The following is a 54,027-nucleotide window of genomic DNA, read 5'->3' on the forward strand; positions in this document are numbered from 1 at the left end:
CCCCGGTGCGTGGAGCACCGGGGAGGCCCCCTTCCCTTTGGGCGGTCAGTCCCGCGCGTCCGCGATCCGCTTCAGCTGGGCGTCGACCAGCGGCGCCGGGATCGCCGCCTTGTCCGGGTCCAGCATGTTGACGCCGTAGAAGGCGGCGACGACGCCGCCGCTGCGGACGACGGTGTAGGTCATGGGGACCTTCTGCTTGCCGATGTCGCCGGTGATCCGGTAGGCGACGGTCTCGTCGGCGCCGTCGCCGAGCTTGGGGGCGGGGAGGTTCTCGACCTTGCCGTAGGCGAGGCCGAGGGTCTTGAAGCCCTTGGGGCAGGCGGTGACGGCGGCGCGGAGGTCGGTCATGACGCGGGTGGCGTCGGCTTCCGAGTGGGAGGCGAGCCACATGGAGCCGACGGTGGCGTTGGTGGCGTCGGTGGGCTGGAGGGAGCGGTGGGAGGTGCCGACCGAGGGGAGGTGGGTGAAGCCGCCGATGAGGCTGGCGAGGGGCTGGCAGGCCTTCTTGTCGGCCTGCATGTCGCGGCCGGCCTCGACCTCGGCCTTGGCGACCTTCTTGGCGTCGAACCCGGCGGCCTTTCCGGTGAGGGCGACCGTTTCGAGCGTGGCGGCGTCGAGGGCGCCGATGCGCTTCGCTTCCGCGGAATTCTTCTCGGCGGCGCTCTGCGTGCTCTTCGCGCCCGCCTTCTGATTCTTGTCGCCGGATTCCTTCGATTCGCCGCTGCACGCGGAAGCCAGGAGCAGGGCCGGCAATACGGCGACGATCGGAAGGGCCCTGTGGAGTCTCATGTGCTTGTGCTTTCCTGGCTTCTCTCGCGGTCAACGAAAAACGAAATGATCTTACCGGCGGTATGCGGCCTTTCTCATTACGTTTTGGCGTCGGAGGGGCCTGTCGGGGCGATGTCTTTCAGTCCTTGCCGGACATGTCCGTCAATTCGGCGAGTTCCCGTTCCATGTTCTCCCGCGCCTTCCCCTCCCAGGCCGCCGCGCCGTACGGGGTGCGGAAGAGGCTGGGGAGGGCGAGGAGTTGGCGGAGGACGGCGGCGCGGCCGTCGCGGAAGGCGTCGTCGGGGACGAAGTCGTACTCCTCTCGGACGGCCGCGGCATACCCCCGGTACGTATCGGGGTCGGTGGCCAGGATGGCGAGGTCGGCGTCGCAGAGGGTCTCGCCGTTGAGGTCGCCGGTGTCGGGGTCGTGGCTGGTCGTCAGTCGGACGAGGCGGGCGACCTCGGTGACCTCGTGCGGGGTGAGTCCGACCTCGGTGAGGGCCTTCTCGGCGAGGGTCGCCGAGCGTTCCTCGTTCTCCGAGCGGTCGGGCCGGTAGACGGCGTCGTGGAACCAGGCGGCGAGCCGTACGAGCTCCAACTCGCCGCCCTCGCCGCCCTGGTCGGCGAGTTCGTCGATGCGGTCGAGGACCGCGCGGAGGTGGTCGACCGTGTGGTAGCGGCGCTGCGGCTCGGCCCAGCGGGCCAGGAGGTTCCGGCCGTACGGGGCGGGGTCGGGGCCCTCGTGGCCGGCGCGGGCGGCGAGCAGGGTGGCGGTCCAGCGCTGGAGGAGCGCGGGTTCCTGGTCTGCGGTCATGGGGGCATTCTGCCCGCCGGGCGCCTCGGAACGGGGGCGTCCGCCGCGCGTCCCGGGTGCCGGACGGCTGCTCTCCGGGGCGCCCCCGACTCCCTCTTACATACCCCCCATGGGTATGTTACGGTGCTCCGCACAGGTACCCCCTAGGGGTATGCCCCGGCTCTGGTCGGGGGCCGACGCGAGCGAAGGGTCAGGGCAATGTCAACCGTCAATCCCCGGCGCTGGTGGGCACTTGTCGTGCTCGCAGCAGCCCAGTTCATGGTCATCATGGACACGTCGATCATCGGGGTCGCGCTCCCCGAGATGCAGAAGGACCTGGGCTTCACGCAGGGCGAGCTCCAGTGGGTCTTCAACGCGTACGTGATCGTCTTCGGCGGCCTCCTGCTCCTCGGCGGACGCCTCTCCGACCTCGTCGGGGCCCGGAAGATCTTCGTCACCGGCTGGGTCGTGATGATCGCCGGCTCGGTCCTCGCCGCCGCCGCGCAGACCGCCTGGGTCGAGATCGCCGGCCGCGCCGTCCAGGGCGTCGGCGGTGCGCTGATCGCGCCCTCCGCGATGACCCTGCTGATGATGCTGTTCATGCACGACCCGAAGGAGCTCGGCAAGGCGATGGCGCTCTACGGCGCCGCCGCTCCCGCCGGCGGCACCGCGGGCGTCTTCCTCGGCGGTGTCTTCACCGAGTGGGCGGCGTGGCAGTGGGTCTTCATCATCTACATCCCGATCGGCCTCGCGACCCTCGCCGCGACCCGGCTGCTCCCGGATGTCGGCTCGCGCCGCGGCTCGGTCGACGTGCTCGGCGCCGTGGCCGTCACCGCGGGTCTCGCGCTCGCCGTGTTCGCCGTGGTCCGGGCCCCCGAGGTCGGCTGGGGCGCCACCGCCACCGTCCTCGAACTGGTCGGCGCCGTCGCCCTCCTCGCCCTCTTCTTCGTGATCCAGAGGTCCGTCCGCGAGCCGCTCATGCCGCTCGGCGTCTGGCGGGTCCCGCGCCTGGGCTCGGCCAACCTGGCGATGACGCTGCTCGGCGCCGCCTGGATCCCGATGTGGTACTTCCTCAACCTGTACCTCCAGCAGGTCCTGGGCTACGGCGCCTTCGCGTCCGGTGCCGCGCTGCTCCCGATGACCGTGCTCCTCATGATCTTCATGACGGCCGTCACGGCCCGGCTCATGGGCCGGTTCGGGGCGAAGCCGCTCATCGGTGCCGGTCTGCTCGTCCTCGCCGCCGGCCTGGTCTGGCTCGCCGCCGTCCCGCCGACCGGCACGTTCCTGGTCGACGTCCTGCCGGCTTCGCTGGTCGCCGCGCTCGGCATGTCCCTCGCGTACATCCCGGCGATGATCGCCGCCATGTCGGGCGCCCCGCAGGAGCAGGCGGGTCTCGCCTCCGGCATCGTCAACACCACCTACAACGTCGGCTCCGCGCTCGGCCTCGCCGCGCTCACCGCCGTCGCCATGTCCCAGGGCGCCGACCAGCTCGGCAACCTGCCGAAGCTGACCGACGGCTTCTCGGCCGCCTTCATCGGCGCCGCGGTCGTCGCCGCCGTCGGCGGTGTCGTCACCCTCCTCGTCATGAAGGGCGACAGGGCGGTGGCCGCCGAGGCCGCGTCCGCCCCCGCTCCGCAGGGCGAGAAGGTCTCCGCCTGAAACGCCCCGAAGGGGCCGCCCGATGTCCGACCCCGGACGTCGGGCGGCCCCTTTTCCGTGTCCCCGACAGGATCCAGAGAGGAACGCCGTGGAACTGAGTACCCGTGCCGTTCATGTCATCAACGAGCCGTTCGATGAGGGGAGTTGGCCGCTCTCCGTGCCTCTCGTGCAGTCGTCGGCCTTCGCCTTCGACTCCGCGGCCGAGCTCGCCGAGGCGATGGCCGGGCCCGACGGGCGGTACGTGTACGGCCGCCGGGGCAATCCGACCGTGCGGGCGCTGGAGCGGACCCTCGCGGGACTGGAGGGCGGGGAGGGGGCCATCGCGTTCGCCTCCGGGATGGGGGCGATCAGCGGGGTGCTCCTGGCGCTCCTGAGGCCCGGCGACCGGGTGGTGGCGCAGCGGTGCCTGTACGGGGGGACGCATGCCGTCCTGTCGGACCTGGCCGAGCGGTACGGGATCGAGGTGGTGCGGATATCGGGCGACGACCCGGCCGAGTTCGAGGCGGCGGCCGTGCACCCGGCGACCCGGCTGCTGGTCCTGGAGACCATCGCGAACCCCACGGGGCAGGTGCCCGACCTGCCCGGGCTGCTCGCGGCGGCGCGGGCGCTCGGGGTGACGAGCGTGGTCGACAACTCGCTGGCCTCGCCGGTGCTGTGCCGGCCGCTGGAGTTCGGCGCGGACGTCGTCGTGCACTCGACCACCAAGTACCTCTCCGGGCACTCGGACGTCCTCGGTGGCGCCGCCGTGTTCGCGGACGACGGGCTGCGGCGCCGGATCTGGCCGCGCACGGTCGAACTCGGCGCCTGCGCGGACCCGTTCGCGGCGTGGCTGACGCTGCGGGGGATACCGACCCTGCCGCTGCGGATGCGCGAGCACTGCGCCAACGCGGCCGTGCTCGCCGAACGTCTCGCCGCGCACCGCTCGGTGGTCGCGGTCCACCATCCGTGGCGCGCGGACCACCCCTCGTACGCCATGGCCCGGAAGGTCCTGGCCGGCGGGGGCGGGCTGCTCTCGTTCGAGCTCGCCGGGGGGCGGGAGGCGGGTCGGGCGTTCATCGAGCGCGTACGGCTGGCGAGGCTCGCGCTGTCGCTGGGCGGGGTGGAGACGCTGGTGGCGCATCCGGCGTCGACGTCACACCGGGAGCTGGGGGAGGGGGAGTTGGCGGCTGCGGGGATCGGTGCGGGGCTGGTGCGGATGTCCGTCGGCGTCGAGGACGTCGAGGACCTGTGGGGCGACGTCGAACAAGCCCTCGCATGAGTCTTCTTTTGGGTTGACAAAATAAATGGTCGATTCGTAGATTGGGGTGTGCCAGGGAAAGACCACTCCTAGGTCAAGGGGGAAGCGCGATGCGCTACTTCGAGGACTTCCGGCCCGGCGACGTCCACGAGCTGGGCACCGTCACCGTCACGGCGGAGGAGGTGCTGGAGTTCGGCAGGCGCTTCGACCCGCAGCCCTTCCACACGGACCCCGAGCGCGCGGAGCACTCGCAGTTCGGCGGCCTGATCGCGAGCGGGTTCCACACCCAGGCGATGTTCATGCGGCGCTACGTCGACGGACTGCTCGCCTACAGCGCCTGCATGGGCTCGCCCGGCATCGACGAGGTCCGCTACCTGCGGCCCGTCCGCCCGGGCGACACCCTCACCGCCCGCGTCGAGATCCTCGGCGCCACCCCGTCGCCGTTCGACCGCGCCACCGGCACCGTCAAGCCGCGGTGCACGCTCGCGGCCCCCGACGGGACGGCCGTGTTCAGCATGATCCTGCACAGCATCTTCCGCCGGCGCCCCGCCGACTCCGAGGCCGACCATCTGTCGTCGATGCCCGCGGCCGAGGACCCCGTCGCCTGCGCGCGACCGGCCAAGACCTGTGTCCCGGCCATGAGCGCCTGACGAACCGTCCTTCGTCGGGCCCCCGAACACGGCCGTCCGTACACCTTCCGACAACCGAGTGAAGGGAGACCTCCTGTGGAGGCCGTATCCCGCACCGCCCAGTGGACCGCCGCCGCGCGCGCCCTGGAGACCGAGCGCGAGGACCGGCTGTTCGCCGATCCCCACGCGCGCACCGTCGCCGACGAGATCGGCTTCGAACTGCTCGCGCGCTACGACGGCGGCGGCATCGTGCCGTTCCTCGCCATCCGCACCACCTACCTCGACCGGGCCGTCGTGAAGGCGGTGGAGGAGCGCGGCATCCGGCAGGTCGTCCTCCTCGCCGCCGGCATGGACACCCGCTTCTACCGGCTGCCCTGGCCTGACGGCGTCACCGTCTACGAGCTCGACCGCCCCGCCCTCCTGGAGGCCAAGGCCGAGATGCTCAAGGACGAGCCGCACCCCGCCGGCCGCAGCCGCGTCACCGTCCCCGTCGACCTGACCCAGGACTGGACCGGCCCCCTGAAGGAAGCGGGCTGGAAGAGCGAGGAGCCCGTCCTGTGGGTGGTCGAGGGCCTGCTGTTCTTCCTGCCCGAGCAGGCCGTGCGCACCCTCGTCTCGACGCTCTCCGCGCACGCCGCACCCGGCTCCGTACTGCTCGGCGACGTCATCTCCAAGGCCGCCCTGGACAACCCGCTCGCCCGGAGCTTCATGGCGGCCCTGGAAGAGGACGGCAATCCCTGGCTCTTCGGCACCGAGGAGCCCGAGGCGCTGCTCACCGACTGCGGCTGGGTCGTACGGGAGGTCAGGCAGCCCGGTGAGGACGGCGCCGACTTCGGCCGCTGGCCCTACCAGGTCGCCCCCCGCGGACTGCCCCGCGTCCCCCGCTCCTTCCTGTTCACCTGCGACACCCCCACCCACGGCCAGGAGGAGGCGGCATGAGCGCCCACGACTTCCACCAGCGGGTCATCACCGACGCGGGCGCGGCCGTCCGCGGCCTGACCGTCGCCCTCGGCGAGCGCCTCGGGCTCTACCGGGCGCTGGCCGCCGACGGCCCCCTGACCGCCGAGCAGCTCGCCGTGCGGACCGCCACCGACCCCCGCTACATCGAGGAGTGGCTGCACGCGCAGCTCTCCGCCGGGTACGTGGAGCGGCACCCGAGCTCCCTCACGTACACGCTCCCCGCCGACCACGTCGAGGTGCTCGCCGACCCGAAGGCCGTCACCTACGCGGCCGGGTTCTTCACCGCGCTGAAGGCGCTGTACGCCACCGAGGACCTGCTCGTCGACGCGTACCGCACCGGCGAGGGCGTCGGCTGGGCCGAGCACGACGCGGCCCTCGACACCGGCATGGGCTCCTTCTTCCAGCCGACGTACGAGCACAAGCTCGTCCCGGACTGGCTGCCCGCCCTGCACGAGGTCACCGGCAAGCTCGCCGCCGGCGGCACCGTCGCCGACGTCGGCTGCGGCGTCGGCCACACCACCCTGCTGATCGCGAAGGCGTTCCCGCGGGCCACGGTCCACGGCTTCGACTACTCGGAGGAGGCCATCGCCCTCGCGCGGGAGCTCGCCGAGGAGGCCGGCCTCTCCGACCGGGTCGTCTTCGAGGTCGCCTCCGCCGACGACTACCCGGGCTCCGGCTACGACCTGGTGTGCTTCTTCAACGCCCTGCACGACATGGGCGACCCGGTCGCCGCCGCCCAGCACGTCCACAAGTCCCTGGACGCGGACGGCACCTGGATGCTCGTCGAGTCGAACGTCTCCCCGCAGGACATCGACACGCAGACGCCCGCCGCCCGGATGTTCATGGCGCTGTCCGCCGTCATGTGCCTGCCCGTCGCCGTCGCGCAGCGCGGCCCGCACGCGCTCGGCAACCACTCCGGCGAGAAGGCCTTCCGGGCCATCGCGGAGGAGGCCGGCTTCACCCGCTGGCGGCGCGCGACCGAGACCCCGGTCAACGCGGTCTACGAAGTCCGCCCCTGAGCCCCGCACCGTCACGAGGAGCAACAACATGAGCGCCATCGCCCCCCTTCCCGTGACCGACCGGTTCATGGAGGTCCTGGCCCGCCTCAGCGAGCGCTCGGTCGAGGACTACTACAACCCGTACCAGACCTTCCAGTGGCCCGAGACGCTGGAGGAGAACCGCTTCTGGATGACGCCGGAGCTGCTCACCGTCCACGGCACCGAGCACTACGACGCCCTCGGCGAGGAAACGCTTCAGCGCCTGTCGAAGTGGGAGTCCGTCAACTTCTACAGCCTCAACGTGCACGGCATCCGCGAACTCCTCATCGAGGTCGTCGGCCGCATCCACATGCCCGGCTTCGAGGTCCCCTCCGACTTCTTCCACCACTTCATCGGCGAGGAGAACGAACACATGTGGTTCTTCTCGGAGTTCTGCCGCCGCTACGGCAACAAGATCTACGGCTCCACCGCGATGCGCGCCGACGCCGCCTGGGAGCCCGAGGTCGAGAACTTCCTCGTCTTCACCCGCATCCTCTTCTTCGAGGAGCTCGTCGACCACTACAACTCCCGGATGGCGAAGGACGACACCCTCTGCCACACCATCCGCGAGGTCAACCGGATCCACCACCAGGACGAGTCCCGCCACATCGCCTTCGGCCGCGAGCTGGTCTCCCTCCTGTACACCCGGATGTGCCAGGCGGTCAGCGCCGAACGGGTCCGCGAGGTGGAGGCGTACCTCAAGCGGTACGTCGTCTACAGCGTCAACTCCCTCTACAACCCGCACGTCTACCGCGACGCCGGCATCGCCGACCCGCTCGCCCTGCGCAACGCGCTCGTCGCCGACCCGGCCCGCCGCCCCCACGAGCGCAAGGCCATCCGCAAGCCGCTCGCCTTCTTCCTGAAGACCGGGATCTTCTCCGACGACACCCTGCCCGTCGTCTGACACGCCCGGTCCGCCCGGACCGAGACCTCCCACCCGAGAGGTGCAGAGACCATGACCGTGACGACCCCCGCGACCGTCGGGGCAACCCAGGGGCAGGCGAGGGGCCTGCCCTCGCTCGGCCCCGAGGGGACCCGCCTGCTGCGGCTCCTCGACGACACCTTCGAGCGCTGGGGCGTGACCGCGGGCGCCCGCCCGATGACCATGCCCCCGCTGCTCCCCGCCGCCGACCTGGCCCGGCTCGACTACTACGACAACTTCCCCCACCAGGCCGTCGTCGCCGCCCCGCTCGACCTGGAGCGCCGCACGACCGCCCCGTTCTCCGCCGCCACCGGCAGCTTCCCCGGCGAGGCCCTCGAACCCGCCGCGCTCGGACTGCCCTCGGCGTCCTGCTACGCCGTCTACCTCGACCACCAGGGCCGCCGGGTCGCCGACGACACCCTCGTCACGATCTGCTCCTGGTGCTTCCGCAAGGAGACCCACTACGAGGGCATGCGGCGCCAACTCGGCTTCCGCATGCGCGAGATCGTCGCCATCGGCACCCGCGAGCACGCCGAGGCGCACCTCGCGGACTCCACCGCCCGCATCCACGCCTTCGCCGACGCCCTCGACCTGCCGCTGCGCAAGGAGGCCGCCTGCGACCCCTTCTTCGACAAGGGCGGCTCCAAAGCGGTCCTCCAGCGCCTCACCCCGGTCAAGTACGAGTTCCTGTACGAGGACCTGGCCATCGCCTCGGTCAACACGCACCGGAACTTCTTCGGCGACCGCTGCGACATCACCCTGGAGTCGACCGGCGGCCCCGCCTTCACCAGCTGCGTCGCCTTCGGCCTGGAGCGATGGCTGTCCGCACTCACCCGGCGCCACGGCAGCTGGGAGTCCGCCACCCGGGCGGTGCTCGACGCGAACGCCCGCACGCGGGCCGGTGCGAGCGGCACGGCCGGGCCGGTGATCTGACGTGCCGGCCCGTCCCGCCGCCCCGCCGGCGGGCGGCCTGGGGTGGGCGAACCTCGGCATGGACATCGTGTCCGTCAACCGTGTCCGCAAGCTCCTCGCCCAGTACGGGGAGCGGTTCTTCGAGCGGATGCTCACCCCCGGCGAGCTCGCCGACTGCCGTACGTCCTCCGGGCTCGACGTCCTGAGCCTGTGCGGCCGGATCGCGGCCAAGGAAGCGGCCTTCAAGACCTTGCGGGTCCGAGGCAGGTTCCTGCCCTGGCCGGACATCGTCGTACGGCGCTCCGAGGGCGGCTGGCCGCTCGTGGAGCTCCACCGGGCCGCCGCCGAGATGGCCGCCGCGTCCGGCATCACCGAGATCACCGTGTCCATCAGCCACGACGTGGACTACGCGGTCGCGGTGGCCGCCCCGATCGTCGCCGCGACACCCGTGCCCGCGCCCCTCACCCCTTCCGTATCCAGCAGTAGCTAAAAGGAGAGCAACCATGGCCGACGGCCTGCAGACGGTGAAGAACTGGATCCTGGACCGTCACCCCGAGCGCGACGACATCGCGTCCGACCTCGACCTGATCGAGAACCGGCTCATCGACTCGCTGTCCTTCGTCGAGTTCGTCTTCCTCCTGGAGCAGGAGAGCGGCACCGCGATCCGGATGGAGACCCTGGAGGTCGACTCCATCCGCACCCTCGACGCCATCGAGCGGCACTTCTTCAAGGCCCCGGTGGAGGTCCAGGCATGAGCCGCCGCCTCTTCACCTCGGAGTCCGTGACCGAGGGACACCCCGACAAGATCGCCGACCGGATCAGCGACACCATCCTCGACGCCCTCCTCGCCGAGGACCCCTCCTCCCGCGTGGCGGTCGAGACGCTGATCACCACCGGTCTCGTGCACATCGCCGGCGAGGTCACCACCACCGCGTACGCGCCGATAGCCAAGCTGGTGCGCGAGGCGATCCTCGACATCGGCTACGACTCCTCCGCGAAGGGCTTCGACGGCGCCTCCTGCGGCGTCTCGGTGTCCATCGGCGCGCAGTCGCCGGACATCGCGCAGGGCGTCGACACGGCGTACGAGTCCCGGGTCGAGGGAGCTTCCCCGAAGGGAGAGGACGCCGAGCTCGCCGCACAGGGCGCCGGCGACCAGGGCCTGATGTTCGGCTACGCCTGCGACGACACGGCCGAGCTGATGCCGCTGCCGATCGCCCTGGCCCACCGGCTGTCCCGCCGCCTCACCGAGGTCCGCAAGGACGGCACCGTGCCGTACCTGCGCCCGGACGGCAAGACGCAGGTCACCATCGAGTACGACGGCGACCGGGCCGTCCGCCTCGACACGGTCGTCGTCTCCTCGCAGCACGCCGCCGACATCTCCGTCGAGGGCCTGCTCACCCCGGACGTCCGCGAGTACGTCGTCGAGCACGTCCTCAAGCAGCTCGTCGAGGAGGGCGTCAGCCTGGAGTCCGACGGCTACCGGCTCCTGGTCAACCCCACCGGCCGCTTCGAGGTCGGCGGCCCCATGGGCGACGCCGGACTCACCGGCCGGAAGATCATCATCGACACGTACGGCGGGATGGCCCGGCACGGTGGCGGCGCCTTCTCCGGCAAGGACCCGTCGAAGGTCGACCGCTCGGCCGCGTACGCCATGCGCTGGGTCGCGAAGAACGTCGTCGCCGCCGGCCTCGCCCGCCGCTGCGAGGTCCAGGTCGCCTACGCCATCGGCAAGGCCGAGCCCGTCGGCCTCTTCGTCGAGACCTTCGGCACCGGCACCCTCCCGGACGAGCGCATCCAGGAAGCCGTCGGCACCGTCTTCGACCTGCGGCCCGCCGCGATCATCCGCGACCTGGACCTCAAGCGGCCCATCTACGCGAAGACCGCCGCCTACGGCCACTTCGGCCGCGAACTCCCCGAGTTCACCTGGGAGCGCACGGACCGCGTGGAGGCCCTGAAGAAGGCGGCGCAAGAAGGGGAAGGGGTCTGAGGGAGATGCGCATCGCTGTCACGGGATCCATCGCGACCGACCATCTGATGACCTTCCCCGGCTGGTTCGGCGAGCAGCTCCTCGCCGACCGGCTCGACCGGGTCTCCCTGTCGTTCCTCGCCGACGACCTGGAGGTCAGGCGCGGCGGAGTGGCAGCGAACATCGCCTTCGGCCTCGGCGTCCTCGGCCTGCGGCCCGCCCTCGTGGGCGCGGTCGGCGCCGACTTCGAGCCGTACCGGGTGTGGCTGAAGGACCACGGCGTGGACACCGACTCGGTGCGCGTCAGCGAGTCGCTCCACACCGCCCGCTTCGTCTGTACCACCGACCGGGCCCAGAACCAGATCGCCACCTTCTACGCGGGGGCGATGGCCGAGGCGCGCGAGATCGACCTGCGGGACGTCGTCGCGCGCACCGGCCGCCTGGAACTGGTCCTGGTCTCCCCGGACGACCCCCAGGCCATGCTCCGGCACACCCGCACCTGCCGTGACCTGGGCATCCCCTTCGCCGCCGACCCGTCCCAGCAGCTGGCGCGGCTCGACGGGGGAGAGGTGCGGGAGCTGGTGGACGGGGCGCGGTTCCTCTTCACCAACGAGTACGAGACGGCCCTCCTCCTGGAGAAGTCCGGCTGGACGGAGGCCGACGTCCTGCGCCGGGTCGCCACCTGGGTCACCACCCACGGCGAGGCGGGCGTCCGCATCCGCGGCGAGGCCCGCCCCACCCTCGCCGTGCCGGCGGTGGAGGTCCCCGCCGTCGTCGACCCGACCGGCGTCGGCGACGCCTTCCGGGCCGGGTTCCTCGCCGGGACCCTGTGGGGCGTCCCGGAGCGGTGCGCGGCACAGCTCGGCTGCGCGGTCTCCGCGACCGTCCTCGACTACGTGGGGACGCAGGAGTACCGGCTGCACCGGGACTCCCTCCTCGACCGGATCAGGACGACGTACGGCGTCGGCTGCACCGCCACCCTCGTCACGCACCTGAGGGGGCTGTCATGAGCGCGGCCCGCCGGTCGCTCAGGGAGGAGCTCGCGACCCGCGTCGTCGTCGCCGACGGCGCCATGGGCACCATGCTCCAGGCCGCCGACCCGACCCTCGACGACTTCCGGAACCTGGAGGGCTGCAACGAGATCCTCAACCTCACCCGCCCCGACATCGTCGCCTCGGTCCACGACGCCTACTTCTCCGTCGGCGTGGACTGCGTCGAGACCAACACCTTCGGGGCCAACCTGGCGGCGCTCGCCGAGTACGGCATCGAGAACCGGGTGTACGAGCTCTCCGAGGCCGGCGCCCGCATCGCCCGCACCACGGCCGACGCCCACACGGCCGCCGACGGCCGCCCCCGCTGGGTCCTCGGCTCCATGGGCCCCGGCACCAAACTCCCCACCCTCGGCCACGTCACGTACGAACCCCTCCGCGACGCCTTCCGGCAGAACGCGGAAGGCCTGATCCGCGGCGGCGCCGACGCCCTCCTCATCGAGACCTCGCAGGACCTGCTCCAGACCAAGGCCGCCGTCATCGGCGCCCGCCGCGCCCTCGACTGGGTCGGCGTCGACCTGCCCGTCATCGTCCAGGTCACCGTTGAGACCACCGGCACCATGCTCCTCGGCTCCGAGATCGGCGCCGCGCTCACCGCCCTGGAGCCGCTCGGCATCGACATGATCGGCCTCAACTGCGCCACCGGCCCCGCCGAGATGGCCGAGCACCTGCGCCACCTCTCCCGGCACGCCCGCGTCCCGATCTCCGTCATGCCGAACGCCGGCCTGCCCGTCCTCACCTCCGACGGCGCCCACTACCCCCTGTCCCCGACCGAACTCGCCGACGCCCAGGAGACGTTCGTACGCGACTACGGCCCCGCCCTGGTCGGCGGCTGCTGCGGTACGACCCCGGAACACCTGCGCGCGATCGTCGACCGCGTCCGGGGCGCCGCCGTCCTCGACCGGCGCCCGGCGCCCGAACCCGGCGCCTCCTCCCTGTACAGCCACGTGCCGTTCCGTCAGGACACCGCCTACCTCGCCATCGGCGAGCGCACCAACGCCAACGGCTCCAAGAAGTTCCGCGAGGCCATGCTGGAAGGCCGCTGGGACGACTGCGTCGAGATGGCCCGCGACCAGATCCGCGAAGGCGCGCACATGCTCGACCTGTGCGTCGACTACGTCGGCCGCGACGGCACCGCCGACATGCAGGAGCTGGCCGGCCGCTTCGCGACCGCCTCCACCCTCCCGATCGTCCTCGACTCCACCGAGGTCGACGTCCTGCGCGCCGGCCTGGAGAAACTCGGCGGCCGCGCCGTCGTCAACTCCGTCAACTACGAGGACGGCGACGGCCCCGCCTCCCGCTTCGCCCAGGTCACCGCCCTCGCCAAGGAGCACGGCGCGGCCTTGATGGCGCTGACCATCGACGAGCAGGGCCAGGCCCGCACGGCCGAGGCGAAGGTCGCCATCGCCGAACGGCTCATCGACGACCTCACCGGCAACTGGGGCATCCTCGAGTCGGACATCCTCATCGACACCCTCACCTTCACCATCTGCACCGGCCAGGAGGAGTCCCGCAAGGACGGCATCGCCACCATCGAGGCCATCCGCGAACTCAAGCGCCGCCACCCCGACGTCCAGACGACCCTCGGCCTCTCCAACATCTCCTTCGGCCTCAACCCGGCCGCCCGCATCGTCCTCAACTCCGTCTTCCTCGACGAATGCGTCAAGGCCGGCCTCGACTCGGCGATCGTGCACGCCTCGAAGATCCTGCCCATCGCCCGCCTCGAACCCGAGCAGGTCCAGGTCGCGCTCGACCTCATCCACGACCGCCGCACCGACGGTTACGACCCGCTCCAGCGCTTCCTGGAGATCTTCGAGGGCGCCACGGCCACGTCCCTCAAGGCCGGCAAGGCCGAGGAACTCCTCGCCCTGCCCCTCGACGAGCGCCTCAAGCGGCGCATCGTCGACGGCGAGAAGAACGGCCTCGAAGCCGACCTGGACTCCGCGCTCGCCCTCCGCCCCGCCCTGGAGATCGTCAACGACACCCTCCTCGACGGCATGAAGACCGTCGGCGAGCTGTTCGGCTCCGGCCGGATGCAGCTGCCGTTCGTGCTCCAGTCCGCCGAGGTCATGAAGACCGCGGTGGCCCACCTGGAGCCGCACATGGAGAAGTCCGACGCCGAGGGCAAGGGCACGATCGTCCTCGCCACCGTCCGCGGCGACGTCCACGACATCGGCAAGAACCTCGTCGACATCATCCTCTCCAACAACGGCTACAACGTCGTCAACATCGGCATCAAGCAGCCCGTCTCCGCGATCCTGGAAGCCGCCGAGGAGCACTCCGCCGACGTCATCGGCATGTCCGGCCTCCTCGTGAAGTCCACCGTGATCATGAAGGAGAACCTGCAGGAACTGAACGGCCGCGGACTGGCCGCGAAGTACCCCGTCATCCTCGGCGGCGCCGCCCTGACCAGGGCCTACGTCGAACAGGACCTCCACGAGATCTACCAGGGCGAGGTCCGCTACGCCCGCGACGCCTTCGAGGGCCTACGCCTCATGGACGCCCTGATGGGCGTCAAGCGCGGCGTCCCCGGAGCCGTACTGCCCCCGCTCAAGCAGCGCAGAGTGCCCAGGCGCGCCGAGCCGCCGGTGGAGGTCCGGGAACCCGAGCCGGCGGGCCGCTCCGACGTCGCCGCCGACAACCCCGTACCCGAGCCCCCCTTTCTCGGGACGAAGGTCACCACCGGCATCCCGCTGGCCGCGTACGCCCCCTGGCTCGACGAGACCGCCCTCTTCAAAGGCCAGTGGGGCCTCAAGGACGCCACGACCATCGAGACCGAGGGCCGGCCGCGCCTCCGGGCCCTGCTCGACCGGATCGAACGCGAGGGCCTCGTCGAAGCGGCCGTCGTCCACGGCTGGTTCCCCTGCGTCTCCAAGGGCGACGACCTCATCGTCCTGGACGAGGACGGAGGCGAGCGGACCCGCTTCTCCTTCCCCCGCCAGCAGCGCGGCCGCCGCCTCTGCCTGGCCGACTTCCACCGCGCCGAGGACTCCGGCGAGGTGGATGCGGTCGCCTTCCAGGTCGTCACCGTCGGATCGAGGATCGGGGAGGAGACGGCCCGGCTCTTCGCCGCCGACGCCTACCGCGACTACCTCGAACTCCACGGCCTCTCCGTCCAACTGGCCGAAGCCCTCGCCGAGTACTGGCACGCCCGCGTCCGCGCCGACTGGGGCATCGGCGCCGCCGACCCCGCCGGCCTGGAGGGCATGCTGCGCACCGAGTACCAGGGCTGCCGCTACTCCCTCGGCTACCCCGCCTGCCCCGACCTGGAGGACCGCGCGAAGATCGCCGCCCTGCTCCGTCCCGAGCGGATCGGGGTCGAGCTCTCGGAGGAGTACCAGCTGCACCCCGAGCAGTCGACCGACGCCCTCGTCGTCCACCACCCCGAGGCGAGCTACTTCAACGCGGGAGGCCGCCGCCCGTGAACCCCACGTACTCCTTCGAATTCTTCCCGCCGAAGACGGACAGGGGCGAGCAGACCCTGTGGGACGCGATCCGGCGCGTGGAGGCCCTCAAACCGGACTTCGTGTCCGTGACGTACGGCGCGGGCGGCTCGTCCCGCGACCGGACCATCGACGTCACGAAGCGCATCGTCACCGAGACCACCCTGCGGCCCGTCGCCCATCTGACGGCCGTCGGGCACTCCGTCGCCGAGCTCCGCGCCATCATCGGCGCCTACGCCGACGCCGGCGTCCGCGACGTCCTCGTCCTGCGCGGCGACCCGCCGGGCGACCCGCGTGGCGCGTGGACCCCGCACCCGCGGGGCTTCACCCACGCCTGCGAACTCGTCGAACTGGTGCGCTCGCTGGGCGACTTCCGGATCGGCGTCGCGGCCTTCCCGGAGGGCCACCCGCGCTCCGCCGACCCGGCCGCCGACCTCGCACACTTCGTCGCCAAGTGCCGGGCGGGCGCCGACTACGCCATCACGCAGATGTTCTTCGACCCCGAGGACTACCTGCGGCTCCGGGACCGGGTCGCCGCCGCCGGCTGCGACACCCCGATCATCCCGGAGATCATGCCCGCCACCGACGTCCGCCAGATCCGGCGCTTCGCCGAGCTGAGCGACGCCGCGTTCCCCGAAGACCTGGCCCACCGCCTGGAAGCGGCCAAGGACGACCCGGCGACGGCCTACCGGACCGGCGTCGAGCACGCGACCGCGATGGGCCTGCGACTGCTCGAAGAGGGCGCGCCGGGCCTGCACTACATCACGCTCAACAAGTCGACGGCGGCCCTGGAAATCCACCGAACCGTCCTCAGCGCAAGGAGAGTTGCCGCACATGTCTGAGTTCACCGACTTCAAGTTCACCGACTTCAAGGTCGCCGACATCCGCCTCGCCGCCTTCGGCCGCAAGGAGATCACCCTCGCCGAGCACGAGATGCCCGGCCTGATGTCGATCCGCCGCGAGTACGCCGAGCGGCAGCCGCTCGCCGGCGCCCGGATCACCGGCTCCCTGCACATGACCGTGCAGACCGCCGTCCTCATCGAGACCCTGGTCGCCCTCGGCGCCCAGGTCCGCTGGGTGTCCTGCAACATCTACTCCACCCAGGACCACGCCGCCGCGGCCGTCGCCGCCGCCGGCATCCCCGTCTTCGCCTGGAAGGGCGAGACCCTGGAGGAGTACTGGTGGTGCACGGAGCAGGCCCTGACCTGGCCGGACGCCGACGGGCCCAACATGATCCTGGACGACGGCGGTGACGCGACGCTCCTCGTCCACAAGGGTGCGGAGTACCAGAAGACCGGCGTGCTGCCCGAGGCGTCGAACGAGGAGTCGGCGGTGATCCGGTCCCTCCTGCAGAGCACAACCCTGGACTGGTCGACGATCGCGGCCTCGATCCGCGGCGTCACGGAGGAGACGACGACCGGCGTCCACCGCCTCTACGAGATGCACCGCGACGGCGCACTCCTCTTCCCGGCGATCAACGTCAACGACGCCGTGACCAAGTCGAAGTTCGACAACAAGTACGGCTGCCGCCACTCCCTCATCGACGGCATCAACCGCGCCACCGACGTCCTCATCGGCGGCAAGACCGCCGTCGTCTGCGGCTACGGCGACGTCGGCAAGGGCTCGGCCGAATCGCTGCGCGGCCAGGGCGCGCGCGTCATCGTCACCGAGATCGACCCCATCTGCGCCCTCCAGGCGGCGATGGACGGCTACCAGGTCGCGACCCTCGACGACGTGGTGGAGACGGCCGACATCTTCATCACCACGACCGGCAACAAGGACATCATCATGGCGTCCGACATCGCCCGGATGAAGCACCAGGCCATCGTCGGCAACATCGGCCACTTCGACAACGAGATCGACATGGCCGGCCTCGCGCAGATCCCCGGCATCGTGAAGGACGAGGTCAAACCGCAGGTCCACACCTGGACGTTCGACGACGGCAAGGTCGTCATCGTCCTCTCCGAGGGCCGCCTCCTGAACCTCGGCAACGCCACCGGCCACCCCTCCTTCGTGATGTCGAACTCCTTCGCGGACCAGACCCTGGCCCAGATCGAGCTCTTCACGAAGCCGGAGCAGTACCCGGTAGGCGTGTACACGCTGCCGAAGCACCTCGACGAGAAGGTCGCCCGCCTCCACCTCGACGCCCTCGGCGTCAAGCTGACGACCCTCCGCCCCGAGCAGGCGTCGTACATCGGCGTCCCCGTCGAAGGCCCGTACAAGCCGGACCACTACCGCTACTGAGGACCGCATGCGTACCGAGTGTTCGTGCCCCCAGGAGGACGTACGTGACCCCTGGCTCCCCGACCGGCTCCTCACGACCGAACGGGACCTCCTGATGCCACTCCTCCGGCGCACCCCGGAGGAGTCGTACGCCCTCCGCACCGCCTGCCCCGGCTGGACCGCCCGCCACGTCCTCGCCCACTGCGCGGCCGCCCTCGTCCGCATCGTCGAAGACCGCCTGGAAGAAGGCGTCTTCCTACCGGAGGCCAACGCCCGCGACGTCGCCGACCGCGAGCACTGGCCCGTCCCCCGCATCCTCGACGAACTCGAACGCGGCCTCACCGAAGCCGGCCCCGTCATCGCCGCACGCGAGGACGACCGCCTCGACGCCGTCGCCCTCGGTGAATGGGTCCACGCCGGCGACGTCCGCGAAGCCTTCGGCGAACCCCACGCCTACTGCGGCGCCGCCCTCGACCTAGCCCTCCCCCTCCTTGCCGTCACCAGCCGCCGCCGGGACACCCCCCGCCTCATCGGCGCCCTCTCCGACCGCCCCGGCGAACTCGACCTCGGCAACCACATCGCCGGCCGCCCCGCCGCCCACTTCCACGGCGACGCCGCCACCCTCATCCGCATCTACTCCGGCCGCCCCCTGGTCCGGACCCGCTACGACCTCACGGGCGCCACCGAGCAGGAACTCCTCATCTACCGGTGAGCCTTGGCTGCTGACCGCTGGCCGTCGGCTGTTGGCCCGGAAGCGGCGTCGCGAGCCGCGCCCGTCGCCACGGCCCAACGGGCGGGGGCGGGCGCGGGCCCGCAACCGGGTGCCGCTCAGCTTGCTGCGGCAGCCGGATCTGAGAGAGCTGGTCAAGAAGGTTCGGTATCGGTGAGGGGTGTAGGTCGTTCGCCCTCGTCCCTGATGTCTTGTTGCAGGGAGGCGAGGTGCGCCGAGGCCAGGCGGGTGTTGGGGTGGTCGGGGCCCAGTACTCGCTGCCGGTCGGCCAGCGCCCGCTCCAGCAGGCGGAGGGCCTCGTGTGTGCGTCCGGCCTGTCGGTAGGAGATGGCGAGGTTGGCGCGGGCGGAGAGGGTGTCGGGGTGGTCGACGCCCAGCACCCTTTCGCAGTCGCTCATCAGTCGTTCCTCGATGGCGATGGCTTCGGCTGTGCGTCTCACCGTCCAGTAGGAAGCAGCGAGGTTGGCACGGGCGTTGAGAGTCTCGGGGTGGTCGATGCCCAGCACTCTCTCGCAGTCGGTCATCACCTGTTCCTCGATGGCGATGGCTTCGTGTGTGCGTCCTGCCTGCCGGTATGAGGCGGCGAGGTTGGTACGGGCCATGAGGGTGTCAGGGTGGTCGAGGCCCAGCAACCCTTCGGATTGGCTCAGTACCTGCTCTTCGATGGAGATGGCCTCGTCGGTGCGATTCACCTCCCAGTAGGAGGCGGCGAGGTTGGCACGGGCGTTGAGGGTTTGGGCATGGTCATGGCCCAGCAGCTGTTCGGATTGCGTCAGAACCATTTGTTCGATGGGGATGGCTTCGTGTGTGCGTCCTGCCTGCCGGTAGGAGGCGGCGAGATTGGCCCGAGCGATGAGGGTGTCGGGGTGGCTGTCACCCAGCAATCGCTCGGATTCGACGACCAGACGCTCCTCGATCGCGATGGCCATGGCGGTGAGTCCGTCGTAACGGTAGGCGACAGCGAGGTTGGCGTGAGAGGAGAGTGTGTCGACGTGATCTGCTCCCAGGATTCGTTCGGCGGTGTCGGCCATGCGTCGCCAGTATGCGGCGCCAGTCGTCGCCAGGCCCGCGTCGAGGACACTGTGCCCGGCTCGGAACAGGAGCTCGTGAGCTCCCGGTTGCCAGAAGTGATCCTGTGCGTGGTCCGCGAGGGCGTCGGTATTGGCGCGCAGGACGGCGGCCAGGTCCTGATGGGGTTGGTCGACCTCGGGCCAGATGCGGAGAAGGGCGTCTGCTGCTGTGTCGACGAGGCAGGCGAGGTCGGACTCCGGCGTGTTCTCGCGGACGGCGCGGGCCGTGAGGGCGTGCACCCGAACCCCGCGAGGTTCCGCGTGGGTGTCGCAAATGATCAGGGCGTACCGGTGCAGGAGACGCAGCGCCGAATGGGCTTGGTCCGCGGTGCTGGGACTCGTGCCGGACGCGGCGAGGTGGTCGAGGAGCGATGGCGTCGTCCACAGGTTGTGGGGATGGCCGGCCGGATCCAGGAGCGCCACCAGACGCAGGACGTGGACGGCGAGGCCCGAGTCGTCGGCGGCGCGGGCGGCGTCGAGCGAGAGCAGGAGGGCCACGGTGATCTGGCGTCCGTAGCCTTCGGTGTCGGCGGATTCGGGTAGGGCTTCGTCCAGCCGGGTCCGGCGGTCGGCGAAGCGCCGTAGGTACGCCGTGCAGGTCAGGTCCTCGTTGATCATGTGCGCGGCGGCCAGGCCCAGCGCCAGCGGGAGGTGTCCCAGGGCCTCGGCGAGATCGGCCGCACGGTCGTCAAGGAGGTGGCCCATGCCATCGCCGTCCAGCCGTTCCCGTAGGTAGGCGTCGGCTTCCTCGGGGGAGTAGACGTCGATGTCGATACGGGTGCGGCGCCCGCCGGTGAGTCGGGCGTCGTTCAGCCGGGTCGTGGCCAGGACCCAGCCCGTGCCGGTCCGGCTGGCGGGCCACCAGGGGCTCAGCTCGGTGGGGTGGGTGATGTCGTCCAGGACGACCAGCCATCGCCGGGACGTCGTCGCCAGCCACTTCAGGAGGGCGCGGGCGTCGGCCTCGGGGTCCTGTCGGGTCGCGCCGGGGAGGCGGAGGTCGGCGGCGGCCTGGGCGTACTGGGTGATGACCTGTTGCGTCTCGGTCGCGGACGCCCATACGACGAGGTCGACGCCCTGGGTGAGGGCGTCGGTGGCGCAGGCGGCGGCGAGTTGGGTCTTGCCGAACCCGCCGCCGCCGGAGAGTACTTGGGTGAGGACGACGGAGCCGCTGCCCGACCGTGCCGATTCGATGCGGTCGCGCAGGGTGCTGCGGGGTTGGAAGGCGGAGGCGAGGGCGGGTACGGGTCCCACCTCCACCGGCCAGGCCACTCCGTCGCCGCCCGGCGGTACGGGCCTGCTCTCGCCGGTCACGTCCTCCAGTACGGCCGTGGTGCCGGGGTGCCCGTGGCGGGCCACGAGGCGGGCGAAGCCGGGAAGGCTCAGGGCCTCGTGGATGGGGGCGGCGTGGAGGCGGCGCCAGTCCATGGTGCGGTTGTCCTCGACCGCGACGCCGACGATCCGTCCGTGGCAGAAGATCGCCGAGCCGGAGGCGCCGGCCCAGGGCCGTTCGTCGTGGCGGCCGGGATCGCCGTTGCGGCCGTCGCTGCTGCGCTGGCTGGGATTGCCGTCCTGACCACCCGCGCGGCGCCCGCCGGGATCGCCGTCCCGGCCACCCTCGCGGCGCCGGCCGCGCTGCCCCGGGATGCCGGGCCCGCCCGTTTCGCCGCGTCCCGGCCAGACCGGACAGTCGAGCACCCATCCCGGCAAGGAGGTGGAGACGACGGACAGTTCACCGTGCAGGTCCTCGAACTGCGCGTCGCTCCCCTCGTCCGCCGCGAACGCGGGAAGGCCCGCTCCGGTGAAGGGGATCCGGGCCGTCCCGCCGGGCCGCCCCCATCGGATCGGGCCTTCGCCCGCTGCCGCCACGGGCGCGTCGAGCCAGAGGAGCGCGATGTCCAGTGCGTCCTCGGGCGGGATGCCGGCTTGGGGGTCCGGCCAGCACACTTCCGCGTGCCTCTCGACGAGCTCGCCGAAGTGGGGGTGTCCCACCCGTACCGCGACGCGCCCGGCCCACCGGCCGTCGTCGCGTACGACGTGCAGGGCGGTCAGGACCAGCTGCGGGCCCACGAGGTATCCGGAGCCGGAGCCGTTCGGTTCGCCGGTGCGGACCCAGGTCAGTCGCTGCGGGTCCACCTCAGTCCTCCCAGGGCCGCCGCCGGGCCTCCTCGCGGGAGGTGTCGGAGGCGGAGCCGTCCGAGGCGCTCTCTGTGCCCCGGCCCGTGCCGTCCTGCGAGCCGCCGTCCGGTCCCTGGCCCGTGCCGCCCTCCGTACCCTCGTCCGAGCCGCCCGGGTCCGAGCCGCCCTCGGCCTCGTCCTCGGCGTCGTCCTCGGGCTCGCCCTCCGCCCTGCCGCCCGCCGCGCCGCTTGCCCCGCCGGCCCCGGCGCCCGGGTTCGGTCCGAGGCCGCCCGTCTGGCGGTTGATCCTCGCCCTGTTCCCGCCGGTCGCTTCGTCGTGCACCTGGAGCGTGAGGGTGAGGGTCTGGCGCTGGGTGCTTCCCCGCGAACCTCCGCCTTCGCCGCCGAGCTTGGCGCCGAGGGCGCCGACGTCGACCTTGACCTTGCCGTTGCCGTCGCGGCGGAACTCGACCTCAAGGGTGAGTTCGGCTTGTTGGACCTCGAATTGGAACTGCTGGTGGGCCCCGTCGGCCTGGGCCGCGTACAGCTCCTGTCGCAGCTCTCGGAGTGCTTCGGCCAGCGAGATTCCGTTGCCCATGGGGTCCCTTCGTCAGGGGGTGGCCGGTGTGGACGCCCCACTCGGAAGTTTCTCCCAACCGCCGGTCTGGCCGCAGGTGTTCACGGACGGTGGGCGGCGGGGGAGGGGAGGGCTACTTGGACATGATGGCGCGCAGGGCGAAGCCGGGGGCGGTGGTCCAGTAGGTGACGAGCTGGCCGTCGTCGGCGTGGAGCTTGGCGACGGGGAGGGGGACGTCGATGGGGGAGCCGGCGTGGGTGCCGGTCTCGGCGCCCTGGAGGGTGAGGGTGATGCTGGTGGCCTCGTATTCGTCGCGGTGGCCGCCGGAGACGAGGAGGGCGGCGTAGCCCTCGCGGCCGGGGTCGAGGGTGACGGGTTTGCCGGGGTCGGGGTCGGTGTGCTTGATGACCGGGGTGTCGGCTTGGGAGTCGGCGCCGAGGCGGACGTGGGGGTAGCGGTGGAGGTTGCACTTCTTGTCGCTGACGTTCTGGACGGTGAGGAGCAGGTGGCGGTGTTCCTTGCTGTCCGGGGGTTCCAGTTCGGAGGAGACGGCGAGTTGCTCCTGGGTGCAGGTGGCGATGGCGGTGGTCCCGGCGTCCGAGCCGCTGCCCGGCAGGTTCGGCTTGGTCACGCGCGGCTTGGCGGTGGGCGTGACCTCGGGCTCTGAGGTGGTCGTGTCCTCGGGCTGAGGCGACGCCGTCCCGCCGGGTGTCGCGGGGGTCGTCGCGCTCGGCCGGCCCGAGCCTCCGGTCCGGCCCGCGCCGTCGTCCCCGTCGGGCCCGCACGCGGTGGACGCGAGCAGTACGACGGCGACGGCGGCGCCGACGGCGTAGGGCCGCAGGTTCCTGGTGTGGGTGCGGGTGGTCCGCCTGGCAGAAGTGCTCATGATGTGTTTCCCCCGTGGCCGGCCGTGCGAGGCCGCTCTCGTCGTCGCTCCCGATGCCGCCCGTGTTGTCGCGGGCGAGCGGAGTCTGCTCGGTGGGGGCCGTCGACAAGCGGGCGGTGCGGCTCTGTTACCGGACGAGTACAGGGACGGGTCCGTTCCGCAGGCACTCGTGGCAGAACCGCTCGCCGCCGGTGGGCCGGAACAGCATCGGCTGCGTGTGCCCGTCGCCCGCGCACTCCCGCGTCCCTTCCAGTCGCGCCGACAGCCGTGGCGGGGGCGGTTCCGCCGTGTCCGCGGGCGCGACGGGCAGGTCATCGGGAGGCAGGTGCCGGGGAGGCACGTCCCGCAGGAGGTACCGCACCAGCCCGCCGGGCCGGTGTACGGGCGTACCGGCGCCCGGTAGGCCGCGCAGGACGTGGGCGTGGACGTCGGCGGGGGCGTATCCGGCGTCGAGCCATCGGGCGGCGAGTCGGGCGAGTTCGTCGCGCATGCCGGGCGGGATGTGTCGGAGGGCGGGGGAGAGGAGGTGGAGTACGCCGACGAGGGCGTGGGCGTCTTCGAGGCGGGGGCTGTCGGGTGCCACGGCGGGTTCACTCGCCCCGACCGCCCCGATGGTCTCTCCAGCTCCGTCCGCCTCACCAGCCCTGTCTGCCTCACCCGCTCTGTCCACCCCGCCCGCCCCCGGGCCCGGAAGGTCGGAGGTGTCTTCCCCCGGGTCTTTCTTTGGATGACCGCCGGTCGACGGGGTCACCGGCTCACCGGCCGTCGGCTTACCGACCGTCGGCCCACCGGCGGTCGGATTTCCGGGACTCGGTGCGACCTGCGGCGATACGCGCTCCCCGCAGGCTGGCACCGGTGTCCGGCCGAGGATCTTCGTCGCCTGCTCGGGGGTCAACGGCGTACTGGAGACGAGTTGTTGTGTCACCCAGTGGCCGCCGGGGCCCTGTTCGCGGCGCTCGTGGACGAAACTCTCTTCCATCAGCTGTCGCTTCGCGCGCTTGAAGGCGCATGCCCCGATCCGGGCGCGTTCGGCGGTTCGTGACAGGGGCTCGCGGGCGCCTTGGGGGAGGGAAAGCTGCCAGGTCAGGAGCCGTACGGCGTCGGAGCCGAGCCGGGGATGGCGGATGAGCTCGTGCGAGAGCTGGGTGAAGGCGCGCAAGGGCGGGCTAAAGTGCCGGTAGATCACGGTGGACTCTTATTCCACTAGTGGTTCAGGCCCTCGCCGATGGGTGCGAACCATCGACGGGGGCCGTTTTGCGTGAACGTAGCGCATATGCCATGCGGGTCCGGCCGTACTTCATGAAGATCGCTCTTGTGGGTGACGGGTCGTCACCGTGCCTTCTGGTCAGGCGGAAAGCGCGGCCCCGAGGTTCTGCGCGTCCGACGCCATGTCCACCACCGTGTCCGCCGCCTTCGTGACGACGGGGTCGTGCGTTGCCACGACGGTCACGCAGCCGTACGTGTGGGTGGTGCGCGCGATGAGGGCGGTGAGGTCGTCGGCGCGGTCGCGGTCGACGGCGGCCGTCGGTTCGTCGACGAGGAGGAGTTCGGGTTCCAGGAGGAGGGCGCGGGCCAGGGCGACGCGCTGGCGTTCGCCGCCGGAGAGTTGGTCGGGGCGGTGGGCGAGGCGGTGGCCGAGGCCGACCTCGTCGAGGAGGGCGCGGGCCTTGGGGCGCAGGGTGCGGGGGCGGTGGCCGGAGAGGGAGGCGGCGGCGAGGAGTTGCTCCTCGGAGGTGAGGCCGGTGAGGAGGTTGCCGCTCTGGAACATGTAGCCGATGCGCTCGCGGCGGGCCCGGGCGCGTTCCCCGTCGCTGAGCGCGGCGAGGTCGGCGCCGTTCAGGAGGACCTGCCCCTCGTCGGGCCGCAGCAGTGCCCCCGCGACGGCGAGGAGGGTCGACTTGCCCGAGCCGGAGGGGCCGACGAGGGCGGTGAGGGCGCCCGGGGCGAAGGACACGTCGAGCCCGCGCAGGGCGGTCGTACGCGACTCGCCGCGGCCCAGGGTGACGGTGACGTCGTGGAGGTGGAGGCTCATCGGGCGGCTCCCAGCATGGTCATGGGGTCGACGGTGGTGACGCGGCGCAGGGTGAGGGCGGAGCCCGCGAGGCCGACGAGGGCCACGGCGGCCATCGTGCCCGTGAGGGTGCCGGCGGGGAGGCTGAAGGGCACCTTCTCGCCGACGAGCAGGCCGAGGCCGGCGGCGAGGGCCGCGCCGACGGCGGTGCCGGTGGCGACGACCACGGCGGCCTGCGCGAGGGTGTGGCCGAGGAGCCGGCGGCGGGAGGCGCCCATGGCGCGGAGCAGGGCGAGCTCCGGGGTTCGTTGGACCGTCCAGACGGCGAAGAAGGCGCCGACGACGAGCGGTGCGATGAGGAAGAGGAAGGTCTGGATCGAGGTCATGGTGAGGCGTTCGCCGTCGTAGCCGGGGGCGGCGGCGAAGGCGCTCTCCAGGGGGACGGTGGCGGTGTCGTGGCGGCGGTCGGCGGCGCTGAGCACGGCGGTGTCGGCGCCGTCGGGCAGCCGGAGGGCCATGGCGCTGTACTGGACCGGGAGCCCGGCGGGCGCGGCGGGCGAGCCCGGCGCGGTGGTGCGTGCTCCCGGTGCCGTGAAGCGGATCTGCCGCCAGGTGTCGGTGGTGACGTACGCGGCGGGCACGTGCCCGTAGGAGGAGCGGCCGGTGCTGCCGACGACCTCCAGGCGGATGCCGAGGCGGTCGATGGTCAGGGTGTCGCCGACCCGGACGCCTTCGTTCAGCAGCTGGCGGGAGACGACGACGCCGTGGGGGCGGGTGGCGTCGAGCGGACGGCCGCCGTCGGCGCCGGGGTCGGTGAAGGCGCCGGGCGCGACCCCGAACGCGGCGAGGTCGACCTCGGTGCCGCGGCCGGTGGTGCCGCGCGTGATCGTCACGCCCAGCGGGGTGGCCTCGACGCCTTTCTCGCCGCTCCAGCCGGTGGCGGTGCGGTCGTCGATCAGGCTGCGGGCGAACTGGTCCGAGTCCGACCCCGTGGCGAAGGCGACATGGGTCGCGGGCAGGCGGCGCAGGGCGGAGACGGTGTCGTCGCCGAGTCCGGTGGTGAAGCCGGACACGATGCCGACGAGCGCCGAGACGAGGACGACGACGCTGCCCATCAGCAGGAAGCGGCCGCGGGCCGCTCTCAGTTCCAGCAGGGCGAGGAACACGGGTTCCCTCCAATGATAGGGACGGTACGTCCCCAAGATAGAAGATGGCGACGCTGCGTCCCCAAGGGGGTCCCCCGGAGGAGCCCGTGCTCATAGACTTGACCCGTGCCCAAGATCCACGCCGCCACGGTCGCCGACCACCGCTCCCAGCAGCGCGCCGCCCTGCTCGAAGCGGCCCGCGAGGTACTGGAGGAGGGCGACGCCTCCCGGGTGACCTTCGCCGAAGTCGCCCGCCGCACCGGCCTGGCCCGCAACAGCGTCTACAAGTACTTCCCCGACCGGCAGCACCTCCTCACCGCCGTCGTCCGCGAAGCCGCGCCCCGCTGGACCGGCCGCATCCACGACGCCCTCGCCGCCGCCGGCGACTCCCCCGAGGAACGCGTCGCCGCCTACGTCACCGCCCAGCTGGAGATGGTCCGCGACGGCGAGCACCGCCTCGCCCGCGCCGTCGCCGACGAGCACGACGCCGCCGCCCTCCGCGCCGGCGCCGACACCGCCCACCGCGCCCTCCTCGACCCCCTCGTCGACGCCCTCCGCGACCTCGGCGACGACGACCCCCTCCTCACCGCGCGCTTCCTCCAGGGCTTCGTCAACGCCGCCACCACCGCCCTGGAATCCGGCAGCGACTACGCCACCGTCACCACCCGGGCCGTCCGCCTCACCGTCGCCGCCCTCAAGGGCCTCACCCCACCCGGCCCCGCGTAACACCCGGACCGCTGCCGGCCGCCTCCATCAGGAGGATCGCCGCACAGGCGACGTACTGATGATCCGCACGGCCCCGCGCGGCGTCAGGCTCTCGCGCTCCGCCGGGCTCGCCGTCCAGCACTGGTCGACCGCCGCCTCCCACAGGTACCCACTGGGCCGCATCAGGGTCAGCAGATCGCCGTGCACACCCCGCACCTGCCCGGTCAACGCCCGCTGCGCGTCGGTCACCACGTCCCCGAGTCGGTACCTCACCCGGCCTCCGTCCGCGCCGCCGCCGCTCCCAGCAGCGCCGTCAGCAACTTCGCCCCGCCGATGCCGACGACACCGAGCCCGTACCGGTGGACGTCACCTCCCGGCCCGCGCGTCACGTCCCGGTAGAGCCCGTTCGTGGGGAGACCCGCGGTGTCCATGGCGGCCTTGAGGCCGAGGTAGACGCGGGCGGCTTCGGGCTCGGAGACGGGGCGGATCGGGGGATCGTTCGTGGTCGTACGCATGGAGGGCTCTCTTTCTGATGGATCTCCACCGGGATGCCTCGACGATGACGCGGACACCCCTACTCTCGCCAGGAGTTGGGTTTCCCCAGGGGATCAGGAAACGAGGCATATGCCAGCCCAGAACGAAATCGACCCGAGCGAGAGCCTGGAGAGCTTCATCGCCGACATGATTCGGGACGCCCGCAAACGCCGTGAGTGGCGGCAGCAGGACCTCGCCGCCAAGGTGTTCAGCAGCACGACCCGGATCTCCGAGATCGAGAACGGGGACCCGCCGGACCTCAAGCTCGGGCGCCAGCTGGATCAGGTGCTGGAGCTCGGCGGGGCGCTGGCCAACCTGCTGGTCATTCGAGACCGCACGGCCTTCCGTGACTACGCGCAGGGGTTCCTGCGAGACCAGGCGCGGGCGCGGACCATACACGAGTTCTCGCTCGTCGTTCCCGGCCTGCTGCAGACGCCGGAGTATGCGCGGGCGATCATGCAGCAGGCGGATCCTGCCGGCAGTAACGACATCGATGGTGCTGTGCGGCGACGCGCCGAGCGGCAGGCGGTGTTCGACGGCCCGCATCCTCCGTGGTTCTGGGTGGTCCTCGACGAGAACGCCCTGTCGAAGGTGATCGGGTCGAAGCAGGTGATGCGCGGGCAGATCGAGCGATTGCTCGAAGCCGTTGAGAGGCCGTTCATCAACGTGCAGATCCTGGAGGCGGACCGTGCCGCCATCTCGGGATCGGTGAGCCTCCTCACCCTCCCGTCCGGCGAACGCACGGCTTACACGGAGGGCTTCAGCACCGGTCGCTACATGGTTGAACCGGCAGACGTCGACCGCTTCCAGCGGATCTATGATCGGCTCCACGCCGACGCCCTCGGGACCGTTGAGTCAGAAGAGATCATCCGCGAAGCACTGGGGAAGCACGATGACTGAGCCCAACTGGCACAAGAGCACGTACAGCGGCGACAACGACAACTGCATCGAGGTCGCCGACGATGCCCCCAGCGTCGTCCGCGTCCGCGACACCAAGGACCACGCCAAGGGCGAGCTGACCGCCACCCCCGCCGCCTGGTCCGCGTTCGCGCGGTTCGCGCGGTCGCACGCGATCTGACCGCGTCGGCGAACCCCGCCCGCGGCCCGTCCTCGGCCGCATTCCTCGGCCCCTGCCCCTCGTGGCGGGGGCCGTCGCCATGAGGGGCTGTGTGGGAGGGCGTCACTCGACGTGGGATCGGGCGGTCAGACGAGGGCGGCGACCAGGAAGGTGAAGGCGGCGACGATGACGGCGACGCGGGCGTAGTGGTAGCGGTCCCAGCGGTTCATCTGCTCCTTCCAGTCGGCGGGGCGGTTCTCGGGGGTCCAGGTCTTGCCCTGGTTGTTGATGGGGACGAGGAGGACGAGCGACATGATCACGCTGACGATGAGGAGTGCGGCGGCGGTGATGACGCGGCCGGTGCCGGGCTCGTCCCAGGCGGCGACGGCCCAGAGGGCGCTGAGGACGAGTGAGGTGATGTACCAGACGGGCATGAGGGCGCCGAGCATGCGGCCGCCGTGGGAGCGGGCCTGCTGGTCGGCGTCTTCGGGGAGCGCGCCGAAGATGCGGTTCATGACGAAGGCGACGGAGAACTCGACTCCGACCATCAGGCCGACGGTGACGGTGGTGAAGACCTGGAGTGCGTTGAGCATGAGGACCCCTCCTGGGATCTAGCGCCGCTAGGTGATGAGGCAACGCTAGTACTACTGCCGCTCGATTGTCTAGCGGTGCTAGGATCAAATCATGTCGGTACAGGAACGCAAGCAACGTGAACGGGCGGACCGCGAGCGCCTCATCGTGGCCACGGCCCGCGAACTCGCCGAGCAGCAGGGCTGGGACGCGGTCACCACCCGACGGCTCGCCGAGCGCATCGAGTACAGCCAGCCCGTCCTCTACAGCCATTTCAAGGGCAAGCGGGAGATCATCGGCGCCGTTGCCCTGGAGGGTGCCGCCGAGATGGCCACGGCCGTCCGCGCCGCGACCTCCGGCGCCGACGGCACGCGCGCCCGCGTCGCCGCCCTCGCCCGCGCCTACCTCGACTTCGCCGAGCGCAACCCGGCGGTCTACGACGCCATGTTCCAGCTGGACGGCGGCCTCGCGTTCGCGCAGGAGGACACCCCGGCGCCGCTGAAGGACGCCTTCGCCGCCCTCCTGGAGGCCCTCGCCGACGCCGCCGGCGACGACGTCCACCCGGGGGTGTTCACCGAGACGTTCTGGGCGGCCCTGCACGGCCTGGCCACCCTGACCCGCGCGGGACGGCTGCCGCGGGAGTACGCCGAGGTGAGGGTGGAGCTGCTGGTGGACCGGCTCGCCGTGGTCTGACGGTGGTCAACCTCAGATCCTCCTCTGGCAATTGGCCATTTCCTTGCCTCGTGAATTCGGCGCGGTAGATTCCCCTCACTCGCCCTGACCAGGCGATCGTTTTCAAGGGGGATTCATGCGTACGGACGTCGTAGGACGTTTTCAGGCCAAGGGATTCGGGCGGCGCCGTGGCGCGCGTCTGGTGATGGCGGGGATGGCTGCTTCCGTGGTCCTCGTGGCCAGTGGTTGCTCGGCTGAGGAGGGGAGTGATCCCGCTCGGTCCGAGGCGTCCAAGGCATCCAAGGTGTCCAAGGCGCCCAAGGCGGCCCAGTCGTCCCAGCTCACCGACCCCGGCGGTTCGGTGGACGTGGCTCCCGAGCTGGCCGAGGGCACGGTGGTCGCTGCGGTGGCCAAGGTGAAGGGGAACCGGGCGGTGCCGCTTGAGGGCGGGGTGCGCAAGGGGCCGCTGGGGATCATGGTGTCCTGCAAGGGGGCGGGGACCGTCAAGGTCGCCCTCGATTCCTCCGGGTTCGCGTTCCCGGTGAAGTGCGGGGCCGGTGAGGTCAGCACGATCTACAACCGGATCGACCTCACGGACGACCGCGCGGAGGCGTACGTCCAGGTGGAAGCGCCGGGGTCGGTGAGCTGGGCGATGAGCGTCGGGCGGCTGTGACGGCGGCGGAGTGACCGGTGCCGGGACCGACCGGCGCCGGATTGGCCGGCGGGCGGATCGACCGGTGCCGTGGGGCTCGCTCGTTCGGGGGCTGTTGTCGTGCGGGGGTGGGGGGTGGCTGGTGTGCTGGTCGGGACCCCTCCCCGGACGTACAGGAGCACGAGCATGGAGATGAAGAAGGGCGTCGTCGTCACCGTGGAGATTCCCGGTGGGACGCAGGAGCAGTACGAGAGGACGACGCGGCTGATCCAGGGGGCGGAGTGGTTTCCGCCGGAGGGGCTCATCGCGCACTCGTCGGGGCCTGACGGGACCGGGGGGTGGCGGATCGTGGACTTCTTCGAGACGGAGGAGCACTTCCTGGCGTTCGTGGAGAAGGCGAGGCCGTTCTTCCAGGAGACCGGGATGCCGCCGGTCATGCCGAAGTTCCAGGAGGCCGTGAACGTGATGGTGCGGCCCGAGCCGAAGTGAAAATGCTTTGCGGGGCGGGGGCGTGGGGCGCCACCCTCTCGGGCATGACCAGTCATCCTTCCCGCCCCGTCGCGGACCTGTTCTCCGCCGACGGGCGCCTCAAGGCGATCCCGCGCAAGCCCGCACGCCGTGAGGCGCTGTTGGCGCACCTTGCCGAGACGCTGTTCGAAGCGGACCGGACGTACCGCGAGCGCGAGGTCAACGAGGCGCTGAGCACGGTGCACGAGGACTTCTCGGCGTTGCGCCGGTATCTGGTGATCGGCGGGTTCCTGACCCGTACGAAGGACGGGGCGGACTACCGCCGACAGCAGCAGCCCGGCTCCCCCGGAGGCGCGATCCCCGCCGTCGCGTGATGGGCGGGACGGTGGTGGCCGGTCTGTTGGCCGGCTACGGCATCGCGATTCCGGTGGGCGCGGTGGGCGCCCATCTGGTGGCGGTCGCGGCGCGCTCCCCGTGGCGTACGGGTGCGAGTGCGGCGCTGGGCATCGCCGCGGCGGACGGGCTGTACGCGCTGGTCGCCGTGCTCGGCGGGGCGGCGCTCGTTCCGGTGATCGCTCCCGTGACGACCCCGCTGCGGTGGATCTCGGCCGTGGTGCTCGTGGGGCTCGCGGTGCGGGCGACATGGACAGCCGTACGGGTCTACCGGGCGCGCTCGGCACCCACGCGGGACGGGGCGGACGCCCCGCTCACCCCGGTCCGGGCCTTCCTCGCCTTTCTGGGCATCACGATCCTCAACCCGATGACCGTGATCTACTTCGCCGCGCTGATCCTCGCCCGCGGCCCCTCGGCCGCGTCGACCGCCGCCGAAGGCACCGTCTTCGTCCTCGCCGCGCTCGCGGCCTCGGTCAGCTGGCAGCTGCTGCTCTCCACGGGCGGCACCCTCCTCGGCCGGGTCCTGACCGGCCCGGGGGGCCGCCTCACGACCGCCCTGGCGTCGAGCACGCTGATCGCGGTGCTCGCGGTGGGGCTCGTGGTGTGACCCCCGGGCGGGGTAAGGAGCTTCGGCGAAGGGCTAGTTGCTGGGGATGTAGTAGTCGCAGCCGGTGCCGTTGCCCCAGTTGGTCGCGTTGAGGAGCGCGGTGCCCGTCGTCGGCCCCACGATTCCGTCCTGCTTCAGGCCCTTCCACTTCTGGAAGGCCCTGATCGCACCGTCGGTGTCCGGGCCGAAGAGGCGGTCCTCGGCGATCGGGTGGTAACCGGTCTGCCACCACAGGTCGTTGAAGAGGTCCTGGAAGCATCCCACCCCTTCCCGGGTGTTCGGCTGCCCGTAGCCGATCCACTCGGCCCAGGGGTGGGCCTGGGCGGGAGCGGCCCACGCGCCCAGGGCGAGAGCGGTGCTCGCCGCGACGAATCCGAGTCGGACCATCGGCGTCTTGAAGTTCACGTGCGAATCCTCGATTCCTGAAGGGCGTCGGTGTGGCCGGCCGCCCCACACCCCCGTACCGGGGCGACTGCCCTCAGCCTTCCGCTTCCCTCCAACAAGCCACCAACAGACGATCAACGCCTGTGCCCCTGTGCCCCGGCGTCGGAGGTCAGGCGTCGGGCAGCAGTCGGACCATGCCGATGCCGGGGCGGACCTTGGCGATGGCGGTGAAGTCGTCGTCGACGTGCAGCAGGGTCAGGTGGTGCTGCTCGGCCGTGAGCGCGATCAGGATGTCCATGGGTGACGGTCCACGATGGTGGCCGATGGCGAGGAGATCGCGCTGAACGGCGATGACCTTGGGCCAGGGGTCTTCGGGCGCGGGGACCCAGGTGAAGGTCTGGCTCAGCATGGTGGTGAAGGGCTCGTTGTCGCGGTCGGAGCGCAGGGCTCGCATCAGTTCCGCTTCGACGGGCGGGCAGAGGGAGACCTGGCCGTGTGCCACGCGGCCCGGCCAGGGCTCGCCGACCTGTCGGCGGAGAAGCCGCCACACGGCTGAGGTGTCGGCGAGATAGTTCACCGGCCGGATCGCTCCTGCTCCTCCAGGAAGCCGAAGTCGAGGAAGTCCTCGGCGTTCTCCTGGAGCCACCTCAGTGCGCGGGCGCGGTCGTCCGCGCTGATCGACGCCGCTATGGTCAGCGCGCGATTGATCGTGTCCCGCTTGGTCTTGGTGCCGAGTTGCTGCTGCGCGAAGGCGAGCATGTCGTCGTCGATGTCGACCAGGGTCTTGGACATCAGGGCCTCCAGCAGCTCTTATATATCGACGTGGCGAGTATATAGCGAGCGTCCCGTGGCGCGTATCGGGTCTGCTTCGCCGCTTCGGGACGTCCCAAAGTCCGGAAGCGGCTTGCTCGTGGCCGGGAGGAGGCGTCAGGCTCCTGCGCTGATCGTCCGGAAGTGGTCCGGGCGGCGTGGGACGTACGGGGGAAGCTTTGACGGGGCGGGAGTCGACGGGGCGGGAGTTGGGGGCGGGGCTGCGGCAGCGGCATCTGGCGATGATCGCGCTGGGCGGGGCGATCGGGGCCGGGCTGTTCGTGGGCTCGGGGTTCGGTATCGCGGCCGCGGGGCCGGGGATTCTGGTGGCGTACGCGCTGGCCGGGGTGCTGACGGTGCTGGTGATGCGGATGCTGGGGGAGATGTCGGCGGCGCGGCCGGTGACGGGGGCGTTCGCGGAGCATGCGCGGCGGGCGTTCGGTCCGTGGGCCGGGCTGTTGGTCGGGTGGATGTACTGGGCGCTGCTCGTGGTGAGTGTCGCGGCGGAGGCCGTGGGGGCGGCGCACATCGTGGCCGGGTGGGTGCCGGGGGTGCCCGGGTGGGCGTGGGTGGCGGTGTTCATGAGCGTGTTCACCGTGAGCAACCTCGCCGGGGTGCGGAACTTCGGCGAGATGGAGTTCTGGTTCGCGGGGCTGAAGATCGCCGCGATCGGCGGGTTCCTCGTCCTCGGGGCCGTCGTGGTCGCGGGGCTGCTGCCCGGTCATGCGTCGCCCGGCGCCGGCCATCTCACCGGTGACGGCGGGTTCCTGCCGCACGGGTGGCACGGCGTGGCCGTCGGGATGGTCGCGGCGGTGTTCGCCTTCGGCGGCCTGGAGACCGTGACGATCGCGGCGGCCGAGTCCGACGACCCGGTCCGCGCGGTGCGGGCGGGCGTGCGCGCGGTCATGTGGCGGGTCGCGGTCTGCTACCTCGGCTCGATGGCGGTGATCGTCACCCTCGTCCCGTGGAACGCGCCCGGCGTGGCCGACGGCCCGTACGCCGCCGTCATGGACAGCATCGGCGTCCCCGGCGCCGCCGACGTCATGAAGGCCGTGGTGCTCGTGGCGCTCCTGTCGGCGATGAACGCCAACATCTACGGCTCCTCGCGCATGCTGTACGCCCTGGTCGGGCGCGGCGACGCGCCCCGCGCCCTGGGCCGCCTGCGCACCGGCGTGCCCTACGCGGCCGTCCTCGCCTCCGCCGCCTTCGGCTTCGTGTCGGTCGTCCTCAGCCTGCTCTGGCCGCGGACGGTCTTCCCGTTCCTGCTCAACTCGATCGGGGCCGCGATCCTGCTCGTCTGGGCCCTGATCGCCGCGTCGCACCTGCGGCTGCACGGACCTTCCGCACGGTCCTTCCTCGCCCTCGCGGGCATCGGCGCGGTGCTGCTCTTCATGCTCGGCGACGCGGCCAGCCGCACCCAGCTCCTGACGACCGGCGGCTGGGCGGCCGCCCTGCTGGTCTGGGCGTGGATCAGGAGCCTCAGGAACGCGCGTACCGGGCCAGGAACAGATCCACTCCCGAGCTGATCACCCGCGTCAGCTCCGCGTCGTCGATCTCGGCGTCGGGCGAGAAGGTGCGGACGAGCTGCGGCACGCCCAGCGTCGCCGCCACCAGCTGCTGCACCGCGAGCGCCGGATCGGGCGCGTCGAGGACGCCGCGCTCGTTCAGCTCGGTGAACGCCTCGACGAGCGGGCCGTTGTTCATGTCGTAGCTCACCCGGTACCAGAGCTGGCCGAGCTGCGGGAAGCGGTCTATCTCGCCGATCACGAGCCGCCGCAGCGACATGATGTCCGGGCGCAGCAGGATCCGCGCCCAGTCGGTCGTCAGCCGGATCAGGGCCGCCCGCAGGTCGGGCGCCTCGGCGATCGTCGAGTTCGACGGCTCCAGATCCGCGTACGTCTTCGGCAGCACACCGCCGATCACGGCGAGGAACAGCCGCTCCTTGCTGCCGAAGTGCTTGTAGATCGTCGCCTTCGACACGCCCGAGCCGCGCGTGATCGCGTCCATGGACGCCGCCGAGTAGCCCTCCGCGAGGAACTCGGCGAGTGCCGCGTCGATGATCGCCTGACGCTTGCGCGAGGCCGCGTCCGCGGGGTCCGGGATGATCGGGATGCCGTACTCGTCGATGGCGTCCTGGGTCTCGGCTCCGGCTCCCATGGGGTGTCCTTACGAGGGGTGACGACGGGGGGTGAGGGGGGAACCGTCAGTATATGAACTGAACGGTTTGGTCTGCAAAGGGCGTGGGGGCGGAGCTGGGCGGAGCTGGGCGGGGCGGGGCTGGGCCGGCTTGGGCTGGGCTTCCGGCGGGTGGGGGCTTCCGGTCGCTCGCCGGTTCGCTCACGGCATCGGCATCGGCAGCGCCAGGGCGGCCAGTGCCGGGCCCGCGGCCACGCCGGTCAGGAACGCCAGGTTGAAGAGGCTGATCGCGAGGCCGTGGCGGGTCGACGGAAGGCCGCCGGTCGCGGCGCCGGTGAGCAGCCCCTGGCCCGCGGCGGTGACGAGGGAGCTCACCCCCGAGCCGACGAGTACGGCGGCCGGCCAGGGCGCGGTGACGGCGAGCACCAGCGCGGCGGGCGCGCCCACAGCCAGCACGACCCGCACCCGGGGCGCTCCCAGGACCAGCGCCGACCGGATCAGCAGCCACGACAGCAGGGCCCCGGCGAGCGCCGCCAGCGAGGCGGCCGCGCCCGTCTGCACCGAACTCCAGCCGGTGAGGGCGGCGACGCGGCGCGGAGCCGCGTACATCAGGGCGAAGTTGACCGTCGAGACGGCGAGCATGAGACCGGCGGCGGCGCGGAAGCGGGGGTTGCCGAGGATGTCGAGGGGGAGGGGGCCGGTGGCGGGGGTGAGGACCGGACTCGGACTCGGACTCGGGCTGGGGCTGGGACTGGGGCTGTGGGCGGGGGTGCGGGTGGAAGTGGGGGCGGCCTTTGGAATGGCCATGGGGGTGGCCATGGGGGTGGCCTTGGGTATGCGGGTCGGGGTGGAAGTGGGGGCCGCAGTGGGGGACGGGAGGTAGCGGGGTTCCTGGCTCTGTTCGGACAGGCGGAGGGCCGGGAGGAGGGCGAGGAGGCTGAGGAGGGGGAGGACCAGGGCGGCGCGCCAGCCGAGGGCGCCGGCGACGGCCGCGCCGGCGAAGAGACCGATGGTGCCGCCGGCGGCACTGCCGATGGCGACGATCCCGGGGGTGCGACCGGTGGAGTCGCGGCCGGCGAGTTGGAAGGCGGCGACGTTCAGGCCCGCCGCGCCCGCCGCTTCGAGGGTGCGCCCGGCGACGGCCAGCGGCAGGGCGGAGGCGACGAGGACCAGCAGGGCGCCGAGGACGACGAGGACGGCGGCGGCGCGGATGACACCGGCGGGGCCGTGCCGCCGGCCGGCCGTGGCCGACAGGAGCGGGGTGCCGGCCGCCATGCCGAGCCCGTACGCCGTCATCAGCCACGCCGCCGACGCCGGGGAGACGGCCAGTTCGCCGGCGGCCTCCGGCAGGGCGAGGCTCGGGCCCGACACGCCCATCGCCGCGGGAGCGGCGAGCGCGGCGAGGAGCAGTCCGGTCCTGGTCCCGCCGCGCGGAGCAGCGGTACGCGCCGGCGTCGACAGGGCGGTCATGCCGGCATCCGTCCCATCAGGCCGCGCCTGAAGTCCAGCTCGGCCCGGCGGAGTTCGGCGGCGGTGTTCATCACGAACGGGCCGCTGCGGGCGACCGGTTCGCCGATCGGCTCACCGGCGAGGACGAGGACTTCGGCCGCGAGGGCGGAGGACGCGCCCCGGCCCTCCTCGCTCGGGCCCGCGGTGAGCGGTCCCGCCTCGCCCCGGCCCGCCTCGACCGTGAAGCGCTCGCCGTCCCGGGCCAGGACCGCGAGGTGTCCGTCGGGGAGGGGTTCGTCGGCGACGGTGGCCGCGCCCTGGAGGACGTACACCATCGCGTTGTGTCCGGCGGGGACGGTGAACTCGGCGCGGCTGCCCGGTGCGAGCCGTCCGTGGACGACGAGGAGCGGCGTACGGGTCTCGAAGGGGCCCGTGACGCCGTGGCTGGTGCCGGCGAGGACGGTCAGGGAGGCGCCGTCCGGGGTGACGGCGACGGGGAGGTCGGCGGCCTCGGCGTTCTGGCTGTGCGGCGGTACGGCCTTGAGGCGGGCCGGCAGGTTCACCCAGATCTGCAGCATGTGCTGTCGGCCGCCCTCGGCGAGGAACTCCTCGGTGGGCAGGGCCTCGTGGACGATGCCGGAACCCGCGGAGAGCCACTGGACGCCGCCGGAGCGGATGACGGCGCGGTGGCCGCGGGAGTCGGCGTTCGCGACGGCGCCGTCGATCACGTACTGGATCGTCTCGAAACCGCGGTGGGGGTGCGGGGGCGCTCCCTTCGCCTCGCCCGGCCCGAGGTCGAGCGGGCCGACCTGATCGACCATCAGGAAGGGGTCGACGAAGGGGAGGTCCTCGGTGGGGAAGGGGCGGCGGACGGGAAATCCCGCGCCCTCGTAGGTGAGGAGGGGGCGGGTGACGCGGGCGACGGTCCGCGGGCGGGGGGAGGGGGCGGTCGCGGGGGTCGTGGAGGTCGTGGCAGTCGTGGCGGCGGCGACGGGCGCGGGGTCGATCACGGGAGAGGCCATGCATCGAATGAACTACACCATTCAGTTCACTGTCAAGACTGAACTGTTTGGTTGACAGACTGAACTGACCTGTTTAGTTTCATGGCTGTCGAGTCCGGCGCCCGCCGGCTCACCCGACGAACTGGGGGTTCCCATGACCGCGTCCACGATCCTCGCCATCTCCGGCTCGCTCCGCGCCGACTCGCACAACACGCAACTGCTGCGCGCCGCCCAGAAGTTCAACTCCGGCGCCCACGAGATCGAGATCTACGACGGCCTGCGCGACCTCCCGCCGCACGACCTCGACCTCGACACCCCCGAGCTGCGCCCGGCCGCCGTCAACGAGCTCCGCCGCCGCGTCACCGAAGCCGCCGGACTCCTCATCGCCACCCCGGAGTTCAACTACTCCGTCCCCGGCGTCCTCAAGAACGCCCTCGACTGGCTCAGCACCGACTGGACCCGCACCGAAGGCCTGCCCCTCCGCCACAAGCCCACCGCGATCCTCGGCGCAGGCCCGGGCGCGTTCGGCACCGTCCGCGCCCAACTCGCCCTCCGCCAGATCCTCGCCTGCACGGACAACGACGTCGTCGTGAAGCCCGAAGTCCACGTCTTCCGCTCCCACGAGCGCTTCGACGCCGACGGCAACCTCACCGACGACCTCACCGTCGAGCTCCTCCAGAGCCTGCTGTCCGCCCTTGAGGCCAAGATCGACGCGACGGCTGCGACGGCTGCGACGGCGGCCCGGTCGTGACGCTTCCCGAGCGCGTGGCAGAGGCCGGGCCCGCGACCGACGTCGGGCTCCCGACCGAGGCCGGGTCCGCGACCGACGTCGGGTCCGCGCCCGCGACCGTGACGTACGTGGGGACGGCGACGGTCCTCCTCCGCCTCGGTGGCCTCACCGTCCTCACCGACCCCGCCCTCGACCCGGCCCCCGCCGACTACCCGGGGGCCCGTCCCCTCCGCCGCACCACCGGTCCCGCCCTCGCCGCCGACCGACTGCCGCCCGTCGACCTGGTCCTCCTCTCCCACGACCAGCACGCCGACAACCTCGACCACACCGGCCGCGAGGTCCTCGGCCGCGCGGCGACGGTCCTCACCACCCCCGAGGCGGCCGAACGCCTCGGCGACGACGGCCTCACGAAGGGCCGGATCGAGGGCCTCGCACCCTGGGAGAGCCGGGAGATCACCGCCGGCGGCACCACCGTGACGGTGACCGCGACCCCCGCCCGCCACGGACCCGCCGGCACCGAGCACGTCACCGGACCCGTCACCGGCTTCGTCGTCGAGTACGACGGCAGGACCCTCTACGTCTCCGGCGACACCGTCCGCCACGACGCCCTCGACGAGATCGGCACCCGCTTCGCCGTCGACACCGCCTTCCTCCACCTCGGCGACGCCCACTTCCCCACCACCGGCGACCGCGCCTTCTCCATGAGCGCCCACGAAGGCGCCGCCCTCGCCCGCACCCTCGGCGCCCGCACCGTCATCCCCCTCCACTTCGACTCCTGGGACCACCTCGCCGAAGACCCCGCCCGCATCACCGAGGCCTTCGCTGCCCCCGACCTCGCGGGCCGCCTGCGCACCCTCCGCCCGGGCGTGGCCGAAACGCTCTGATCACCGGGCGCCGGTGTGACCGCGGCGACGGGAGGCGGTCGTGACGGCGAGGCCGGTGGCGAGGGCGCCGGCGAGGGCGAGGGTGGCGCCGGCGGCGAGGACGCCGCGGTGGGAGCGCCAGGAGAGGACGGACCAGGTCGAGCCGGCGGAGAGCAGGGAGCCGGCGCTCGCCCAGGAGCCGACGGAGCCGACGGAGAGGGCGGAGCCGACGGAACCGACGGAGAGGAAGGAGCCGACGGAGCCGATGGAGAGCGTCGAGCCGACCGAGCCGACGGACAGGAACGAGTCCCGGGACCAGAGGGACAGGGGCGAGGAGCGTCGCTGAGTGGTCATGCGGCGATCCTAGGCAGGCCGGGGCGCCGAAGCGGGGGATCGGGGCCGCGCCGCCGGGGTCGGGAGGGTGATCGGGGCGGGAGGGCGACCGATGGCGATGCGTCCGATGCGTACCGATGAGTTCCGGTGCGTTCGGGAGTCAGCCCTGGAGTCCCTGGAGAGTCGTCGCGGGGAGTCGCCGACGGCGCGGTATCACCGTGGTCCGGAGTCCAGGAGGAGGACGTACGTGGAGCAGTTGCTGAGGGTCATGAACTTCATGGTGTCGAGCGACGGGTTCGGGGCGGGGGTGGGGCAGAGCCTGGAGCGGCCGTTCGGGCATGCGGAGCCGGCGGAGATGTTCGCGTGGGCGGGGGCGACGGCGAGCTGGCCGATGCGGACGGACGCCGGGGGGAGCAGGGGCCTGGACGACTACTTCACGCGGGACTTCGCGCGGAACATCGGCGCGGAGATCATGGGGCGGAACAAGTTCGGGCCGCAGCGGGGGCCGTGGACGGACCACGAGTGGAAGGGGTGGTGGGGGGAGGAGCCGCCGTTCCGGACGCCGGTGTTCGTCATGACCCACCACCTGCGGCCGTCGTTCACGCTGTCGGACACGACGTTCCACTTCGTGGACGAGGAGCCGGTGAAGGTCCTCGCGATGGCGCGGGAGGCGGCGGAGGGGAAGGACGTGCGGCTGGGCGGCGGGGCGACGACGGTCAGGGAGTTCCTGGACGCGGATCTCGTGGACACGCTGCACGTGGCGGTGTCGCCGGTGGAGCTCGGGTCGGGGGCGCGGTTGTGGGAGTCGCCGGAGGAGCTGTACGACCGCTTCGAGCACGAGGCCGTGCCCAGCCCGCGCGGTGGGGTGACGCACCACCTGTTCTGGCGCCGGTGAGCGGGTGAACCGGTCGACGCGCGTGCCCGCTCACCTGCTTCGGTGCGGGTGAGCCGGGCGATGTGAGAACCGGCGACCGGGTCCGTGCGTCACGCCGGGGTCAGTCGTCGGCTCCGTCGGCTCCGTCGGCTCCGTCGGGGAGCAGGGGGGAGAGCGGGCGTTCGAAGAAGGTTTCGAGGACCACGGTGGCCTGGGTGCCGCTGACGCCGTCGATGGCGTAGATGCGGCGGAGGACGTCCTGGAGGTGCTCGGTGGTGGTCGTTCTGACCTTGACGAGGACGGAGGCGCTGCCGGCGATGACGTGGGCTTCGAGGATCTCGGGGAGGGCGGCGAAGGCGTCGGCGGAGTCGCCCATCCAGGCGGTGGAGTCGACCATGACGTAGGAGAGGACGGCGCTGCCGACGGAGGCGGGGTCGACTTCGGCGGCGGTGCGGCGGATGGCGCCGCGCTCGCGGAGTTTGCGGACCCGCTCGTGGGCGGCGCCGGCGGAGAGGCCGACGGCTCGGCCGAGGGCGGCGTAGGGCTGGGTGGCGTCCTCCTGGAGCCGGGCCAGCAGGACGCGGTCGATGTGATCCACAACTCTCCGTTCGGTGCGTTCTTGTGATGACCGTAGCTCATCCTGCAATCTTCGCTGTGGGCGGGATGAGGTTCGGCCCGCGAGGATGTCGACGGAACGGTGGAGGGGAAGAGTTCATGAGCGGCGAACACCCTGGGCTGTACGAGATGTTCGACGACCGGTTCCGCAGCGGGCGCTGCATGAACGGGGACGAGGCGCTGGAGGTCCTGTACACGGGCTGCCGCTGGGCGGAGGGGCCGATCTACGTGCCCGCGTGGCGGCAGGTGGTGTGGAGCGACATCCCCAACGACCGGATGCTGCGCTGGGACGAGGAGACGGGCGCGGTCGCGGTGTTCCGTCGCGGCGCCGGGCACACGAACGGCAACACCCTCGACCGGGAAGGCCGGTTGGTGACCTGCGAGCAGGGGAACCGGCGGGTGACGCGGACGGAGCACGACGGCACGGTGACCGTGCTCGCGGACCGGTGGAACGGGAAGCGGCTGAACAGCCCGAACGACGCGGCGGTGAAGTCGGACGGGTCGATCTGGTTCTCCGACCCGGACTTCGGCATCACCAGCGACTACGAGGGCTACCGGGCGGAGAGCGAGATCGGCGCCAACTGCGTGTACCGGATCGATCCGGTGACGGGCGAGGTCCGGTTGGTCGCCGACGGGTTCGGGGCGCCGAACGGGCTCGTGTTCTCCCACGACGAGCAGCGGTTGTACGTCTCCGACACCCGCGCGGGGTTCATCCGCGTCTTCGACGTCCGCGAGGACGGGACCCTGTCGGACGGGAAGGTGTTCGCCGACGCGGCGCGGCGCGAGCACGCCCGCTTCGACAACCTGCGCTTCGACGACGAGGGCCGCCTCTGGGCCGCCGCCATGAACGACGGCGTGCACTGCTACGACCCCGACGGCACCCTCATCGGGCGGTTGCGCGTCCCCGAGGCCGTCGCCAACATCTCCTGGGGAGGGGCGAAGCGCAACCGGCTCTTCATCGCCGCCGAGACCAGCCTCTACTCGGTCGTCATGGCCGTCACCGGCACCCACCCGACGGGCCCGGGCCACCGCCCGTGGCTCGCCCCGGCGACCGCCGGCTGACGAGCGGGGCCGTCGCTGCGGCCACCCCGCCCGTGCTGCCGCGGCGATCCCTATGGCGATCTCTACGGCGATCCCTATCCGGACACGAGCTCCCCGAGCCGCCTCATCGCCTCCTCCAGTTCGCGGCGGGCGCCGAACGGCACGAGGGCGGCGCGGCCGGGGACGCGGACGCCGCCGGTGAGGGCGACGCGGGTGTGGCCGGCGTCCTCGGTGGCCGCGGCGGCCATGCCGATGACGAGGAACCGGCTCTGGAGCCAGCACCAGCCGGGGCGCAGGACGCCGCGGAAGTGGGCGCGGGGGCCGTAGCGGCTGCGGGCGAGGGCTTCGATCCGGTCGCCGTCGGTGCGGAGGATCCTGACGGAGCGCATGTCCGGTTGGAAACGGCCGAAGGCGCCTTCCAGGTCACCCATGACGCTCCAGGCGCGGGGGAGTTCGGCGGGGAGGACCCGTTCGACGAGGTGGGCGCCGCGGAGGGCGGCGGTCATGACGCGGAGCCGCCGTACGTCGTCGATCACGATGTCGGGTGCGTCGTCGGCCGTCATCCCGCCTGCCGTCATCCCGCCTGCCGTCACGTCGTCTGCCGTCATGCCGTCGGTCGTCATGTCGTCGTCCGTCATGCGGTCCATGCCTTTCGGAAGCTCTGCCGGGCGCGGTGCAGCCGGGACTTGGCGGTGCCGGCGGGGATGCCGAGGGCGGCCGCGGTGGACTCCTCGTCGAGTCCTTCGACGTCGCGGAGGACGAGGACGGCGCGGTGGTGGGGGGAGAGCCGGGCGAGGACGTCGTCGATGTCGGTGGCGAGCTGCGGATCGCCGCGTTCGGGTACGTCGGACAGTTCGGCCGGGCGCGGCCGGGAGGCCCGTATCGCCTCGCGGACGGCGATCGTGCGCACCCAGCCGTACAGCGCCTCGGGGTCGCGCAGGGAACGGAGGCGGGTGAACACGGCGACCAGGGCCTCCTGGGTGGCGTCCGGGCCGTCGTCGAGGGCGATGGGGCGGCAGATGCGGGCGATGTACGGGGCGAGGTGGTCGAGCAGGTCGTGGAGGGCGAGGGTGTCGCCGCGACGGGCGGCCCGGGCGAGCGCGACGCCCCGTTCCCGGGCGGGGTCAGCGGCGGAGCTCACGGAGCACCGCCCAGCCGAGCCCCAGGCAGAGGGGCGTGTAGAGGAGGGCGTTCAGCCAGGGGAACACCGGGCCGGATCCGTCCTTGCCGAGGATCGCCCAGGCCAGGCCGGCGGCGCCGCGCGCGAGGAGGCCGGCGGTGAACGCGGCGGTGATCAGGCGGGGGATCCGGCCGCGGGGGTTCCGCCCGTACGCGTACACCCCGGCGCTCGCGACGCCTTCGAGGGCGGCGAGGGGGAGGACGACGGCCGGTCCGAAGGACACCGCGCTGCCGAGGACGGCGAGGGAGAGGCCGTGCTCGCTGCCGGCGGGCCAGGTGGCGCCGGTGGCCCAGTACACGTGGACCAGGGCGAGGACGGCGAGCAGCGCCGCGCTCGCCCTGGTCGTCCTGATCGCCCTGGTCGTCGCGGTCGCCCTGGTCATCGCGGTCGTCGCGGTCGTTCCGGGCGTGGGCTTCTCCTCCGCGACCGCCGTTTCCGTGCCCGTCTCCGTGCCCGTGTCCGTCGCCATTGCCGTCTCCTCGTCTCCTGCGGGTCGAATGCCGACACCCGGAGGAGGGGGCGGGGAGGCGGGACGTTCCCTGTGTTCCGCGTCACAGGAGGCGGTGGCGGCGGTCAGTTCTTCCAGAAGTCGAAGCGGCCGCGGTTGTCGTCGTCGGTGTCCTGCTGGTCGGTGGAGATGGTGCGGACGATGTCGCGGAGGGGGCCGTCGAGGTGGTCGGCGAGGGCGCGGGTGGCGAGGTCGAGGTCGTTGACGAGGGGGGTGTACTCGGCGGCGATGGCGCTGCCGACGGAGCCGCTGGCGGCGAGGGCGTCGAGGTCGTAGAGGGCGCGGGCGAGGGCGGTGGTGGTCTCGCCGCGGATGTGTTCGGCGGCCTTGGCGAGGCCGTCGGCGGCGCGCTTGTGCTCGTCATGGTCGACGAAGACGTTCCAACTGCTCGCGTTCGTCCCGGAGACCGGGCCGCCCGCGCCGGCGACGCCGGCTCCTCCTTCGATGCCGGGGGCCAGGGCGCCGGCGACTCCGGCGCCCGCGCCGATCCCGCCGCCGATGCCGTTGCCCTGGTCGCCGCCCAGGTCGCCGCCGACGGCGCGGCCGAGGAGGCCGGCGAGGGTGGTGGGGACGGTCTTGAGGGCGACGACGTCCTCGGCGCTCCGGGCTCGGGCCGCGCCGTCGCGGACGTCGCCGAGCGTCATCGTGACGTTGCCCTCCAGGTCGTCCCTGGCGACGTCGATGTGCCGCTGGAGCTTGGCGTCCGGGGTGGCGGTGCCGATCTCGGGGTTCATGTTCCGGAGGTACGAGACGATGTCCTGGGCGCGGTCCTTGCCGATGACGATGGTGTCGCCGCAGGTCTGGATCTCGCTCGTGATGTCGAGGGCGGCCCTGGTGGTCTGCCCGAAGCAGGCGTTGACGCGTGACCAGTGCTCGCCGAGTGCCTTGAGTGCTTCGCCGCGTCCGCTGGAGATCAGCCGTTCGACGGCCTTCGTGGCGTCGGCCCCGTCGCCCTCCAGCGAGGACCGGTAGGAGCGGAGGTGCCCGTCGGCGTCGGAGGAGCGGTCCTCGTTCGCCTCGATCCAGGGCAGCGCGTACTGGTCCATCACTGCCCGGTCGCCGTCCATCGGTTCGACTGCCATGGTGTGAATCCCCCCTGATTCTCCGTCAGTTGAGCGAAACGGTCTCATGGGGTGGGGGTGCGGACAAGGGTTCCCCGGGGCGGTCGGGGGGCTCCCGTCAGTCGATGTGCACGATCTGGAACGCCTCCGCCATGCGGCCCGCGGGGAGCCCGCCCGCGGTGGCGTGCTCGCCGAGCCAGGTGCGGAGGAGGCCGGCGAGGTCGTCGAAGTGGGCGGTCTGGGAGGTGTGGATGCGGAGGGCCTCGACCTTGCGGTCGAAGACGGGGGTGACGTCGACGTACTGGTTCGGGGTGGGGCCGGTCATCAGCCAGAGTTCGTGGACGGTCCAGGGCTCCAGGCCCTCGTCCCCGAGCAGTTCGGGGTGGGCGAAGGGGTTGCGGGCCTCGGGGTACACGGCGCGGAGGCAGGCGTCGCCGACGGCGCGGTGGTCGGGGTGGAGGTCGGCGACGCGGGCCCAGTTGATCTCGGGGGAGGGGATGACGGCCCGCTGCGGGCGTACTTCGCGGATGACGCGGCAGAGGTCGCGGCGGAGGTCGACGGAGGGTTCGACGAAGCTGTCGGGGTAGCCGAGGAAGCGGACGTCGGCGACGCCGCTGAGTTTCGCGGAGTGGACCTGTTCGGCGCGGCGCAGGTCGGCCATCGCCTGGCGGGGGAGTCGTTCGTCGTAACCGCCGGCGGCGCCGTCCGTGACGATGCAGTACGTGACGCGGGTGCCGCGTTCGATCCACTGCATGACCGTGCCGCTGACGCAGAACTCGATGTCGTCCGGGTGTGCGGCGACGACCAGCAGGGATTCGGGGGCGGTCCGGTTGAAGTCCTCCATGGGGCAAGCCTGTTGGGGTGGTACGGGGCGTCGCAAGGCCGACTCGTGGCGTGAACTGGACATGGCACTTACGCGCCATTCAAAAACTTGGTAGATTCAAATCATTGAGTTGTCCGGGTGAAGTGAAGCGTGCAGCGACGTGCTTGGAGGGTGACCGGTATGTGCAGGATCCTCGGCTCCTTCGCCGCGGGGGCGGACCGACCGGACCCCGCCGAACTCGCGGCGGCCTCGGCCCGCCAGCGGCACGGCGGACCCGACGAGCACCAGGTGCGCAGCGGACCCGGCTGGTCCCTCGGCTGCGACCGGCTCGCCGTGACCGACCCGTGCGGCGGACAGCAGCCCTACCGGCTGCCCCACCTGCCCGGCGTCCTCGCCGTGCTCAACGGCGAGATCTACAACCACGCCGAACTGCGCCGCACCCTCGCCGCCCGCGGCCACCGGTTCCCCGACCTCTGCGACGGCACCGTGCTCCCCGCGCTGTACGCCGAATACGGGCCCGCGTTCGCCGAACACCTCGACGGCATGTTCGCCGTCGCCGTCCTCGACCTGCGCCCCGGCAGCACCCGGCTCGTCCTCGCCGTCGACGACATGGGCATGAAGCCCATCCACCTCCACCACGACCCGTACGACGGCTCCACCCGGTTCGCCTCCGAGATCCCCGCCCTCCTCGCCTTCGAAGGCGTACGGATCTCCCCGCGCGAGGACTCCCTCGACACCGTCCTCGCCACCCGCACCTCCTTCGCCACGCACACCGCACTCGACGGCGTCAGCGTCCTGCCCCCCGGCGCCACCGCCCTCGTACGGCCCGGCGCCCCACCCGTCGTCCGCCGCCGCGGCGCCCACCGCGCGACGCCCCTCGGCGACACCCAGGACGTGCTGCGCCACGAGGTCCGCCGGCTCGCCCGCGCCGAAGTGCCCGTCTGCGCCATCACCAGCGGCGGCCTCGACTCCGGCCTCGTCACCGCGCTCGCCGCCGAACACGCCCGCGAGACCGACGCGCCGCCCCTGCACACCTTCCACCTCACCTACCGGGGCCGCTGGCCCGGCTCCGAGGCCGCGTACGCCCGCTCCGTCGCCCGCCGGGCCCGGACCGTCCACCACGAGGTCGCCGTCGACCCCGACGAACTCGGCTCCCTCCTCACCCGCACCGTCCGCCACCTCGGCCAGCCCAACGCCGACCCCATCACCCTCTCCACGTACGCCCTCTTCCGCGCCGTCCGCGAGAACGGCTTCACCGTCGCGCTCACCGGCGACGGCGCCGACGAACTCTTCGGCGGGTACGACCGGATGCGCGCCGCACTCGCCGCCCCGGCCGGCGCCGACTGGGCCGCCGCCTACGCCGACGCGCTCTCCGCCGCCCCCCGGCTCCTCCGCGAACACCTCTACACCTCCCACTACCGGGCGTTCATCGCCGACCAGGGCTCCGCCGCCGACCGCATCGCCCAGGAACTACGCTCCGCCGAGGCCGTCGGCGAGGACCGGCTCACCGCGATGACCGCCTTCGAGACCCGCTGGCGCCTCCCCGCCTACCACCTGCGGCGCGTCGACCACCTCTCCATGGCCTGGGCCGTCGAAGCCCGCATGCCCTTCTGCCAGCCCTCCGTCGTCACCCACGCCCGCGCGCTGCCGGTGGCCGCGCGGACCGGCAAACGGGCCCTGTACGAAGCCGGCGCCGAACTCCTCCCGCGGGGGGTCCTCCAGCGACCCAAACAACCCTTCACCCTCCCCCTCGCCGCCCTCCTCGCCCCCGGCACCCCCCTCCTCGACACCGTCCGCGAACTCCTCTCCCCCGCCCGCCTCGTCCTCGGCGGCCGGCTCCGCGCCGACCGCGTCCACCGCCTCCTCGCCCGCCACCTCGCCCACCCCTCCCCCCACACCGCCCAAACCCTCTGGGCCCTCGCCGTCCACGAACTCTGGACCGACATCGTCCAAGGCCTCCGCATCCCCACCGGCTGTGCCGCCTAACCCCCCGACCCCGACCCCCCGCCCACCTCGTCCGGCCGCGCCTGCGCCCGCCGCCGCCGTCGTGCCCGGGAGCGTCGTCCGGGCCGAGGGGGCGCCCGGGCCGACGTTGGTCGTCCGTTGCGACGATCTCCCGGTGGGGGCACTCGCGTTGGGGCGGGAGCTGAGGCATGTGCGGAGGGCGCTCGCAGGGACGGCGTACGCGGGGATCGGAAAGATCGCGCTGTATGGGCGAGGGGCGGGGCGCGGGCGCTACCGGATCGACTACCGGTTCGTGCAGGCGCTGACGGGTGGTGGGTTCGACTTCCGGGCGGGGTGCGGGCATTCGCTGCTGGCGTGCGTGGTGGCGGACGGGAGGGGCGGGACCGTGACAGTGCGGTCGGTGACGACCGGGGACGAGGTGCTGTGCGAGCCGCACGGGGACGCGTACACGCTGAGCTTCCTGAGGTCGCCGACGGCGGAGGGCACGCTGCCGACCGGGCGGCCCGTCGACGTGCTCGGCGGGGTGCCCGTGACGGTCGTGAGGTACGGGAACCCGTACGTGTTCGTCGATGCCGCGCGGCTGCCGGCGGGGGACCTGGAGCGCAGGCTGGCGGCGCTGAGGGAGGAGGCCGCGCGGATGCTCGGCTACGACCCCCGGTCCGCGCTGCCGAAGGTCGCCGTGGTCACCGTGGGGCCCGGGGGGATGGACGTCAGGGCGCTCACGGTCGGGGGCTGGCATCCGGGGCTGGCGGTGACGGGGGCGGCGGCGCTCGCGGCGGCGGGGGCGCTGGACGGGACGGTGGTGCCGGCCGGGTACGGGACGGTGCGGACGCCCGGGGGCACGGTGACGGTGTCCGCGGCGCACGACCGGGTGAGCGTGCACCGGAAGCGGGCCGAGGTGCTGGAATGCGTGGAGGTGCCGTGGCGCATTCACGCAACGGCGTGAATGCGCAGGGTTGTCGAGAGGCTCGGTGGACGGGTTCTCTGCCACGCTGAAATGGACCGGCAATCGGTATCCGTGGGGAGAGCAGACACAGATGAAATTCGAGAATCTGCGTGTCGTCGTGACCGGAGCGTCCCGCTATTTCGGTCGCGCGCTCGCCGTCGGATTCGCGCATCTCGGTGCCGAGGTCTACGTCTCGGCGCGGACGGTGGAGGCGGCCGAGCGGACCCGCACGGAGGTGATGGGGTCGGCCCGCGACCGTATCCACGCCTTCGGCTGCGACCTCAGCAGGCCTGCGGAGATCCGGGAGTTCGCGGCGCGGGTGGGCGAACGGACGGACCGGGTGGACCTGTTGGTGAACAACGGGGCCCGCTGGCTGGACGGCATGGACCTGGAGGCGGCGAGCGACGCGGAGATCGTGGAGACGATCGAGTCGACGGCGGGCGGCACGGTGCTGATGGTGAAGCACTTCCTGCCGCTGCTCCGGGGTTCGCTGCGGCCGGACATCGTGAACATGGTGGCCGTCCGGGACGCCGAGGGCGCGTCGGCGGCGACCGCGGGTGCCGCGCACGAGGCGTTCTGGGCGGCGAAGAGCGCCCAGGCGGGATTCGCGGACATCCTGTCGCGGCGGCTGCGGCCTTCAGGGGTAAGGGTGTTCTCGCTCTTCCCGCCGGATTTCTCGACGTCGGATCCGCGGTTCGCGGAATGGGACGGCTCGAATCCGGACGGGGTGGCGCCGGACGAGAAGCTGACCACCCAGGCCCTCTTCGAATGCATCGTGTACGCCGTCGAGCAGCCGCGCGACTGCTTCATCCGCTCGTTCCACTTCGAACCCCGCTGAGCCGCCTTCGAGCCCGGCGAAGCCACTTCGAGCCCTGCCGAAGCCGCTGCGAGCCCCGGCGAAGCCGCCGTCGAGCCCCGTCGAAGCCCACCGCACCACCGCGTCAAGGAGGTCCCATGAGCACCCCCGTCTGGATCACCGCGACTCCTCCCGCCACCCACGGAGAACTCCACATCGGCCATCTCGCGGGGCCGTACGTCGCAGCCGACGTCCTCACGCGCTTCCTGCGCGCGGAGGGGGAGGCGGTCCGGTTCACGACCGGTACGGCCGACCACGCGAGCTCGGTGGAGGTCCGCGCCCTGCGGCACAACCGGAAGCCGGAGGAGGTCGCGGAGGGGTACCGGGCCGCGATCACCGCGGACTGGCTGCGCTCGGGCGTGGAGTTCGACCACATCGTGCGCCCGCGGCGGGACAAGGGCTACGCGCGGTGGGTGCAGGACCTCTTCGGCCGGCTGTTCGCGCAGGGGGTCATCGCCCCGCGGACGCGGCTGCTCCCGTACTGCGAACCGTGCGACCGCTGGCTGTACGGCGCGCACGCGACGGGCAGCTGCCCGCACTGCGGGGCGGTCAGCGACGGCGGGATGTGCCACGAGTGCGCGCGGCCGAACGACGGCGGCGACCTCGTCGCGGCGCGCTGCGCGCTCTGCGACACCCCGGCGGTGGCCCGCCGCTGCCGCCGGCTGTACGTGCCCCTGGAGCCGTTCCGGGAGACGCTCGCCGACTACTGGGCGACGGCGGGCCTGCCGCCGCGCCTCGCGGCGCTGTGCGAGTCGCTCGTCGAGGACGGGCTGCCGGACATCGCGGTGGGCCATCCCGCCGAGTGGGGGCTGCCGGTGCCGGTCGAGGGTTTCCCCGACCACCGGATCGACGGCTGCTTCGAGGCGGCGGCGATGCACCTCTTCGGCTACGACACGACGGGGCCGCTGCCGCGCCGGGCGATCCACTTCTGCGGTTTCGGGCACGCCTTCTGCCACGCGGTGCTGCTGCCGGTGCTGCTCCTCGCGCAGGACGTGAAGCTGCCGCAGGACTTCAACGTGAACGAGTCGTACGTCATCGAGGAGGGCGTGCGCGAGGGCAACGTCTGGGCGCTCGACCTGCTCACCGAGTACGGCTCCGACACGCTGCGCCGGCACGTCCTCCAGGCGCGCCCGCTGGGCCGCCGGACGGTCTTCCGGCGGGAGCGGCTCGCGGCGGCGCGCCGGGAGCTGGACGACACCTGGAACAGCTGGCTCTCTCGGCTGTTCTCGTCGGTGCGGGAGGAGTGCGGCGGTCTCGCCCCGCAGGCGCTGCCCGGCGGCACCGGTTGGGAGGTCCTGGAGCGGCGCCTGCACCGGGGCATGGACGACCTGCGGGAGGCGTACGGTCCCGACGCGTTCGACCCGCGGCGGGCGGTGGCCGTGCTCGACGAGATGGTCCGTTCGGTGGCCGACTTCGGCCATGTGAACACCCACGAGCGGTGCCGGCCCAGCACGTCCTGCCGGCATCTTCCGGCGCTCGCCGCGCAGTTGGCGGTGGCTTCCGCGCTGTCGGCGTGGGCGCGGCCGGTGATGCCGGAGGGGGCGGACCGGCTCGCGGCGGCGCTCCAGGCGGTGCCGGGTCGGCCGGTCGACTGGCAGGCCCTGTCGGCGCCGCTGCCGGGGACGCGGCTGGCGCCGCCGTCGGGCCCGGTCTTCGGCTTCTGAGGGCCTCGACTCGTTCTTCAACTACTAAGCAACCAAGTATTCGGCTGGTCCGACTCCCACCCTGCCGCGTGACCGTGCGCGCGAGCGACGCGCAGGGGCACGTGGCCCCCACTCCTCAGGAGCCCCACGTGTCCCTGCGCGTCGCCATGCTCAGCGTCCACACCTCCCCGCTCCACCAGCCCGGGACGGGGGACGCCGGCGGGATGAACGTCTACATGGTCGAACTCTCCCGGGCCCTGGCCGAACAGGGCGCCGAGGTGGACCTGTTCACCCGCTGCCGGGGGGAGGGTCGGCCCCCGCTGGTGGAGCTGGCGCCGGGGGTGCGGGTCCGGCATCTGCACGCCGGGCCGCGCGGGCCGCTGCCGAAGGAGGCCGTGCCCGACCTGGTCGTGCCGTTCTCGCTGGCCCTGCTCAAGGAGGAGCGGCGCTACGACCTGGTCCACTCGCACTACTGGCTCTCCGGGCAGGCGGGCCGGATCGCGTCGGTGGGGTGGCGGATCCCGCTGGTGCACACCGCCCACACCCTGGCCCGGGTGAAGAACGCCTCGCTGGCCGAGGGCGACGCCCCCGAGCCGGAGCTGCGGGTGCGCGGCGAGCACCAGGTGGTGGGCGCGGCGGACCGGTTGATCGCCAACACGGCCGACGAGGCGGAGGCGCTCCGTTCGCTGTACGGGGCGGAGGGGGGCCGGACCGAGGTCGTACGGCCCGGGGTCGATCTGCGGACCTTCCACCGGGGGGACGGGCGTGCGGCGGCACGGGCCCGGCTGGGGCTGCCGGCCGACGCGTTCGTGCCGCTGTACGCGGGCCGCATCCAGCCGTTGAAGGGGCCGGACGTGCTCGTGCGGGCGGTCGCCGAGCTGCTGCGGGAGGCGCCTGACCTGCGGAGCAGGCTCCTGGTGCCGGTGGTCGGCGGGCATTCGGGGGCGACGCGGGAGGGGACGGTGTGGCGGCTCGCGGAGGAGCTGGGTGTCACGGACGTGCTGCGGCCCTGCCCTCCCGTACCGCAGTCACGGCTCGCGGACTGGTACCGGGCGGCGGACGTCCTGGTGGTGCCGTCGCGGAGCGAGTCGTTCGGTCTGGTGGCCCTGGAGGCGCAGGCGTGCGGGACGCCGGTGCTCGCGGCGGCGGTCGGCGGGCTGCCGACGGCGGTGTGGGACGGGGTGACGGGGCTGCTGGTGCCCGGTCACGACCCGGTGGAGTACGCGCGCCGGCTGCGGTGGCTGGCGGCGCATCCGGAGGTGGTGGCGACGATGGGGGAGGCGGCGGTCCGCCACGCGCGCGGGATGAGCTGGCGTGCTTCCGCCGCGCGGACCGTCGAGGTGTACCGGGGGGCGCTCGCGGAGACGCGCCGGCCGGTCGTGCGCGGGGTGGTGGGGCAGGGGCGGCGGCACGCCCCTGCCCCGGCGGCCCCTCTCTCCTGGAGGAACGAGAAGGCCGTAGCACAAGTCTAGCATCTCTTTTGGTCTAACCAAAGGTATGGCGGACTCCGGATGACTCAATTCCGTTGCGGGGAAGGCGTATTGACGCATCCACGCCATGGCGGGTCCACGCAGCGAGGATCCCTGGATTCGTTCTCGAGGCCGGGACAGTATGGAGACGTCTTCAGGGAGCGCCCGGCGGCACGGGCCCCCGGAAGGCGGAATCCCGTTCCGAGTCCTGGAGGAATCATGTCCGCTGCGCAGAACACCGGCATCGGCAAGGCCGTCCGTCAGCTCCTGGTCGCGGCCGCGGCCTGTCTGGCCGTCGCGGGCGGCGCCGCCTACGCCGTCTCCCCCGACAGCGCCCCGGTCGACCCGCAGACCGTCGCCGGTGTCGCGGACGACAACGGCTGGCCGGTCGCCCCGCCGCAGCCCACCCCGAGCCCCACCAACTGAGCCCGCCTCCAAGGGGATTCCCCTGGAGCCGACCGACCGTCAGGCCCCGCGATCGCTGCCACGATCGCGGGGTCTCGGTGTTTCGGTGCTTCGTGCCGCGGCGGCTCGGCGGTCCCCGGCGCCGTCAGTCGAGCCAGCCGAGCCGCACCGCGCGGGCGCCCGCCTCGAAGCGGCTCGTCGCCCCGAGCTCCTGCATCAGCTCCGAGATCATCCGGCTGACGGTCCGGAGCGACACCCCGAGCGTGCGCGCGATCCGCTCGTCCTTCATCCCCGAGGCCAGCATGTGCAGCGCCGCCCGCTGCTGCTCCGACAGGCCGTCGCCGCCCGCCTCCGTCGTCGTCTCGACGCCGTACGGGGTCGCCGTGTGCCAGCAGTGCTCGTACAGGCTCAGATACGGCCGGACCAGAGCGCTGCCCCGCGCCAGGATCGCGCCCTCGCCCGGTTCGTCGGGGCGGATCGGCACCAGGGCGAACTGCTGGTCGGCGATGATCATGTTCATCGGGACGACCGGCGCCAGCCGGATCTCCACGCCCAGCTCGGCCCGCTGCCCGAGGAACTTCTCCATGTACGGGTCCGTCGCCTCCTGCCGGCCGTAGATGGCGCGCACCCGCACCCCGTTGGCGACCTGGCGCCGGTCCCGGTCGAGCATCCGGTCCGGGTTCTGCCGGCCCGGCGTCCCCGGGTGCAGCGCCGCCGAACTCTCCTGCATCACGTCCGTGATGTCCTCGATGGCCTGCTGGATCCGCCGGTAGTCGGTCAGCACCTCGACGTGCGCCTGAGCGCGCGTCAGCGCCTCCGCGCGCAGGTAGGAGCCCGCCAGGACCTCCAGGGTGCCGTACACCTCGTCGGCCTCGGCCAGGTGCTCCCGCAGCCGCTCGCGCTCCCGTTCCAGGAGGCGCAGCAGCGCGATCTCGGGGTCGATCGCCGCCACGGTGTCCGTCTCGGACCGCCAACTGCCGTCCTGCAGGGCCGTGACGGTGGCGTGCGCCCGGCCCGTCGGCACGATGAGCCCCAGGGCGAGGAGTTCGCCGCGACATCGCTCGTACTCTTCCGGCGCGAGGCCGAGCGCTCTGCGGACCTCCTCGAAGTCCGAGACGCCCCGGCGGCGCAGCTCCTGGTACACG

59 protein-coding genes (1 of these 59 only partly in view) are annotated in these 54,027 nt (G+C 72.2%); 34 read left to right on the forward strand and 25 right to left on the reverse strand.

Annotation, left to right across the window (positions count from 1 at the left end):
* Nucleotides 1-45: 45 nt before the first annotated feature.
* Both ACFCY7_RS14080 and ACFCY7_RS14085 read right to left on the reverse strand, forming a co-directional pair.
* Entirely contained in the window at nt 46-789 is a 744-nt protein-coding gene (locus ACFCY7_RS14080; protein ID WP_376484439.1) for a hypothetical protein, read from the reverse strand.
* A gap of 118 nt (nt 790-907) precedes the next feature.
* The gene (locus ACFCY7_RS14085) at nt 908-1,582 is read right to left on the reverse strand and encodes a hypothetical protein (RefSeq protein WP_376484441.1); all 675 of its coding nucleotides are present in this window, start codon (nt 1,580-1,582) and stop codon (nt 908-910) included.
* A gap of 198 nt (nt 1,583-1,780) precedes the next feature.
* Here ACFCY7_RS14085 and ACFCY7_RS14090 point away from each other — a divergent pair, with 198 nt between their 5' ends.
* The 15 genes from ACFCY7_RS14090 (at nt 1,781) to ACFCY7_RS14160 (ending at nt 18,310) form a co-directional block, all read left to right on the forward strand.
* Nucleotides 1,781-3,220, forward strand: a complete 1,440-nt coding sequence (locus ACFCY7_RS14090; protein WP_376484444.1) for an MFS transporter — start codon at nt 1,781-1,783, stop codon at nt 3,218-3,220.
* Between the two features lie 22 nt (nt 3,221-3,242).
* Nucleotides 3,243-4,478 carry a trans-sulfuration enzyme family protein gene (locus ACFCY7_RS14095; protein WP_376484445.1) on the forward strand — a complete coding sequence of 412 codons (1,236 nt, stop codon included), beginning with the start codon at nt 3,243-3,245 and terminating at the stop codon, nt 4,476-4,478.
* Nucleotides 4,479-4,567: 89 nt separating this feature from the next.
* On the forward strand, nt 4,568-5,107 hold the full coding sequence (locus ACFCY7_RS14100) for a MaoC family dehydratase (RefSeq protein WP_376484447.1): 540 nt from the start codon (nt 4,568-4,570) through the stop codon (nt 5,105-5,107).
* 75 nt (nt 5,108-5,182) lie between these two features.
* Complete coding sequence (locus ACFCY7_RS14105; protein WP_376484449.1) at nt 5,183-6,025, forward strand: class I SAM-dependent methyltransferase; 843 nt, start codon at nt 5,183-5,185, stop codon at nt 6,023-6,025.
* Complete coding sequence (locus tag ACFCY7_RS14110) at nt 6,022-7,065, forward strand: class I SAM-dependent methyltransferase (protein ID WP_376484452.1); 1,044 nt, start codon at nt 6,022-6,024, stop codon at nt 7,063-7,065. Before ACFCY7_RS14105 ends, ACFCY7_RS14110 begins: the two co-directional genes overlap by 4 nt.
* 28 nt (nt 7,066-7,093) lie before the next feature.
* Nucleotides 7,094-7,987: a diiron oxygenase gene (locus tag ACFCY7_RS14115; RefSeq protein ID WP_376484454.1), complete on the forward strand. Its 894-nt coding sequence runs from the start codon at nt 7,094-7,096 to the stop codon at nt 7,985-7,987.
* A 51-nt stretch (nt 7,988-8,038) separates the two neighbouring features.
* Nucleotides 8,039-8,938, forward strand: coding sequence for a hypothetical protein (locus ACFCY7_RS14120; protein WP_376484456.1), 900 nt, complete (start codon nt 8,039-8,041; stop codon nt 8,936-8,938).
* A 1-nt stretch (nt 8,939) separates the two neighbouring features.
* The gene (gene acpS, locus ACFCY7_RS14125) at nt 8,940-9,407 is read left to right on the forward strand and encodes a holo-ACP synthase (RefSeq protein ID WP_376484457.1); all 468 of its coding nucleotides are present in this window, start codon (nt 8,940-8,942) and stop codon (nt 9,405-9,407) included.
* A gap of 13 nt (nt 9,408-9,420) precedes the next feature.
* A complete protein-coding gene (locus ACFCY7_RS14130; RefSeq protein ID WP_376484458.1) occupies nt 9,421-9,672 on the forward strand; it encodes an acyl carrier protein in 252 nt (83 codons plus the stop codon).
* The gene (gene metK / locus ACFCY7_RS14135; RefSeq protein ID WP_376484460.1) at nt 9,669-10,904 is read left to right on the forward strand and encodes a methionine adenosyltransferase; all 1,236 of its coding nucleotides are present in this window, start codon (nt 9,669-9,671) and stop codon (nt 10,902-10,904) included. Before ACFCY7_RS14130 ends, metK begins: the two co-directional genes overlap by 4 nt.
* 5 nt (nt 10,905-10,909) lie before the next feature.
* Nucleotides 10,910-11,893, forward strand: coding sequence for a carbohydrate kinase family protein (locus tag ACFCY7_RS14140; protein WP_376484461.1), 984 nt, complete (start codon nt 10,910-10,912; stop codon nt 11,891-11,893).
* The gene (gene metH / locus ACFCY7_RS14145; protein ID WP_376484463.1) at nt 11,890-15,357 is read left to right on the forward strand and encodes a methionine synthase; all 3,468 of its coding nucleotides are present in this window, start codon (nt 11,890-11,892) and stop codon (nt 15,355-15,357) included. Before ACFCY7_RS14140 ends, metH begins: the two co-directional genes overlap by 4 nt.
* The gene (metF, locus tag ACFCY7_RS14150) at nt 15,354-16,217 is read left to right on the forward strand and encodes a methylenetetrahydrofolate reductase [NAD(P)H] (protein WP_376484465.1); all 864 of its coding nucleotides are present in this window, start codon (nt 15,354-15,356) and stop codon (nt 16,215-16,217) included. The genes metH and metF overlap by 4 nt, the downstream gene beginning before the upstream one ends.
* Nucleotides 16,210-17,619, forward strand: coding sequence for an adenosylhomocysteinase (gene ahcY, locus ACFCY7_RS14155; protein WP_376484467.1), 1,410 nt, complete (start codon nt 16,210-16,212; stop codon nt 17,617-17,619). Before metF ends, ahcY begins: the two co-directional genes overlap by 8 nt.
* Nucleotides 17,620-17,626: 7 nt before the next feature.
* Nucleotides 17,627-18,310, forward strand: coding sequence for a maleylpyruvate isomerase family mycothiol-dependent enzyme (locus tag ACFCY7_RS14160; RefSeq protein WP_376484469.1), 684 nt, complete (start codon nt 17,627-17,629; stop codon nt 18,308-18,310).
* A gap of 152 nt (nt 18,311-18,462) precedes the next feature.
* Here the strand turns inward: ACFCY7_RS14160 and fxsT are convergent, their stop codons facing one another.
* The 6 genes from fxsT to ACFCY7_RS14190 form a co-directional block, all read right to left on the reverse strand.
* Nucleotides 18,463-21,531 carry an FxSxx-COOH system tetratricopeptide repeat protein gene (gene fxsT / locus ACFCY7_RS14165; RefSeq protein WP_376484471.1) on the reverse strand — a complete coding sequence of 1,023 codons (3,069 nt, stop codon included), beginning with the start codon at nt 21,529-21,531 and terminating at the stop codon, nt 18,463-18,465.
* Between the two features lies 1 nt (nt 21,532).
* The gene (locus ACFCY7_RS14170; protein ID WP_376484473.1) at nt 21,533-22,111 is read right to left on the reverse strand and encodes a trypco2 family protein; all 579 of its coding nucleotides are present in this window, start codon (nt 22,109-22,111) and stop codon (nt 21,533-21,535) included.
* Nucleotides 22,112-22,223: 112 nt separating this feature from the next.
* Nucleotides 22,224-22,976 carry a DUF4232 domain-containing protein gene (locus ACFCY7_RS14175; RefSeq protein WP_376484476.1) on the reverse strand — a complete coding sequence of 251 codons (753 nt, stop codon included), beginning with the start codon at nt 22,974-22,976 and terminating at the stop codon, nt 22,224-22,226.
* A gap of 127 nt (nt 22,977-23,103) precedes the next feature.
* Complete coding sequence (locus ACFCY7_RS14180) at nt 23,104-23,559, reverse strand: hypothetical protein (RefSeq protein ID WP_376484477.1); 456 nt, start codon at nt 23,557-23,559, stop codon at nt 23,104-23,106.
* A 762-nt stretch (nt 23,560-24,321) separates the two neighbouring features.
* Nucleotides 24,322-25,008, reverse strand: coding sequence for an ABC transporter ATP-binding protein (locus tag ACFCY7_RS14185; protein ID WP_376484479.1), 687 nt, complete (start codon nt 25,006-25,008; stop codon nt 24,322-24,324).
* Entirely contained in the window at nt 25,005-26,153 is a 1,149-nt protein-coding gene (locus ACFCY7_RS14190; protein ID WP_376484481.1) for an ABC transporter permease, read from the reverse strand. Before ACFCY7_RS14190 ends, ACFCY7_RS14185 begins: the two co-directional genes overlap by 4 nt.
* A gap of 105 nt (nt 26,154-26,258) precedes the next feature.
* On the opposite strand from ACFCY7_RS14190, the gene ACFCY7_RS14195 reads away from it, so the two are divergent.
* On the forward strand, nt 26,259-26,858 hold the full coding sequence (locus ACFCY7_RS14195; protein WP_376484483.1) for a TetR/AcrR family transcriptional regulator: 600 nt from the start codon (nt 26,259-26,261) through the stop codon (nt 26,856-26,858).
* Nucleotides 26,859-26,885: 27 nt separating this feature from the next.
* On the opposite strand, the gene ACFCY7_RS14200 is transcribed toward ACFCY7_RS14195, so the two are convergent.
* Nucleotides 26,886-27,110 (reverse strand): hypothetical protein, encoded by a 225-nt coding sequence (locus ACFCY7_RS14200; protein WP_376484485.1) that lies wholly within the window; start codon nt 27,108-27,110, stop codon nt 26,886-26,888.
* Nucleotides 27,107-27,352, reverse strand: a complete 246-nt coding sequence (locus tag ACFCY7_RS14205) for a hypothetical protein (RefSeq protein WP_376484487.1) — start codon at nt 27,350-27,352, stop codon at nt 27,107-27,109. The genes ACFCY7_RS14200 and ACFCY7_RS14205 overlap by 4 nt, the downstream gene beginning before the upstream one ends.
* A 109-nt stretch (nt 27,353-27,461) precedes the next feature.
* Here ACFCY7_RS14205 and ACFCY7_RS14210 point away from each other — a divergent pair, with 109 nt between their 5' ends.
* Both ACFCY7_RS14210 and ACFCY7_RS14215 read left to right on the forward strand, forming a co-directional pair.
* Nucleotides 27,462-28,271, forward strand: coding sequence for a Scr1 family TA system antitoxin-like transcriptional regulator (locus ACFCY7_RS14210; RefSeq protein WP_376484490.1), 810 nt, complete (start codon nt 27,462-27,464; stop codon nt 28,269-28,271).
* A complete protein-coding gene (locus ACFCY7_RS14215; RefSeq protein WP_376484492.1) occupies nt 28,264-28,449 on the forward strand; it encodes a DUF397 domain-containing protein in 186 nt (61 codons plus the stop codon). The genes ACFCY7_RS14210 and ACFCY7_RS14215 overlap by 8 nt, the downstream gene beginning before the upstream one ends.
* A gap of 125 nt (nt 28,450-28,574) precedes the next feature.
* Here ACFCY7_RS14215 and ACFCY7_RS14220 read toward each other — a convergent pair whose 3' ends face one another.
* Nucleotides 28,575-29,021 (reverse strand): anthrone oxygenase family protein, encoded by a 447-nt coding sequence (locus ACFCY7_RS14220; RefSeq protein ID WP_376484494.1) that lies wholly within the window; start codon nt 29,019-29,021, stop codon nt 28,575-28,577.
* A 91-nt stretch (nt 29,022-29,112) separates the two neighbouring features.
* On the opposite strand from ACFCY7_RS14220, the gene ACFCY7_RS14225 reads away from it, so the two are divergent.
* From ACFCY7_RS14225 to ACFCY7_RS14245, 5 genes are all read left to right on the forward strand, one after another.
* Nucleotides 29,113-29,691 (forward strand): TetR/AcrR family transcriptional regulator, encoded by a 579-nt coding sequence (locus tag ACFCY7_RS14225; protein WP_376484497.1) that lies wholly within the window; start codon nt 29,113-29,115, stop codon nt 29,689-29,691.
* 283 nt (nt 29,692-29,974) lie between these two features.
* Nucleotides 29,975-30,343 carry a hypothetical protein gene (locus tag ACFCY7_RS14230; RefSeq protein WP_376484499.1) on the forward strand — a complete coding sequence of 123 codons (369 nt, stop codon included), beginning with the start codon at nt 29,975-29,977 and terminating at the stop codon, nt 30,341-30,343.
* 165 nt (nt 30,344-30,508) lie between these two features.
* Nucleotides 30,509-30,811, forward strand: coding sequence for a hypothetical protein (locus ACFCY7_RS14235; protein ID WP_376484500.1), 303 nt, complete (start codon nt 30,509-30,511; stop codon nt 30,809-30,811).
* Nucleotides 30,812-30,855: 44 nt separating this feature from the next.
* A complete protein-coding gene (locus ACFCY7_RS14240; RefSeq protein ID WP_376484503.1) occupies nt 30,856-31,164 on the forward strand; it encodes a DUF2087 domain-containing protein in 309 nt (102 codons plus the stop codon).
* On the forward strand, nt 31,164-31,790 hold the full coding sequence (locus ACFCY7_RS14245) for a LysE family transporter (RefSeq protein ID WP_376484506.1): 627 nt from the start codon (nt 31,164-31,166) through the stop codon (nt 31,788-31,790). Before ACFCY7_RS14240 ends, ACFCY7_RS14245 begins: the two co-directional genes overlap by 1 nt.
* A gap of 33 nt (nt 31,791-31,823) precedes the next feature.
* Here ACFCY7_RS14245 and ACFCY7_RS14250 read toward each other — a convergent pair whose 3' ends face one another.
* The 3 genes from ACFCY7_RS14250 to ACFCY7_RS14260 form a co-directional block, all read right to left on the reverse strand.
* Complete coding sequence (locus ACFCY7_RS14250) at nt 31,824-32,195, reverse strand: peptidoglycan-binding protein (RefSeq protein WP_376484508.1); 372 nt, start codon at nt 32,193-32,195, stop codon at nt 31,824-31,826.
* Between the two features lie 148 nt (nt 32,196-32,343).
* The gene (locus ACFCY7_RS14255) at nt 32,344-32,751 is read right to left on the reverse strand and encodes a PIN domain nuclease (protein ID WP_376484511.1); all 408 of its coding nucleotides are present in this window, start codon (nt 32,749-32,751) and stop codon (nt 32,344-32,346) included.
* Complete coding sequence (locus tag ACFCY7_RS14260; protein ID WP_376484514.1) at nt 32,748-32,966, reverse strand: type II toxin-antitoxin system VapB family antitoxin; 219 nt, start codon at nt 32,964-32,966, stop codon at nt 32,748-32,750. The genes ACFCY7_RS14255 and ACFCY7_RS14260 overlap by 4 nt, the downstream gene beginning before the upstream one ends.
* Nucleotides 32,967-33,142: 176 nt before the next feature.
* Here ACFCY7_RS14260 and ACFCY7_RS14265 point away from each other — a divergent pair, with 176 nt between their 5' ends.
* A complete protein-coding gene (locus ACFCY7_RS14265; RefSeq protein WP_376484517.1) occupies nt 33,143-34,510 on the forward strand; it encodes an amino acid permease in 1,368 nt (455 codons plus the stop codon).
* On the opposite strand, the gene ACFCY7_RS14270 is transcribed toward ACFCY7_RS14265, so the two are convergent.
* The 3 genes from ACFCY7_RS14270 to ACFCY7_RS14280 all read right to left on the reverse strand — a co-directional run bounded on the left by ACFCY7_RS14270 (nt 34,464) and on the right by ACFCY7_RS14280 (nt 37,591).
* Nucleotides 34,464-35,141, reverse strand: coding sequence for a TetR/AcrR family transcriptional regulator (locus ACFCY7_RS14270; protein ID WP_376484518.1), 678 nt, complete (start codon nt 35,139-35,141; stop codon nt 34,464-34,466). The genes ACFCY7_RS14265 and ACFCY7_RS14270 overlap by 47 nt on opposite strands.
* A gap of 180 nt (nt 35,142-35,321) precedes the next feature.
* The gene (locus ACFCY7_RS14275) at nt 35,322-36,590 is read right to left on the reverse strand and encodes an MFS transporter (RefSeq protein ID WP_376484521.1); all 1,269 of its coding nucleotides are present in this window, start codon (nt 36,588-36,590) and stop codon (nt 35,322-35,324) included.
* The gene (locus ACFCY7_RS14280) at nt 36,587-37,591 is read right to left on the reverse strand and encodes a pirin family protein (RefSeq protein ID WP_376484523.1); all 1,005 of its coding nucleotides are present in this window, start codon (nt 37,589-37,591) and stop codon (nt 36,587-36,589) included. The genes ACFCY7_RS14275 and ACFCY7_RS14280 overlap by 4 nt, the downstream gene beginning before the upstream one ends.
* Before the next feature lie 133 nt (nt 37,592-37,724).
* Between ACFCY7_RS14280 and ACFCY7_RS14285 the strand changes: the two genes are divergently transcribed.
* Entirely contained in the window at nt 37,725-38,321 is a 597-nt protein-coding gene (locus ACFCY7_RS14285) for an NADPH-dependent FMN reductase (protein WP_376484525.1), read from the forward strand.
* A gap of 14 nt (nt 38,322-38,335) precedes the next feature.
* On the forward strand, nt 38,336-39,184 hold the full coding sequence (locus ACFCY7_RS14290; RefSeq protein WP_376484528.1) for an MBL fold metallo-hydrolase: 849 nt from the start codon (nt 38,336-38,338) through the stop codon (nt 39,182-39,184).
* On the opposite strand, the gene ACFCY7_RS14295 is transcribed toward ACFCY7_RS14290, so the two are convergent.
* A complete protein-coding gene (locus ACFCY7_RS14295; RefSeq protein WP_376484530.1) occupies nt 39,185-39,517 on the reverse strand; it encodes a hypothetical protein in 333 nt (110 codons plus the stop codon). It lies immediately after the preceding gene.
* Between the two features lie 226 nt (nt 39,518-39,743).
* Between ACFCY7_RS14295 and ACFCY7_RS14300 the strand changes: the two genes are divergently transcribed.
* Entirely contained in the window at nt 39,744-40,391 is a 648-nt protein-coding gene (locus ACFCY7_RS14300) for a dihydrofolate reductase family protein (RefSeq protein WP_376484531.1), read from the forward strand.
* Between the two features lie 100 nt (nt 40,392-40,491).
* Here ACFCY7_RS14300 and ACFCY7_RS14305 read toward each other — a convergent pair whose 3' ends face one another.
* Nucleotides 40,492-40,968 carry an Lrp/AsnC family transcriptional regulator gene (locus tag ACFCY7_RS14305; RefSeq protein WP_376484534.1) on the reverse strand — a complete coding sequence of 159 codons (477 nt, stop codon included), beginning with the start codon at nt 40,966-40,968 and terminating at the stop codon, nt 40,492-40,494.
* Nucleotides 40,969-41,084: 116 nt separating this feature from the next.
* On the opposite strand from ACFCY7_RS14305, the gene ACFCY7_RS14310 reads away from it, so the two are divergent.
* A complete protein-coding gene (locus ACFCY7_RS14310; protein WP_376484536.1) occupies nt 41,085-42,047 on the forward strand; it encodes an SMP-30/gluconolactonase/LRE family protein in 963 nt (320 codons plus the stop codon).
* 74 nt (nt 42,048-42,121) lie between these two features.
* On the opposite strand, the gene ACFCY7_RS14315 is transcribed toward ACFCY7_RS14310, so the two are convergent.
* The 5 genes from ACFCY7_RS14315 to ACFCY7_RS14335 all read right to left on the reverse strand — a co-directional run bounded on the left by ACFCY7_RS14315 (nt 42,122) and on the right by ACFCY7_RS14335 (nt 45,619).
* Complete coding sequence (locus ACFCY7_RS14315) at nt 42,122-42,664, reverse strand: hypothetical protein (RefSeq protein ID WP_376484538.1); 543 nt, start codon at nt 42,662-42,664, stop codon at nt 42,122-42,124.
* Entirely contained in the window at nt 42,661-43,167 is a 507-nt protein-coding gene (locus ACFCY7_RS14320) for an RNA polymerase sigma factor (protein WP_376484541.1), read from the reverse strand. The genes ACFCY7_RS14315 and ACFCY7_RS14320 overlap by 4 nt, the downstream gene beginning before the upstream one ends.
* On the reverse strand, nt 43,151-43,675 hold the full coding sequence (locus ACFCY7_RS14325; protein ID WP_376484543.1) for a DUF3995 domain-containing protein: 525 nt from the start codon (nt 43,673-43,675) through the stop codon (nt 43,151-43,153). Before ACFCY7_RS14325 ends, ACFCY7_RS14320 begins: the two co-directional genes overlap by 17 nt.
* Nucleotides 43,676-43,779: 104 nt before the next feature.
* Complete coding sequence (locus tag ACFCY7_RS14330; RefSeq protein WP_376484545.1) at nt 43,780-44,796, reverse strand: hypothetical protein; 1,017 nt, start codon at nt 44,794-44,796, stop codon at nt 43,780-43,782.
* Between the two features lie 97 nt (nt 44,797-44,893).
* The gene (locus ACFCY7_RS14335) at nt 44,894-45,619 is read right to left on the reverse strand and encodes a PIG-L deacetylase family protein (protein ID WP_376484548.1); all 726 of its coding nucleotides are present in this window, start codon (nt 45,617-45,619) and stop codon (nt 44,894-44,896) included.
* Between the two features lie 159 nt (nt 45,620-45,778).
* Between ACFCY7_RS14335 and asnB the strand changes: the two genes are divergently transcribed.
* From asnB to ACFCY7_RS14365, 6 genes are all read left to right on the forward strand, one after another.
* Nucleotides 45,779-47,584 carry an asparagine synthase (glutamine-hydrolyzing) gene (gene asnB, locus ACFCY7_RS14340; protein ID WP_376484550.1) on the forward strand — a complete coding sequence of 602 codons (1,806 nt, stop codon included), beginning with the start codon at nt 45,779-45,781 and terminating at the stop codon, nt 47,582-47,584.
* A gap of 379 nt (nt 47,585-47,963) precedes the next feature.
* Complete coding sequence (locus ACFCY7_RS14345; RefSeq protein WP_376484553.1) at nt 47,964-48,509, forward strand: PrpF domain-containing protein; 546 nt, start codon at nt 47,964-47,966, stop codon at nt 48,507-48,509.
* Between the two features lie 91 nt (nt 48,510-48,600).
* Nucleotides 48,601-49,347, forward strand: coding sequence for an SDR family oxidoreductase (locus tag ACFCY7_RS14350; protein WP_376484556.1), 747 nt, complete (start codon nt 48,601-48,603; stop codon nt 49,345-49,347).
* Nucleotides 49,348-49,463: 116 nt separating this feature from the next.
* Entirely contained in the window at nt 49,464-51,029 is a 1,566-nt protein-coding gene (locus ACFCY7_RS14355; RefSeq protein ID WP_376484558.1) for a class I tRNA ligase family protein, read from the forward strand.
* Nucleotides 51,030-51,175: 146 nt separating this feature from the next.
* Nucleotides 51,176-52,480 (forward strand): D-inositol-3-phosphate glycosyltransferase, encoded by a 1,305-nt coding sequence (gene mshA / locus ACFCY7_RS14360; RefSeq protein WP_376484596.1) that lies wholly within the window; start codon nt 51,176-51,178, stop codon nt 52,478-52,480.
* A gap of 216 nt (nt 52,481-52,696) precedes the next feature.
* On the forward strand, nt 52,697-52,903 hold the full coding sequence (locus ACFCY7_RS14365) for a hypothetical protein (protein WP_376484560.1): 207 nt from the start codon (nt 52,697-52,699) through the stop codon (nt 52,901-52,903).
* A 124-nt stretch (nt 52,904-53,027) separates the two neighbouring features.
* On the opposite strand, the gene ACFCY7_RS14370 is transcribed toward ACFCY7_RS14365, so the two are convergent.
* Nucleotides 53,028-54,027: the 3' portion of a LuxR C-terminal-related transcriptional regulator gene (locus ACFCY7_RS14370; RefSeq protein WP_376484563.1), read on the reverse strand. Its footprint extends 53 nt past the window's final position; 1,000 of the gene's 1,053 nt are visible here — the last part of the coding sequence; the start codon falls outside the window, past its right edge — the gene reads right to left on this strand; it ends in the stop codon at nt 53,028-53,030.

It is taken from the genome of Streptomyces sp. NPDC056361, from assembly GCF_042262805.1.
Taxonomy (GTDB): domain Bacteria; phylum Actinomycetota; class Actinomycetes; order Streptomycetales; family Streptomycetaceae; genus Streptomyces.

Bases quoted from the DNA above. Each gene is read 5' to 3' on its own strand.
- mshA (WP_376484596.1), top strand. From the start codon at position 51,176: ATGCTCAGCGTCCACACCTCCCCGCTCCACCAGCCCGGGACGGGGGAC.
- ACFCY7_RS14130 (WP_376484458.1), top strand. From the start codon at position 9,421: ATGGCCGACGGCCTGCAGACGGTGAAGAACTGGATCCTGGACCGTCAC.
- ACFCY7_RS14355 (WP_376484558.1), top strand. From the start codon at position 49,464: ATGAGCACCCCCGTCTGGATCACCGCGACTCCTCCCGCCACCCACGGA.
- ACFCY7_RS14350 (WP_376484556.1), top strand. From the start codon at position 48,601: ATGAAATTCGAGAATCTGCGTGTCGTCGTGACCGGAGCGTCCCGCTAT.
- ACFCY7_RS14175 (WP_376484476.1), bottom strand. From the start codon at position 22,976: ATGAGCACTTCTGCCAGGCGGACCACCCGCACCCACACCAGGAACCTG.
- ACFCY7_RS14210 (WP_376484490.1), top strand. From the start codon at position 27,462: ATGCCAGCCCAGAACGAAATCGACCCGAGCGAGAGCCTGGAGAGCTTC.
- metK (WP_376484460.1), top strand. From the start codon at position 9,669: ATGAGCCGCCGCCTCTTCACCTCGGAGTCCGTGACCGAGGGACACCCC.
- ACFCY7_RS14080 (WP_376484439.1), bottom strand. From the start codon at position 789: ATGAGACTCCACAGGGCCCTTCCGATCGTCGCCGTATTGCCGGCCCTG.
- ACFCY7_RS14315 (WP_376484538.1), bottom strand. From the start codon at position 42,664: ATGACGGACGACGACATGACGACCGACGGCATGACGGCAGACGACGTG.
- ACFCY7_RS14225 (WP_376484497.1), top strand. From the start codon at position 29,113: ATGTCGGTACAGGAACGCAAGCAACGTGAACGGGCGGACCGCGAGCGC.
- ACFCY7_RS14365 (WP_376484560.1), top strand. From the start codon at position 52,697: ATGTCCGCTGCGCAGAACACCGGCATCGGCAAGGCCGTCCGTCAGCTC.
- ACFCY7_RS14170 (WP_376484473.1), bottom strand. From the start codon at position 22,111: ATGGGCAACGGAATCTCGCTGGCCGAAGCACTCCGAGAGCTGCGACAG.
- ACFCY7_RS14115 (WP_376484454.1), top strand. From the start codon at position 7,094: ATGAGCGCCATCGCCCCCCTTCCCGTGACCGACCGGTTCATGGAGGTC.
- ACFCY7_RS14110 (WP_376484452.1), top strand. From the start codon at position 6,022: ATGAGCGCCCACGACTTCCACCAGCGGGTCATCACCGACGCGGGCGCG.
- ACFCY7_RS14330 (WP_376484545.1), bottom strand. From the start codon at position 44,796: ATGGCAGTCGAACCGATGGACGGCGACCGGGCAGTGATGGACCAGTAC.
- ACFCY7_RS14160 (WP_376484469.1), top strand. From the start codon at position 17,627: ATGCGTACCGAGTGTTCGTGCCCCCAGGAGGACGTACGTGACCCCTGG.
- asnB (WP_376484550.1), top strand. From the start codon at position 45,779: ATGTGCAGGATCCTCGGCTCCTTCGCCGCGGGGGCGGACCGACCGGAC.
- ACFCY7_RS14140 (WP_376484461.1), top strand. From the start codon at position 10,910: ATGCGCATCGCTGTCACGGGATCCATCGCGACCGACCATCTGATGACC.
- ACFCY7_RS14235 (WP_376484500.1), top strand. From the start codon at position 30,509: ATGGAGATGAAGAAGGGCGTCGTCGTCACCGTGGAGATTCCCGGTGGG.
- ACFCY7_RS14275 (WP_376484521.1), bottom strand. From the start codon at position 36,590: ATGACCGCCCTGTCGACGCCGGCGCGTACCGCTGCTCCGCGCGGCGGG.
- ACFCY7_RS14260 (WP_376484514.1), bottom strand. From the start codon at position 32,966: ATGTCCAAGACCCTGGTCGACATCGACGACGACATGCTCGCCTTCGCG.
- ACFCY7_RS14240 (WP_376484503.1), top strand. From the start codon at position 30,856: ATGACCAGTCATCCTTCCCGCCCCGTCGCGGACCTGTTCTCCGCCGAC.
- ACFCY7_RS14335 (WP_376484548.1), bottom strand. From the start codon at position 45,619: ATGGAGGACTTCAACCGGACCGCCCCCGAATCCCTGCTGGTCGTCGCC.
- ahcY (WP_376484467.1), top strand. From the start codon at position 16,210: ATGTCTGAGTTCACCGACTTCAAGTTCACCGACTTCAAGGTCGCCGAC.
- ACFCY7_RS14100 (WP_376484447.1), top strand. From the start codon at position 4,568: ATGCGCTACTTCGAGGACTTCCGGCCCGGCGACGTCCACGAGCTGGGC.
- ACFCY7_RS14220 (WP_376484494.1), bottom strand. From the start codon at position 29,021: ATGCTCAACGCACTCCAGGTCTTCACCACCGTCACCGTCGGCCTGATG.
- ACFCY7_RS14215 (WP_376484492.1), top strand. From the start codon at position 28,264: ATGACTGAGCCCAACTGGCACAAGAGCACGTACAGCGGCGACAACGAC.
- ACFCY7_RS14310 (WP_376484536.1), top strand. From the start codon at position 41,085: ATGAGCGGCGAACACCCTGGGCTGTACGAGATGTTCGACGACCGGTTC.
- ACFCY7_RS14085 (WP_376484441.1), bottom strand. From the start codon at position 1,582: ATGACCGCAGACCAGGAACCCGCGCTCCTCCAGCGCTGGACCGCCACC.
- ACFCY7_RS14270 (WP_376484518.1), bottom strand. From the start codon at position 35,141: ATGGGAGCCGGAGCCGAGACCCAGGACGCCATCGACGAGTACGGCATC.
- ACFCY7_RS14120 (WP_376484456.1), top strand. From the start codon at position 8,039: ATGACCGTGACGACCCCCGCGACCGTCGGGGCAACCCAGGGGCAGGCG.
- ACFCY7_RS14090 (WP_376484444.1), top strand. From the start codon at position 1,781: ATGTCAACCGTCAATCCCCGGCGCTGGTGGGCACTTGTCGTGCTCGCA.
- ACFCY7_RS14245 (WP_376484506.1), top strand. From the start codon at position 31,164: ATGGGCGGGACGGTGGTGGCCGGTCTGTTGGCCGGCTACGGCATCGCG.
- ACFCY7_RS14295 (WP_376484530.1), bottom strand. From the start codon at position 39,517: ATGACCACTCAGCGACGCTCCTCGCCCCTGTCCCTCTGGTCCCGGGAC.
- metH (WP_376484463.1), top strand. From the start codon at position 11,890: ATGAGCGCGGCCCGCCGGTCGCTCAGGGAGGAGCTCGCGACCCGCGTC.
- ACFCY7_RS14205 (WP_376484487.1), bottom strand. From the start codon at position 27,352: ATGCGTACGACCACGAACGATCCCCCGATCCGCCCCGTCTCCGAGCCC.
- ACFCY7_RS14285 (WP_376484525.1), top strand. From the start codon at position 37,725: ATGACCGCGTCCACGATCCTCGCCATCTCCGGCTCGCTCCGCGCCGAC.
- ACFCY7_RS14280 (WP_376484523.1), bottom strand. From the start codon at position 37,591: ATGGCCTCTCCCGTGATCGACCCCGCGCCCGTCGCCGCCGCCACGACT.
- ACFCY7_RS14095 (WP_376484445.1), top strand. From the start codon at position 3,243: ATGTCCGACCCCGGACGTCGGGCGGCCCCTTTTCCGTGTCCCCGACAG.
- ACFCY7_RS14185 (WP_376484479.1), bottom strand. From the start codon at position 25,008: ATGAGCCTCCACCTCCACGACGTCACCGTCACCCTGGGCCGCGGCGAG.
- ACFCY7_RS14325 (WP_376484543.1), bottom strand. From the start codon at position 43,675: ATGGCGACGGACACGGGCACGGAGACGGGCACGGAAACGGCGGTCGCG.